This window comes from Actinospica durhamensis (assembly GCF_018139695.1).
Classification (GTDB): Bacteria; Actinomycetota; Actinomycetes; order Streptomycetales; family Catenulisporaceae; genus Actinospica; species Actinospica durhamensis.
Genome location: NZ_JAGSOG010000021.1, coordinates 1 through 57437, shown reverse-complemented (window position 1 = coordinate 57437; position 57437 = coordinate 1). Strand labels below are relative to the sequence as shown.

53 protein-coding genes (1 of these 53 running past the window's edge) are annotated in these 57437 nt (G+C 71.5%); 16 read left to right on the top strand and 37 right to left on the bottom strand.

Annotated features, from left to right (window positions below):
* Positions 1-1730, top strand: partial view of a serine/threonine-protein kinase gene (locus tag KDL01_RS07325; protein WP_212527586.1) — the 3' portion only. The gene continues 100 nt to the left of window position 1, outside the view; the window shows 1730 of its 1830 coding nt (coding positions 101-1830); the start codon falls outside the window, past its left edge; it ends in the stop codon at positions 1728-1730.
* A 23-nt stretch (positions 1731-1753) separates the two neighbouring features.
* Complete coding sequence (locus KDL01_RS07320) at positions 1754-2494, top strand: tyrosine-protein phosphatase (RefSeq protein ID WP_212527585.1); 741 nt, start codon at positions 1754-1756, stop codon at positions 2492-2494.
* An 84-nt stretch (positions 2495-2578) separates the two neighbouring features.
* Here KDL01_RS07320 and KDL01_RS07315 read toward each other — a convergent pair whose 3' ends face one another.
* The 3 genes from KDL01_RS07315 to KDL01_RS07305 form a co-directional block, all read right to left on the bottom strand.
* Positions 2579-3367, bottom strand: coding sequence for a maleylpyruvate isomerase family mycothiol-dependent enzyme (locus KDL01_RS07315; RefSeq protein WP_212527584.1), 789 nt, complete (start codon positions 3365-3367; stop codon positions 2579-2581).
* A gap of 78 nt (positions 3368-3445) precedes the next feature.
* On the bottom strand, positions 3446-7030 hold the full coding sequence (gene dnaE, locus KDL01_RS07310; protein ID WP_212527583.1) for a DNA polymerase III subunit alpha: 3585 nt from the start codon (positions 7028-7030) through the stop codon (positions 3446-3448).
* 102 nt (positions 7031-7132) lie between these two features.
* Positions 7133-7603, bottom strand: coding sequence for a GNAT family N-acetyltransferase (locus KDL01_RS07305; RefSeq protein WP_212527582.1), 471 nt, complete (start codon positions 7601-7603; stop codon positions 7133-7135).
* Positions 7604-7981: 378 nt separating this feature from the next.
* Here KDL01_RS07305 and KDL01_RS07300 point away from each other — a divergent pair, with 378 nt between their 5' ends.
* The 4 genes from KDL01_RS07300 to KDL01_RS45145 are packed head-to-tail and all read left to right on the top strand — an operon-like array spanning position 7982 to position 12232.
* On the top strand, positions 7982-8548 hold the full coding sequence (locus tag KDL01_RS07300; protein ID WP_212527581.1) for a vWA domain-containing protein: 567 nt from the start codon (positions 7982-7984) through the stop codon (positions 8546-8548).
* Positions 8545-9402 (top strand): hypothetical protein, encoded by an 858-nt coding sequence (locus tag KDL01_RS07295; RefSeq protein WP_212527580.1) that lies wholly within the window; start codon positions 8545-8547, stop codon positions 9400-9402. Before KDL01_RS07300 ends, KDL01_RS07295 begins: the two co-directional genes overlap by 4 nt.
* Positions 9399-11555: a hypothetical protein gene (locus KDL01_RS07290; RefSeq protein ID WP_212527579.1), complete on the top strand. Its 2157-nt coding sequence runs from the start codon at positions 9399-9401 to the stop codon at positions 11553-11555. Before KDL01_RS07295 ends, KDL01_RS07290 begins: the two co-directional genes overlap by 4 nt.
* A gap of 11 nt (positions 11556-11566) precedes the next feature.
* On the top strand, positions 11567-12232 hold the full coding sequence (locus tag KDL01_RS45145; RefSeq protein ID WP_212527578.1) for a restriction endonuclease: 666 nt from the start codon (positions 11567-11569) through the stop codon (positions 12230-12232).
* Positions 12233-12366: 134 nt separating this feature from the next.
* Here KDL01_RS45145 and ndk read toward each other — a convergent pair whose 3' ends face one another.
* The 10 genes from ndk to rsmD form a co-directional block, all read right to left on the bottom strand.
* Complete coding sequence (gene ndk / locus KDL01_RS07280; protein WP_307846161.1) at positions 12367-12798, bottom strand: nucleoside-diphosphate kinase; 432 nt, start codon at positions 12796-12798, stop codon at positions 12367-12369.
* 225 nt (positions 12799-13023) lie between these two features.
* Positions 13024-13383, bottom strand: coding sequence for a DUF4233 domain-containing protein (locus KDL01_RS07275; RefSeq protein WP_212527576.1), 360 nt, complete (start codon positions 13381-13383; stop codon positions 13024-13026).
* A gap of 102 nt (positions 13384-13485) precedes the next feature.
* Positions 13486-14853 carry a bifunctional tetrahydrofolate synthase/dihydrofolate synthase gene (gene folC / locus KDL01_RS07270; protein WP_212527575.1) on the bottom strand — a complete coding sequence of 456 codons (1368 nt, stop codon included), beginning with the start codon at positions 14851-14853 and terminating at the stop codon, positions 13486-13488.
* Between the two features lie 65 nt (positions 14854-14918).
* A complete protein-coding gene (gene mutM, locus KDL01_RS07265; protein ID WP_212527574.1) occupies positions 14919-15755 on the bottom strand; it encodes a bifunctional DNA-formamidopyrimidine glycosylase/DNA-(apurinic or apyrimidinic site) lyase in 837 nt (278 codons plus the stop codon).
* On the bottom strand, positions 15748-16587 hold the full coding sequence (rnc, locus tag KDL01_RS07260) for a ribonuclease III (RefSeq protein ID WP_212527573.1): 840 nt from the start codon (positions 16585-16587) through the stop codon (positions 15748-15750). Before rnc ends, mutM begins: the two co-directional genes overlap by 8 nt.
* A gap of 25 nt (positions 16588-16612) precedes the next feature.
* Complete coding sequence (gene rpmF, locus KDL01_RS07255) at positions 16613-16786, bottom strand: 50S ribosomal protein L32 (protein WP_212527572.1); 174 nt, start codon at positions 16784-16786, stop codon at positions 16613-16615.
* Between the two features lie 119 nt (positions 16787-16905).
* Positions 16906-17481, bottom strand: a complete 576-nt coding sequence (locus tag KDL01_RS07250; RefSeq protein ID WP_212527571.1) for a YceD family protein — start codon at positions 17479-17481, stop codon at positions 16906-16908.
* A gap of 123 nt (positions 17482-17604) precedes the next feature.
* Positions 17605-18705, bottom strand: a complete 1101-nt coding sequence (locus tag KDL01_RS07245; RefSeq protein WP_212527570.1) for an ATP synthase subunit B family protein — start codon at positions 18703-18705, stop codon at positions 17605-17607.
* A gap of 179 nt (positions 18706-18884) precedes the next feature.
* Entirely contained in the window at positions 18885-19361 is a 477-nt protein-coding gene (gene coaD / locus KDL01_RS07240) for a pantetheine-phosphate adenylyltransferase (protein WP_212527591.1), read from the bottom strand.
* A gap of 25 nt (positions 19362-19386) precedes the next feature.
* Entirely contained in the window at positions 19387-19956 is a 570-nt protein-coding gene (gene rsmD / locus KDL01_RS07235) for a 16S rRNA (guanine(966)-N(2))-methyltransferase RsmD (RefSeq protein WP_212527569.1), read from the bottom strand.
* A 147-nt stretch (positions 19957-20103) separates the two neighbouring features.
* On the opposite strand from rsmD, the gene KDL01_RS07230 reads away from it, so the two are divergent.
* Positions 20104-20595 carry a PNPOx family protein gene (locus KDL01_RS07230; protein ID WP_212527568.1) on the top strand — a complete coding sequence of 164 codons (492 nt, stop codon included), beginning with the start codon at positions 20104-20106 and terminating at the stop codon, positions 20593-20595.
* On the opposite strand, the gene KDL01_RS07225 is transcribed toward KDL01_RS07230, so the two are convergent.
* The 3 genes from KDL01_RS07225 to KDL01_RS07215 all read right to left on the bottom strand — a co-directional run bounded on the left by KDL01_RS07225 (position 20576) and on the right by KDL01_RS07215 (position 25208).
* Complete coding sequence (locus tag KDL01_RS07225) at positions 20576-21058, bottom strand: SCO2583/SCO2584 N-terminal domain-containing protein (protein ID WP_212527567.1); 483 nt, start codon at positions 21056-21058, stop codon at positions 20576-20578. The genes KDL01_RS07230 and KDL01_RS07225 overlap by 20 nt on opposite strands.
* 107 nt (positions 21059-21165) lie before the next feature.
* Complete coding sequence (gene recG, locus KDL01_RS07220; RefSeq protein WP_212527566.1) at positions 21166-23385, bottom strand: ATP-dependent DNA helicase RecG; 2220 nt, start codon at positions 23383-23385, stop codon at positions 21166-21168.
* 89 nt (positions 23386-23474) lie between these two features.
* Complete coding sequence (locus KDL01_RS07215; protein WP_212527565.1) at positions 23475-25208, bottom strand: DAK2 domain-containing protein; 1734 nt, start codon at positions 25206-25208, stop codon at positions 23475-23477.
* A 191-nt stretch (positions 25209-25399) separates the two neighbouring features.
* On the opposite strand from KDL01_RS07215, the gene rpmB reads away from it, so the two are divergent.
* From rpmB to KDL01_RS07200, 3 genes are all read left to right on the top strand, one after another.
* On the top strand, positions 25400-25588 hold the full coding sequence (gene rpmB / locus KDL01_RS07210; protein WP_212527564.1) for a 50S ribosomal protein L28: 189 nt from the start codon (positions 25400-25402) through the stop codon (positions 25586-25588).
* A 199-nt stretch (positions 25589-25787) separates the two neighbouring features.
* Positions 25788-26288, top strand: coding sequence for a SigE family RNA polymerase sigma factor (locus tag KDL01_RS07205; RefSeq protein ID WP_212527563.1), 501 nt, complete (start codon positions 25788-25790; stop codon positions 26286-26288).
* Entirely contained in the window at positions 26285-27529 is a 1245-nt protein-coding gene (locus KDL01_RS07200) for a hypothetical protein (protein WP_212527562.1), read from the top strand. Before KDL01_RS07205 ends, KDL01_RS07200 begins: the two co-directional genes overlap by 4 nt.
* A gap of 37 nt (positions 27530-27566) precedes the next feature.
* On the opposite strand, the gene thiD is transcribed toward KDL01_RS07200, so the two are convergent.
* Both thiD and KDL01_RS07190 read right to left on the bottom strand, forming a co-directional pair.
* On the bottom strand, positions 27567-28343 hold the full coding sequence (gene thiD, locus KDL01_RS07195) for a bifunctional hydroxymethylpyrimidine kinase/phosphomethylpyrimidine kinase (protein WP_307846158.1): 777 nt from the start codon (positions 28341-28343) through the stop codon (positions 27567-27569).
* A 56-nt stretch (positions 28344-28399) separates the two neighbouring features.
* On the bottom strand, positions 28400-29389 hold the full coding sequence (locus KDL01_RS07190) for a thiamine-phosphate kinase (RefSeq protein WP_307846157.1): 990 nt from the start codon (positions 29387-29389) through the stop codon (positions 28400-28402).
* A gap of 206 nt (positions 29390-29595) precedes the next feature.
* Between KDL01_RS07190 and KDL01_RS07185 the strand changes: the two genes are divergently transcribed.
* Together KDL01_RS07185 and KDL01_RS07180 are read left to right on the top strand one after the other, a co-directional pair.
* Positions 29596-29847 carry an Lrp/AsnC family transcriptional regulator gene (locus tag KDL01_RS07185; RefSeq protein ID WP_246576071.1) on the top strand — a complete coding sequence of 84 codons (252 nt, stop codon included), beginning with the start codon at positions 29596-29598 and terminating at the stop codon, positions 29845-29847.
* Entirely contained in the window at positions 29844-30389 is a 546-nt protein-coding gene (locus KDL01_RS07180; protein WP_212527561.1) for a DUF3515 family protein, read from the top strand. The genes KDL01_RS07185 and KDL01_RS07180 overlap by 4 nt, the downstream gene beginning before the upstream one ends.
* A 96-nt stretch (positions 30390-30485) precedes the next feature.
* Here the strand turns inward: KDL01_RS07180 and KDL01_RS07175 are convergent, their stop codons facing one another.
* From KDL01_RS07175 to KDL01_RS07165, 3 genes are read right to left on the bottom strand one after another with little or no spacing between them, the layout of a single operon-like run.
* On the bottom strand, positions 30486-31634 hold the full coding sequence (locus tag KDL01_RS07175) for a D-alanine--D-alanine ligase family protein (protein WP_212527560.1): 1149 nt from the start codon (positions 31632-31634) through the stop codon (positions 30486-30488).
* 12 nt (positions 31635-31646) lie between these two features.
* On the bottom strand, positions 31647-32651 hold the full coding sequence (locus KDL01_RS07170) for an NAD(P)H-dependent glycerol-3-phosphate dehydrogenase (protein WP_212527559.1): 1005 nt from the start codon (positions 32649-32651) through the stop codon (positions 31647-31649).
* Positions 32648-33496 (bottom strand): lysophospholipid acyltransferase family protein, encoded by an 849-nt coding sequence (locus KDL01_RS07165; RefSeq protein WP_212527558.1) that lies wholly within the window; start codon positions 33494-33496, stop codon positions 32648-32650. Before KDL01_RS07165 ends, KDL01_RS07170 begins: the two co-directional genes overlap by 4 nt.
* Positions 33497-33744: 248 nt before the next feature.
* Between KDL01_RS07165 and cofC the strand changes: the two genes are divergently transcribed.
* On the top strand, positions 33745-34590 hold the full coding sequence (gene cofC / locus KDL01_RS07160; protein WP_212527557.1) for a 2-phospho-L-lactate guanylyltransferase: 846 nt from the start codon (positions 33745-33747) through the stop codon (positions 34588-34590).
* A gap of 160 nt (positions 34591-34750) precedes the next feature.
* Here cofC and KDL01_RS45845 read toward each other — a convergent pair whose 3' ends face one another.
* The 4 genes from KDL01_RS45845 to leuC all read right to left on the bottom strand — a co-directional run bounded on the left by KDL01_RS45845 (position 34751) and on the right by leuC (position 37881).
* Complete coding sequence (locus KDL01_RS45845; protein ID WP_212527556.1) at positions 34751-35374, bottom strand: HU family DNA-binding protein; 624 nt, start codon at positions 35372-35374, stop codon at positions 34751-34753.
* Positions 35375-35481: 107 nt separating this feature from the next.
* Complete coding sequence (locus KDL01_RS07150) at positions 35482-35742, bottom strand: SCO5555 family protein (RefSeq protein ID WP_212527555.1); 261 nt, start codon at positions 35740-35742, stop codon at positions 35482-35484.
* Positions 35743-35847: 105 nt separating this feature from the next.
* Complete coding sequence (gene leuD / locus KDL01_RS07145) at positions 35848-36441, bottom strand: 3-isopropylmalate dehydratase small subunit (RefSeq protein WP_212527554.1); 594 nt, start codon at positions 36439-36441, stop codon at positions 35848-35850.
* A 6-nt stretch (positions 36442-36447) separates the two neighbouring features.
* A complete protein-coding gene (gene leuC, locus KDL01_RS07140) occupies positions 36448-37881 on the bottom strand; it encodes a 3-isopropylmalate dehydratase large subunit (protein WP_212527553.1) in 1434 nt (477 codons plus the stop codon).
* Positions 37882-38040: 159 nt separating this feature from the next.
* Between leuC and KDL01_RS07135 the strand changes: the two genes are divergently transcribed.
* A complete protein-coding gene (locus KDL01_RS07135) occupies positions 38041-38760 on the top strand; it encodes an IclR family transcriptional regulator (RefSeq protein ID WP_212527552.1) in 720 nt (239 codons plus the stop codon).
* 675 nt (positions 38761-39435) lie between these two features.
* Here KDL01_RS07135 and KDL01_RS07130 read toward each other — a convergent pair.
* Together KDL01_RS07130 and KDL01_RS07125 are read right to left on the bottom strand one after the other, a co-directional pair.
* Positions 39436-41508, bottom strand: coding sequence for a CocE/NonD family hydrolase (locus tag KDL01_RS07130; RefSeq protein ID WP_212527551.1), 2073 nt, complete (start codon positions 41506-41508; stop codon positions 39436-39438).
* 151 nt (positions 41509-41659) lie between these two features.
* On the bottom strand, positions 41660-43384 hold the full coding sequence (locus KDL01_RS07125) for an MFS transporter (protein ID WP_212527550.1): 1725 nt from the start codon (positions 43382-43384) through the stop codon (positions 41660-41662).
* Between the two features lie 83 nt (positions 43385-43467).
* Between KDL01_RS07125 and KDL01_RS07120 the strand changes: the two genes are divergently transcribed.
* Together KDL01_RS07120 and KDL01_RS07115 are read left to right on the top strand one after the other, a co-directional pair.
* Positions 43468-44040 (top strand): TetR/AcrR family transcriptional regulator, encoded by a 573-nt coding sequence (locus KDL01_RS07120; protein WP_212527549.1) that lies wholly within the window; start codon positions 43468-43470, stop codon positions 44038-44040.
* A 377-nt stretch (positions 44041-44417) separates the two neighbouring features.
* Positions 44418-46559 (top strand): putative bifunctional diguanylate cyclase/phosphodiesterase, encoded by a 2142-nt coding sequence (locus KDL01_RS07115; RefSeq protein WP_212527548.1) that lies wholly within the window; start codon positions 44418-44420, stop codon positions 46557-46559.
* Positions 46560-46566: 7 nt separating this feature from the next.
* Here KDL01_RS07115 and KDL01_RS07110 read toward each other — a convergent pair whose 3' ends face one another.
* The 10 genes from KDL01_RS07110 to KDL01_RS07065 all read right to left on the bottom strand — a co-directional run.
* Positions 46567-47832 (bottom strand): hypothetical protein, encoded by a 1266-nt coding sequence (locus tag KDL01_RS07110; RefSeq protein WP_212527547.1) that lies wholly within the window; start codon positions 47830-47832, stop codon positions 46567-46569.
* A gap of 135 nt (positions 47833-47967) precedes the next feature.
* Positions 47968-48747 (bottom strand): glycosyltransferase family protein, encoded by a 780-nt coding sequence (locus KDL01_RS07105; protein ID WP_212527546.1) that lies wholly within the window; start codon positions 48745-48747, stop codon positions 47968-47970.
* A gap of 23 nt (positions 48748-48770) precedes the next feature.
* Entirely contained in the window at positions 48771-49730 is a 960-nt protein-coding gene (locus tag KDL01_RS07100) for a gluconeogenesis factor YvcK family protein (RefSeq protein ID WP_212527545.1), read from the bottom strand.
* Between the two features lie 3 nt (positions 49731-49733).
* Complete coding sequence (locus KDL01_RS07095) at positions 49734-50930, bottom strand: galactosyltransferase-related protein (RefSeq protein ID WP_212527544.1); 1197 nt, start codon at positions 50928-50930, stop codon at positions 49734-49736.
* A 69-nt stretch (positions 50931-50999) separates the two neighbouring features.
* Complete coding sequence (locus KDL01_RS07090) at positions 51000-52229, bottom strand: MFS transporter (protein WP_212527543.1); 1230 nt, start codon at positions 52227-52229, stop codon at positions 51000-51002.
* Positions 52229-54058 (bottom strand): thiamine pyrophosphate-binding protein, encoded by a 1830-nt coding sequence (locus KDL01_RS07085; protein ID WP_281415283.1) that lies wholly within the window; start codon positions 54056-54058, stop codon positions 52229-52231. The genes KDL01_RS07090 and KDL01_RS07085 overlap by 1 nt, the downstream gene beginning before the upstream one ends.
* Positions 54059-54453: 395 nt before the next feature.
* A complete protein-coding gene (locus tag KDL01_RS07080) occupies positions 54454-55155 on the bottom strand; it encodes a response regulator transcription factor (RefSeq protein ID WP_246576070.1) in 702 nt (233 codons plus the stop codon).
* Complete coding sequence (locus tag KDL01_RS07075; protein WP_212527541.1) at positions 55152-56522, bottom strand: sensor histidine kinase; 1371 nt, start codon at positions 56520-56522, stop codon at positions 55152-55154. The genes KDL01_RS07080 and KDL01_RS07075 overlap by 4 nt, the downstream gene beginning before the upstream one ends.
* The gene (locus tag KDL01_RS07070) at positions 56519-57055 is read right to left on the bottom strand and encodes a hypothetical protein (protein ID WP_212527540.1); all 537 of its coding nucleotides are present in this window, start codon (positions 57053-57055) and stop codon (positions 56519-56521) included. Before KDL01_RS07070 ends, KDL01_RS07075 begins: the two co-directional genes overlap by 4 nt.
* A gap of 185 nt (positions 57056-57240) precedes the next feature.
* On the bottom strand, positions 57241-57437 hold a 197-nt coding region (locus KDL01_RS07065; protein WP_212527539.1), incomplete at its 5' end, for a DoxX family protein.

Below are 57437 nucleotides of genomic sequence, written 5' to 3'. Positions count from 1 at the left end.
GATCCGCGCCCGCCACCTGGGCCGCGGTGAAGGTCATCCGCCCGGACCTCGCCGACGATCCCGACTTCCGCCGCCGGTTCGCGCGCGAACTCGAGGCCGTCGGCCGGGTCAGCACTCCGTACGCCGCGGCGCTCGTGCACGGCGAACCGCGCGCGCAGCAGCCGTGGATGGCGACGGAATTCGTGCCCGGAGTCGCGCTCGGCGACGCGGTGCGCCAGGGCAGTGCGCTGCCGGATCCGGCGGTCTGGCGGCTGGCGGCGGACCTGGGTTCGGCCCTGGTCGCGGTGCACCAGGCCGACCTCGTGCACCGGGACGTCAAGCCGTCCAACGTCATCCTCGGCACCGAGGGCGCGAAGATCATCGACTTCGGCGTGGCCCACGCGTCCGACCTGAGCCAGCTGACGGCGACCGGCCTGAATGTCGGAACCCCGTCCTACATGGCCCCGGAACAGGCGAAGTCCGGCGAGGTGACGCCCGCGTCCGACATCTTCTCGCTCGGCGTGCTGCTGTACTTCGCGGCCACCGGGAAGCTGCCGTTCGGCGAGGGCGGGACGGCGGAGGTGCTCTTCCGCGTCGTCTACGAGGAGCCGGACTTCGACTCGCTGGCCCGGGTCTCCCCCGCCCTGCGCGAGCTGGTGCTGCGCTGTCTCGGCAAGGACCCGCTCAGCCGCCCGAACGCCGCCGGGGTCGTGGCGCAGACGCAGGCGGCGGCGACGGCAGGAGCGTGGGTCCCTGGTCGGTTCGCGCAGTGGCCGGCGGCGCTGGCCGAGCGCATCGCCGAGCGGACCAGGGCGGCGGGCCGGACGCTGCCGGAGCTCGCCGACCTGCCGGAACCCCCGAAGCCGGCGGAGCCGGCACCGGCACCGCACCGGCCGGACTTCGATCCGCAGGCGCTCGTCATCCCGGTGCCGCCCGCGCTCCCGCCGGACGAGCTCCAGACCGTTCTCGTGGACAACCGTCCCGGCGGCAATCGCGTCGGCGACGCCCTCACCAGGCCCGGACGCGCCCGGACGCGCGGGCGCATCGTCGTCGGCGCGGCCGCGGTGACGGTCGTGGTGCTCGGTGTGGCGGCCATGCTGGTGTGGGGACCCGGCGGCGGAAGCGGTGCGGGCGGCGACAAGGTGGACGCGCTCACCGGCACCAGCGCCGTGATTCCGGGCGGCGGCGCGTCACTCGGTGAGGCTTCCGGCACGGCCTCGGCGTTCCCCTCCGGCTCGATCTCGCCGTCGGCCACGGTACGGCCCTCCGGTTCGCCCAGCTCCAGCGGCTCCGCCGGGCCCGCTTCGTCGGCGGCGTCGGCGGCGTCCTCAGCGGCGGGCGGGGGCGTGGTGAACGGGTCGAGTTCCTCGGCAGCCGCTCCCGGCGGCGGTGCGGGCGGCTCGACCACCACCTCCGCTGCCGCCGCCCCGACGTCCGCGAAGGCCACCACGGCTTCGCCCACCGCGTCCCCCGTGAACACCGGGTGCAGCGGCTGGGACGCCGTCGAGCAGGGATCAGAGTACGGATACGGCTCGGGCAACGGCAGCTGGAACCTGTACATCGGGCCCTACTCGGCCTGCGCCACCACCGGTTTCACGGCGGCGCACGGGGACCGGCTGCGGCTGTGGTGCTACGTCACCAACGCCTACGGCAACGAGTGGACGTACGTGCAGGACACCGTGAACGACAAGTACGGCTGGATCTCGGACTCGAACTTCGTCGGCGCGGTCGGCGCGAGCAACCGCTGTTAGGCCGTCTGGGTTAACGTGGCGGCATGAGCGGCAACGATGAACGCGCGAAATCGGCGGCCGACGGGCCCGCGCAGGCCTACCTCGACGAGGTGGGCCTCGAGCGCGCGCTGAACATCGCCAGGGTGCACAACGCGCGCGACCTCGGCGGCCTGTCCGGCGCGCTCGGCACGGTGCGCCGCGGCCGGGTCCTGCGCTCGGCCGCACTCGACCGGCTCACGGCCGCCGGCGCCGGCACCCTCGCCGACCTGGGCCTGCGCACGGTGTTCGACCTGCGCACGCAGGAGGAGCGGGACGAGGCTCCGAGCGCGCTCGCGCCGGGGCTGACCGAGGTCGAGGTGGTCGTGGTCGACTATCTCGGCACGCTCGACGACCTGCCGGCCGGCCCGATGGAGCTGTATCTGCACCTGGTCGAACGCAGCGCTCCGGGCATCGTCGAAGTGTTCGAATATCTCAGCCGTCCCGACGCCGCGCCCGCGCTGGTGCACTGCACGGCGGGCAAGGACCGCACCGGCCTGACCATCGCGCTGCTGCTCGAACTCCTCGGCGTGCCGCGCCCGGTGATCGTGGCGGACTACGTCGCGAGCAACACCGGACTGCTCGGCCGCATCCGCACCAGCGTCAGCACCGAACTGATGGAGAACACGCTCGCCGCGCTGGACCAGGCGCACGGCTCGCCGCTCGGCTACCTCGAGGCGCACGGACTGAGCGGCGCGACCGTCGAGGCGCTGCGGGACGGCCTGCTGGAGCACGCCGCCGACGCGTGAGCATGCGTGCGGCCCGTGTCCTGCGGCGTCGGCGAGGCGACGGGCCGCGCGGCATATCAGAGCCCATGGACGTTCGGCGGGCCGCTACTGCGTCGCCTCCTTTCGCAGGGCCTTGAACTGAGCGAGCGCCTGCTCGTCGCCGGTGATCCGCACGGCGCCGTCGTCGACCCTGACCCACAGCCACAGCAGCACGTCCGCGGGCTGCCCCGAGACCGTCACGGCCGCCCGCTCGGCCGCGTCCCGCGCGGCGTGCTCGCCCGCTGCGACGTCGTCCTCGAACGCGGTGACCTCGACTCCGGCCTCGGTGGTCGCGAGCGTCCAGGTCCGGTTGCCCGCGGTCACGGCGAGCGGACGCGGATCCGGATCGCGCAGCGCGGAACCGTACTCCTCCGGGTACTTCCGGCTGAAGAACCCGATGAACAGGGTCAGGAACTCGTCGATCCCGTCCAGCGCCACCTCGTCGTCGATCGGGGCGAGCTCGAGCCCTGCGACCTGCTCGGCGTCCACCCGGTGCACGACCGTCTCGTGCGCCATCCGGCGTATCCAGAACCCCACCGTCTGGTCCGGATCGTGCCAGGTCGCCGCCGGGCCGGCCGGATCGTGCGCGTCGAAGGACGCGGTGAGCGCGCCGAACTGCTCGTCGAGCACCGCGACCGGGTCGGGGTCGAGCTGCGGGGGCCAGTCCTGCGGGAACTCCCCGAGCCGGATGCACTCGACCTTGTGCAGGTACGTCTGGGCGACGTGGTGCGCGAGCTGATCCGCCGTCCAGTCGGGGCAGCCGGGCACCTTGGCCTCCCGATCCGCACTCGCGATGGCGGCGCGCAGGAGGTGGAACTCGTGGTCCAGGCCGGCGCGAAGTCGTGAGGTCTCCATGTCTGAGAGTGAATCACCCGCTACCGACAATTTCACCCGGCCACACCCGGCTCGGCGCCCGCGCGGCGCCGGGCGCCCTCACGCCGTCATGACCCCCGGGCCGAACAGGGCCTTGACCTCCGAGTAGAACCCGTTGCCGGCGTCCACCCGGTAGGCCGGGAGCGCGTACTTCGACGTCTTGTCGCTGCCCACCACGGTCAGCTGCACCCGCTGGCCGCCCGGGTAGGTCTCCAGGATCCGCCTGAGCTCGGCCACCGACTGGGCGTTCACCCGCCGCTCGCGCAGGGTCAGCAGCACCGGCATGTCCGTCCCGGCGGTGGAGATGTCCAGCGGCGCGAGCTCCTGGCCCATCACCGACTTGACCCCGTCGCGCTCCTTGAGGTTTCCGCGCACCGAGACGGCGGCGTCCGGGCGCAGCTCGTCCACGTACAGCTGGTAGGCCTGCGGGAAGAAGAGCACGTCGATGCTCGCGTCGAGGTCCTCGACCACCACGGCGGCCCAGGTCTCGCCGCGCTGGTTGACCTTGCGGTCCACCTTGGTGATCAGGCCCGCGATGCGCACCTGGCCCTCGGTCCGCTCGTTCTCCAGCAGGTCCGGGATGGACAGGTCGCGGTGCCGGGCGAGCAGCGGCTCCGCGCCGCCGAGCGGGTGGTCCGAGACGTAGAGGCCGAGCATCTCCCGCTCGTAGGAGAGCAGCACCTTCTTGCTCCACTCCGGCGCGTCGTCCGCGATCGCCGTGCCGCCGAAGGAGGCCACGTCCGGCTCGTCCGCGCCGAGCTCGCCGAACAGCGAGTCCTGCCCGAACGCCTCGGCCTTCTTCAGGCTGATCACCGAGTCGACGGCGGATTCGTGCACTTCGATCAGGGCGCGGCGCGGGTGGCGCAGCGAGTCGTAGCCGCCGGACTTGATCAGCGACTCGACCGCGCGCTTGTTGCACACGACCAGCTCGACCTTGTCCAGGAAGTCGCCGAAGGAGGTGTACGCGCCCTTCGACTTGCGGGCGCGGATGATCGCGTCCACCACGTTCTCGCCGACGTTGCGCACCGCGCCGAGGCCGAAGCGGATGTCCCCGCCGACCGGGGTGAACTGGTGGGCCGACTCGTTCACGTCCGGCGGGAGCACCTGGATGCCCATCCGGCGGCACTCGGCCAGGTAGATGGCCGACTTGTCCTTGTCGCCGCCGGTCGAGGTGAGCAGCGCGGCCATGAACTCGACCGGGTAGTTGGCCTTGAGGTACGCGGTCCAGAACGAGACGATGCCGTATCCGGCGGTGTGCGACTTGTTGAATCCGTACCCGGAGAAGGGCACCAGCACGTCCCAGACGGACTGGATGGCCTCCTTCGAGTACCCGTTGTCCGCCATGCCCGCCGAGAAGCGCTCGAACTCGGCGTCCAGGATCTCCTTCTTCTTCTTGCCCATCGCCCGGCGCAGCAGGTCGGCGCCGCCGAGCGAGTACCCGGCCAGGTTCCGCGCGATCGCCATGACCTGCTCCTGGTAGACCACCAGGCCGTAGGTCTCACCCAGGATCGGCTCGAGCACCTCGGCCAGCTCCGGGTGGATCGGGGTGGACTCCTGCCGGCCGTTCTTGCGCTCGGCGTAGTTGATGTGCGAGTTCGCTTCCATCGGGCCCGGCCGGTAGAGCGCGAGCACGGCCGCGATGTCACCGAACTTCGTCACGCCCATGGACTTGAGCAGGTTGCGCATGCCCGAGTTGTCGAGCTGGAACACCCCGAGCGTGTCGCCGCGCGACATCAGCTCGAAGGTCTTCTCGTCTTGCAGCTCCAGCGTCTCGAGGTCGATCTCCACGTCGTGGCTGACCTTGATCAGCGCGATCGCGTCGGAGATGACCTTGAGGTTGCGCAGCCCCAGGAAGTCCATCTTCAGCAGGCCCATGGCCTCGCAGCTCGGGTACTCGAACCCGGTGATGACCGCGCCGTCCTTCTCCCGCATGTGCAGCGGGACGGCGTTGGTCAGCGGCTGCGAACCGATGATGACGGCGCACGCGTGCACGCCGAAGTTGCGCATCATGCCCTCGACGCCGCGCGCGGTGTCGATGACCTTCTTGACGTCCGGGTCCGCGTCGTACAGGGCGCGGATCTCGCCGGCTTCCTTGAACCGGTCGTGCTTCTCGTCGAAGATGCCGTAGATCGGGATGTCCTTGGCCATCACCGGCGGCGGCAGCGCCTTGGTGATCTTCTCGCCGAGCGCGAACGGGTAGCCCAGGATCCGGGACGCGTCCTTGATCGCCTGCTTGGTCTTGATCCGGCCGAAGGTGTTGACCTGCGCCACACACTCGGCGCCGTACTTCTCGGTGACGTAGCGCAGCATCTCGTCGCGCCGGTCGTCCGCGAAGTCGAGGTCGATGTCGGGGGGCGAGATGCGCTCGGGGTTGAGGAACCGCTCGAACAGCAGCGCATGCTCGATCGGGTCGAGCTCGGTGATCCGCAGGCAGTAGGCCACCATCGAGCCGGTGGCCGAGCCACGGCCCGGGCCGAGCGCGATGCCGGAGCGCTTGGCGTACTGGCAGATGTCACCGACGATGAGGAAGTACGCGCAGAAGTCCATCCGCTCCATCAGCGCGAGCTCGAGCTCGATCCGGTCGGAGTACTCCGGGCTCAGCTCAGCCCCGAAGCGGCGGTGCGCCCCGGCGTAGACCTCCTTGCGCAGCCAAGACGCCTGGGTCTCGCCCTCGGGCACCGGGAACTGCGGCATCCAGGACTTGTTCTCGGCGAAGACCTCGTCGTACGCGTCCGGCGCGACCATCTCGGCGATCAGCAGCGAACTGTCGCAGGCGCCGGGCACCGAGTCGAACAGCCGCCGCATGTCGTCGGCCGGCTTGATGTAGTAGCCGGTGCCGTTGAAGCGGAACCGGGTCGGGTCGTCCAGGTTGCGCCCGACGCCGATGGCCAGCATCGCGTCGTGCGCCGGGGCCTGGTCCTCGGTGATGTAGTGCGAGTCGTTGGTGGCCAGCGGCCGGATCCCGAGCTTGCGGCCGATCTCGAGCAGCCCGTCGCGCACCTGGCGCTCGATGCCGAGGTCGTGGTCCATCAGCTCGAGGAAGTAGTGGTCCTTGCCGAAGATGTCCTGGTAGGCCGACGCCGCCTTGACCGCCTCGTCGAACTGGCCGAGCCGCAGCCGGGTCTGCACCTCGCCGGAGGGGCAGCCGGTGGTGGCCACGATGCCCTCGGCGTTCTGCGAGATCAGCTCCCGGTCCATCCGGGGCGCCTTGTAGAAGCCCTCGAACGAGGCGATCGAGGAGATCTTGAACAGGTTGCGCAGCCCGGTCGCGTTGATCGACTGCATGGTGATGTGGGTGTAGGCGCCCCGCCCGGAGACGTCCTTGCCGCCCTCTTCCTCGTCGTCCCCGCCCGTCCCCGGCCGGCTCGGACCGCCCCAGAACACCGGCTTCTTGGTGAACCGCGACTCCGGCGCCACGTACGCCTCGATGCCGATGATCGGCTTGATCTCGGCCCCCGCCGCGCGCGCGTCCTTGGCCGACTTCCACAGGTCGTAGGCGCCGAACATGTTGCCGTGATCGGACATGCCGATCGCCGGCATCCCCAGCCGCGCCGCCTCCGCGACCAGCGGCTTCATCTTGGCCGCACCGTCGAGCTTGGAGTACTCGGTGTGGACGTGCAGGTGCACGAAGGAGTCGGAAGACACGGTCGGGGAGCTCCGTTCTTGCGTGGCTGACGCGACCCGCTCAACCTTAGTGCGTGCCGCCGACACTCGAGGGCGCCCCCCGCGGCGCGGCCCCGGCCGCGCTCAGTCCAGCCGCTTGAACAGATGCACGTCCGCCGCGTCGGCAGGCCTGCCGGGACCGCCATCGGACACCGGCCCCGGAATACCCAGCGTCCGCCCGGTCTCCACATACCCGTGCCGCTCGTAGAACGAAGGCGCCTGGAACGTGAAGGACGACACGCAGACCCGGTCACACCCCCGCCGCCGCGCCTCCTGCTCAGCCGCCTCCAGGATCTTCGTCCCCCACCCGTCCTTCCGGCTCTCCGCCCGCACCCACAGCATGCTGATGCCGCATAGCCCCGCCCAGTACCACGCGGTCAGCCCGCCGACGATCGCCCCCGCCTCGTCCACGACCTTCACCGAGAACTGCCCCTGATCGGCCTTGCCCGTCCCCGTCGCGGCGAAGTTGTACTCGTCGAGCCCCGCGTCCAACACCGCGGCAAGCTCCGCGTCCTGCCCGCCGGTGGTCAGCCGCGGCCCCTGATCACTAGTCATGGCCGGGAGTATGTCAGGAGCCCCGCGGCCCCGCCCCGGGATTGAGCCTCCGGAATTCGGCCAGCTCGGCACTGATCACCTCACGCATCCCGCCGAGCCCCGACGACCGCCGCCCTCCCCCACGCGTCTGCGCCGGCACCTGAGCCGGATCAGACGGCTGGGCCGACGGCTGGGCCGCGCCGGGCTCAGAAAGGGATGCGACGGCGGGCCTGGTATTCGAGGAACACTTTCTGAAGAACGATTTGACTGTTTTGAGGTCACTCGGAAAGGGCCTTCAGAGTTGAGGAGGGCGTCCGCGACTACTTCCACGTCGCAGTCGTCGGCTACGGCCACCGTTTCGGCTCGGCCTACAGCGGGGCGCTCGCGGGCCGGGATTTCGTGCCGCTGAGCGAGGTGGCCGACAATCCGGCCGAAGTGCAGGAACGTGCCAAGAAGGTGCCCGACGGCGCAGGCGGGCTCGTGGAGACGACGGCGAGCTTCCCGATCTGGATGTATCCGACCGCCAACGGCGGCACTCCGATGGTCGCGGCGCTGCGGCACGCGCACTGGCTGGTCTCGGGATGGCTCGAAACCCACCCGGGGGGCTTCCCTCCGATCGTCCTGAACCTCTCCGACGGCGAGTCCACCGACGGCGACCCTTCGGCAGCGGCTCGCGAGCTCACGACGCTCTTCAGTGCGGACGGCGGCGTGCTGCTGTTCAACCTGCACGTCTCGTCGGTCGGCGGCGCACCCGTGGAGTTCCCCGACTCCGATCTCGCGCTCGCCGATCCCCACGCGAAGCTGCTGTTCGCGATCTCGAGCCCGCTGCCCGAGCACATGCGCGCTTACGCGGGTTCGCAGGGAAAGCGGGTGAGCGAGGCGACGCGGGGCTTCGTGTACAACGCGGACATCAGTGCGGTGGTGCAGTTCCTCGACATCGGCACGCGCGCAACCGACCTGCGGTGAGGTCCCCGGCATTCATCGCGCGATATCTGGTTCCCAAGCAGGGTCATCGAGTCGAGCAGTGCGAAGACGCCGTCATCGTCCTTCCCGCGTCCGCGCCGGCGGACGAGATCGACCAGAGGATCGTCGCCGCGCTGTGTGACGGTGCGTCGGAGAGCCTGCTCGCGCGGGCCTGGGCCGACATGCTCGCCAAACATCTGGCCGAACCGCGCATCGGCCACAGCGTCAAGCGGACCGTCTCGGCCGTCACGGCTGCGGCGGATGAGTGGGACACCTGGCTTGAGGGATACGTCAAACACCGTGAAGCCGCAGGTCGGCCGCTTGCCTGGTACGAGCGGCCCGGCCTGGAGCGAGGAGCGTACGCGACACTGCTGAGGGTCGCCCTCGACCCTCCCGCGGCCGATGCGCAGACCGGCGACGAGCTGATGAGATTGGCGGACGCGGTCGGCACCACCGGCCGTTCCGCTTGGCATTGGCACGCCGCGGCGTTGGGTGACACCTGCTTGTTCCACGTGCGCGGCAACCGGGTACTGCGTGCCTTTCCGATCGAGGACTCCTCGGAGTTCGACACGAATCCGTCGCTGGCCTGCAGCCGGAACGCCGACAGGGCCCTGCTCGCCAAACACGTCGCGGACGCGGACGGATGGTGTGAGTCGGGCGACCAGCTGTATCTGGCGACGGATGCGTTGGCCGCCTGGTTCCTGCGGCACACAGAGGCCGGGGACAGACCGTGGGCGGTCTTGCGGGAGTTCGCCGGCCGCGACGTCCACGAGTTCGAGGCTTTCGTGGCCGCGGAGCGTGCGGCAGGCACCCTGCGCAACGACGACGTGGCCTTCGTCCACATCGACATCGGATGACCGCCGTGAGCCGAGCGAACTTCCCCAGCGGGGGCGATTACGCCGCGGCCCTGCAGAACCCGGTCGTGTCCTTCTCCGACGGCGACCTGCGCGGCGGAAAGCCGGAGCTGACCAAGCTCGGGATACCCAGGGCCATCTCAGGCAACTTCGCCTCGGTCTTCGCGGTCACCACCGCCGACGGGCGGCGGTTTGCCGTGAAGTGCTTCACCCGCGACGTACCCGATCAGCGCGAGCGCTACGAGGCGATCAGCCGCCACCTCGCCGCGGTGGCACTGAGCGGCTTGTCGCAGCCGTGGAAGATGGACTTCGAGTTCCTGCCCGAGCAGATCCTCCTCAACGGGCGACGCTGGCCCGTGATGAAAATGGCCTGGGTGGAGGGCGTCGCGTTGGATCGGTGGCTCGACGCCCACCAGAGCGACGGCCTCTCGATCCGCGCACTCGCCGACCGATTCGCGGCGCTCGTCGGGGACCTGGAACGACTCAAGATCGCGCATGGGGACCTCCAGCACGGCAATCTGTTGGTGGCCCCGGACAACACGTTCCGTCTGGTGGACTACGACGGCATGTTCGTCCCCGCGCTCGCCGCCCGCAACGCGGCCGAGCTGGGCCACCGTCACTATCAGGCACCGATACGCGGCACGCGGGACTTCGGCGAGAACGTCGACCGATTCTCGGCCTGGGTCATCTACCTCTCGCTCAGCGCGCTGGCCGTCGAGCCGATGCTGTGGAGCCTTCTGCGCAAATCCGAAGACGAGCACCTGCTCACTTCGGAGGAGGACTACCGGGCACCGGCGGGTTCCTGGCGGCTGGATCAGATCGCCTCGGTCAGCCCGGAGATCAAAGGCATAGCCGAGCAGGTCCGCCTGTACGCGCAAACCCCGCTCGACGCCATCCCCGCGCTCGCGCCCCTCACCCGGATGGCCCGGCCATCCATATCGGCCGTGTCATCCGCGGCCCACACCTCCGCGGTGACCGGCGCGGCTCCGGCATCTCCAGGACGGCCGGCCTGGCTCGAAGGCCACCTCACGGCCGGTGAAAGCGTCGAGCCGGCGCCTCGGTTCACCCGACGTCGTGCCGTGGACTGGGTCACCGCGGCCGTCATCGCCCTCTACGTCCTCATGTCGGTCGCGAGCGTGTTCGTCGGCTTCTTCACAGCCCCGCTCCTGCTCCGCGCCTTCGCACTCTGCGTCGCGCTGGTGGGCATGGGCCGACGCAGAAGACCGGAGTGGCGTACGGCCAAGGCTGCCCGCAATTCGCGCCGGGCGCAGCTCAGAGAACTCAGCGGTGCCGCAGCCGCCATGACGCGGATGACCGCCGATTTCGAAAAGGAGAACAAGCGTCTGGCGGATCAACTGACGCAGATCCACCAGGCACGGACGGGAGTGGACACCAAACGCGCCCAGGAGCACAACGCGATCGACCGGCGTTGCGCCGGCGAGGTCGCTCGAGTCAGCCGCCTGCTGTTCGGCGCCGAGGCGGCGAGACAGCGGTCGATCACCGAGGAACTGCAGGCGCTGGTGACCGCGCACATCGCCGCCGAACTGTGCCGTCACGACATTCTCGCCGAGGTCAAGAACATCAGCGGCCTCGGACCCGCCGCCGCGCGCGCCTTGGCCCGCTATGGCATCGTCACCGCGGCCGACGTTCACGTCACCTTCGCCCCTGGCAGCGGCGCTTACACCACGCAGGTCGCTCTCTTCCAGCTTCCGTACGGCCAGCGGACCCGCGTCGAGGGGATCGGTGAGAAGAGGGCCGCCGCGCTGGAGAGCTGGCGCGAAGGTCTCGTCCGCCGGGCGCAGCGGACGGCACCCACGGCGGTGCCGCAAGCACGGCAGATCCAGATCAATCAGCAGCACGCCGCGTTCATCGCCAAGCTCCAGGCCGAGCGTGACGCCGCGCAAACCAGTGGCATCGCCGCGAAGGAGAACGTCAACCGGCGACTGGCCGCTGAGATCGTCGCCCTCGAAGAGCGAAGGCGCCGTTCGGAGTCGGAGCGCGCGGTCAACCGCTCCGCTTATGAGCGCAACAGCTCGCAGGTCCGGGCCGGAGCCCTTGAATTCGAACGGCTCAGGCACAAGGCCGCGCTGGAGAGGCGCGCGAGGCGGCGCCTCAACCACCTCTACTATCTACGCTTCAGTCTGTTCGGCTTCTGATGGGGGGTCGCGTGTCGCGACGACGAAGATCCGACCTGGAGATCGTGTTCGGAGTACTGGCCGCGATCGTGACCGCGATCGTGCGGGAGCCGGCCCTGCTGTTGCTTCCCTGCCTGCTGGTGACTTGGGGCGGCCTGGCCGCGATCGGCCACGACCCTGTCGGCGGCACGCTCGTCGTCCTCGCCAGCCTGGGCGTGGCGGTGGCGCTCGGCAGTTGGCGGCTGCGCCACTATCAGCAGGTGCGCGCGGACCAGGCCGCGGCGGCACAGCTCTACGCCGTCCGTGCGACCGAGATCGCCTCCTACCAGGCGATGAACGCGACACAGTTCGAACAGGCGCTCGGATACCTGTGCGCCAGGGACGGCTGCACGACGGTCCAGGTCGTGGGCCGCTCCGGAGACCTCGGCGCCGACGTCGTCGCCGTGACACCCGACGGCCTGCGCCTGGTGATCCAAGCCAAGCGCTACCGCCCCGGCAACAGAGTGTCAGGGCCCGACCTGCAGCGCTTCGGCGGGACCTGCTTCACGATCCACGGAGCAGGAATCGCCGTCGTCGTCACGACCAGTGACTTCACCTCCCAGGCCCGAGCCTACGCACAGCGCGCCGGCATCCGGCTGTTCGACGAGCACGCATTGGCCGCATGGGCGTCGCGCACCGGGCCGGCCCCCTGGATGTAGGCGACGATGCCCGGCCGACAACGACGCGGGAGGCGCACATACGACGGCGAGCTCCTCACTGACGAGGTGTCAGTCAAGGAGCTCGCTGCGTCTATCGGTCAAGCCTCTTGCGGCGGCTGACCTGCAGGTGCCGTTTAGGCCAGATCCGGGAAGAAGAGCTTGATCTCGCGCTCGGCGGAGGCCGGGGAGTCGGAGCCGTGGACGAGGTTCTGGACGACGGTGGTGCCGACGTCGGTGGCGAGGTCGCCGCGGATGGTGCCGGGGGCGGCCTTGACCGGGTCGGTGGCACCGGACAGGGTGCGGAAGGCCTCGATGCAGCGGTGGCCCTCGATGACCATGGCGACGACGGGGCCGGAGAGCATGAAGGAGACGAGCGGTTCGAAGAAGGGCTTGCCCTGGTGCTCCGCGTAGTGCTCCTCCACGAGTTCGCGGGGCAGGGTACGCAGATCCATGGCGGCGATCCGGATGCCCTTCCGCTCGATCCGATCGGTGATCGTGCCGATCAGGGCACGCTTGACGCCGTCGGGCTTGACCAAGACGAGCGAGCGCTCCACGAGGGTCGCCACCTTTTCTTCCTTTCCGCGCGGACGCATGGCCCACGAGCTCGTCCCCACACTTCGGGGGGATGCGTTCAACTGATGTTATGACCTAAGTCACGCCAGGTCATACCCGGGGTCGGTGACCGTCGGGGTACCGAACCCCGGCTTTTCGGACCTTCCCGACCTTCTCGCCGGACCCTACGTCCCCACCGGCCGGCGCGGACGTACGGCACTGCGCGGCGGCAGTGCCGGTCACTCGCCGTGGGCGGCCTCCCAGGCCTGCATCCGCTCGGCCTTGATCTGCTCGCCCTTGGCGCCGAAGTGCACCCCGGCCCACCACAGGGCGGCGAAGACGAGGCCGAGCGCGAACATGTCGGTGACCCAGAATCCGGCGCCGACGAAGGCGGCCTGCAGCACCCAGCCGAGGGTGTAGGCCCAGCGGAACCTGAGCATGCCGCTCAGCAGGATGCTGACCACGCCGAGCACGACGGCCAGCTGCCAGCCGCCGGCCGGGTGCAGCTTCGCCGCGACCAGCCCGAAGAAGAGCGCGATGAACGCCTCGAAGACGAGGACCGACGCGGCCATCCGGCGCATGGGCTCTTGCCACCTCATTTGTGTGCTGACGATATCGGCGGACGCGGGGAGCGGGGACCCCCACCGGGCAGCTGCGCCCACTCCGCCTACGACCTACCTGCCCCACGCTACGGCATCGCCTCAGCCGCGCAGCAGCCGCCCCGCGTCTCCGGCGGTGACGACGGAACCGGTCACCAGCACACCCGCGCCGCCGAGGCTGGGGTCGGGGACGCCCACCTCGGCGAGTTCGAGCGCGCGGTCGATGGCGTCGTCGAGGCGCTCGACCGCGGTGACGCGGCCTTCGCCGAAGACCTCCTGCGCGAGCGCGGCGAGTTCGTCCACCGGCATGGAGCGCAGGGTCGAGTTGCGGGTGACCACGATCTCGTCGATGACCGGCTCGAAGGCCTCGAGCACGCCGCGCACGTCCTTGTCCTTCATCGCCGCGAACACGCAGACGAGGTGCTCGAAGGTGAACTCCTCGCTGATGGCGCGGGCGGTCGCCTCGGCGCCGCCGGGGTTGTGCGCGGCGTCGAGGATGACGGCCGGGTTGCGGCGCACCACCTCGAGCCGTCCGGGCGAGCTGACCTTGGCGAACGCGGCGCGCACGATCTCCGGGTCCAGGCTGCCGCCGCCCTGGCCGGCGCCGAGGAAGGCCTCGACCGCGGCGATGGCGCAGGCGGCGTTGCCGGCCTGGTGGGCGCCGTGCAGCGGGAGGAAGAGGTCCGGGTACTCCTGCGACAGACCCTTGATGTGCAGCTGCTGGCCGCCCACCGCCAGCTGGCGGTCGAGTACGCCGAACTCAAGGCCCTCGCGCGCGACGGTGGCGCCGACCTCGGCCGCGTGGCGCATGAGCACCTCGGCGGCCTCCAGCGGCTGCTGCGCGAGCACCGCGACGGCGCCGGGCTTGATGATGCCGGCCTTCTCCTCGGCGATGTCGCGGACGTTGTCGCCGAGCAGGTGGGTGTGGTCGAGCGAGATGGGGGTGACCACGGCCACCGGGGCCTCGATGACGTTGGTGGCGTCCCAGGTGCCGCCGAGTCCGACCTCGATGACGGCCGCGTCCACCGGGGCCTCGGCGAACGCGGCGTAGGCCATGGCCGTGGTGAACTCGAAGAAGGAGAGCTTGAACGGCTGGCGCGCGTCGATGAGCTCTGCGTAGGGCTTGAGCTCGTGGTAGATCTCGGTGAAGCGCTCGCGGCTGATCGGCTCGCCGTCGACGCAGATGCGCTCGCGGATCTCGGCCAGGTGCGGGCTGGTGGTGCGGCCGGTGCGCAGGTTCAGCTCGCGCAGCAGGGCGTCGGTGATCCGTGCGGTGGAGGTCTTGCCGTTGGTACCGGTGATGTGGATCGAGGGATAGGCCCGCTGCGGTTCGCCCAGCACGTCCATGATCGCCTTGATCCGGTCGAGGGACGGCTCGATCCGGGTCTCCGGCCACCGCTGAAGCAGTTCCGCCTCAGCGGCCCGGTACTGGGCCTCGATCTCCTGGCTGTGCTCGCTCCCGCTGCTCATGCCGCCATTGTTTCACCCTTCGCACCGGGCCCGGACGTGCGCCCGTCACCGGAGGTCACGGGGCATCACGGACGCTGGCAGCGGGGGCAGAAGTAGCTCGAGCGGTTCATGAAGGCGGCGCGGCGTATCGGAGTGCCGCAGCGCGGGCAGGGCAGGTCGGCCCGGCCGTAGGCGTTGAGCGCGCGGGAGAAGTACCCTGACTCGCCGTTGACGTTGACGTAGAGCGAGTCGAACGAGGTGCCGCCCTGCTCCAGCGATTCGCCGAGCACGGCGCGTACCTCGGCGAGCAGCGTGACGGCCTTGGGGCGGGTGAGCTCCCCGGCCGGGCGCTCGTAGTGCAGCTTCGCCCGCCAGAGCGACTCGTCGGCGTAGATGTTGCCGATGCCGCTGATCAGGCTCTGGTCCAGCAGGGCGCGCTTGATCCCGGTCTGCTTGGCGCGCAGGGCCCTGATGAAGGCGGCGTCGTCGAACGCGGGGTCGATCGGGTCGCGGGCGATGTGCGCGACCGGGACCGGGACGCCGTCGCTGACCGGTTCGAGGCTCAGTCCGCCGAAGGTGCGCTGGTCCACGAAGCGCAGCTGGGGGCCGCCGTCGGCGAACTCGACGCGCACGCGCAGGTGCGTCTCGTCCGGGACCTCGGCGGGCTGGACCAGCAGCTGGCCGCTCATGCCGAGGTGGCCGAGCAGCGCGTCGCCGCCGTCGAGCGGGAGCCACAGGTACTTGCCGCGGCGGCTCGCGCCCAGGACGCGCTGGCCGGCGAGCCGGGTGGCGAAGTCCTCGCCCCCGGCGGTGTGGCGGCGCACCGCTCTCGGATGGAGCACCTCGACCCGGCTGACGGTGCGTCCGGCCACCCAGCGGTCGAGACCGCGGCGTACGACCTCGACCTCGGGTAGCTCAGGCACCGTCGGATCCGGGGGTGGCGGACTCGGGAGCGGCGAGCGCGTCCGACGCGGGCACGGGTGCGGGCGCGGACGAAGGACCGGCACCGTTCGACCCGGCCGCGGACGGGGCCCGGCCGTCGGGTTCGGCCTTGGTGGAGCCGTGCTCCTTGCGGATCGAGCGGTAGGCGTGCTCCGCGGCGATCTGCTCGGCGTTCTTCTTCGACCGTCCCTGGCCGCTGGGGTAGTCGGCCTCGCCGACGCGCACCCGGGCGGTGAAGGACTTGTCGTGCTCGGGGCCTTCTTCCTCGACCACGTACGCGGGTACGCCGAGGGAGTGCTCCGCGGTCAGCTCCTGCAGCGAGGTCTTCCAGTCCAGGCCGGCGCCCAGGCCGGCCGAGGCCTCGATCAGCCGGTCGAAGAGCCGGTGGATCAGCTCTCCGACGGTGTCGAGCCCGTGGTCGAGGTAGACCGCGCCGAGCAGCGCCTCCATGGCGTCGGCCAGGATGGAGGACTTGTCCCGTCCTCCGGTGGCCTCCTCGCCCTTGCCCAGGCGCATGAAGTCGCCGAGCTCGAGCTCCCGGCCGACCTCGGCCAGGGCCTTGGCACTGACCACGTGGGAGCGGAACTTCGCCAGCTGACCCTCCGGCAGATCCGGATGGGTGTGGTAGAGCGTACTGGTCACCACGACGCCGAGCACCGAGTCGCCGAGGAACTCCAGCCGCTCGTTGGTCGGGCAGTGGCCGTTCTCGTAGGCGAACGATCGGTGCGTCAGCGCCTGCTCCAGGAGCTGCGGATCGATCGGCAGACCGAGCCGCTGCTCCAGGAGTCCGGGCGGTTTGAGGGAATCGGTCACGACCGTCTTCCGTCGGGCCGGGGCCTTAGACGGCCAGCACCTGACGCTTGTCGTAGGTGCCGCAGTTCTGGCAGACGGTGTGCGGACGCTTGGTCTCCTGGCAGCGGTCACAGGCGACCAGGGTCAGCGGGGCGGCCTTCCACTGGGCGCGGCGCGTACGGGTACGGCTGCGGGACTTCTTGCGCTTCGGAACGGCCACGGCTCAAACTCCTGGTCAGTTACTGCAAAGGTCATTCGGTCGTACCCGACGACTTTACCGGAAGTCGGCGGGTGTTTCGAACCGCGGCCCCCGGGCTCGGGTTCGCCCGAGGTGACGGCCTATTCGCCGTGCTCGGCGCCGAGTCCGCTCAGGGCGGCCCAGCGGGGGTCCACCGCGTCGTGGTGGTGGTCCGGATCCTCGGCCAACGGCACACCGCACTCGGGGCACAGCCCCGGGCAGTCCGGCTCGCACAGCGGCTGGAGCGGCAGTTCGAGCATGACCGCGTCACGCACGAGGGACTCGACGTCGAGGAGCTCCTCGACCACGGCCAGGGCCTCCTCGCGCTCCTCGGCGGTCAGCTCCTGCGGGTCGTAGTAGAACAGCTCCTGGAAGTCGGCGTCCACCTCGACCTCGACCGGGTCGAGGCAGCGCACGCACTCGCCGACCAGCGAGCCGGAGACCCGCCCGGTGGCCAGCACGCCCTCCACCACGGACTCGAGCCGCAGGTCGAGCAGCAGGTCGGCGCCCTCGGAGGTGTAGAGGCCGTCGAGGGTGGAACCGCCCCCGAGCATCGTCTCCGCGGGCAGGTCACGGTCGAACTGGCGCATCGCGCCGGGCCGCCGGCCGAACTCGCGCACGTCGAAGACGTAGGGCGAACGCACGTCGGGACGCTTCGGTTTGGCTACGGGAGGCATGCCTCCAGTCTACCCGCCGCACGGGGGCGCTCCGCCGGGAAACGAACACGCGGGCACCGACGGCGAGATGATCACCGTGGGCGCCCGCGCGGTCGCGCAGCGTGTATCAGTGGCGGTACCGGATCACCGGTACTGCTGCTGCTGTTGGAACTGCCGTACGTCGATCAGGCCGGTGTCGAAGTACGAGGTCTCCTCCGCCGGGTACTCCGGACCGGGGCCCTGCTGCTGGCCGGGGTGGCCGTAAGCGGCCGGGGCACCGTACGCGGCGGGCTGGCCGTAGGCGTCCTGGCCGTACGGGGCATCGGTGGGGAACTCCCCGGTGCCGTAGCCCTGGACCGCGCCCTGGTCGTATCCGGGCTGCTCATATGCGGGCTGCTCGTATCCGGGCTGTTCGTATCCAGGCTGCTCGTACGCACCGCTGTCGTAGCCCTGGGCCTCGGCGTAGTAGGGCTGCTGCGGCGCCTGGGCGTAGCCCTGCTCCTCGTACCCGGCGTGCGGGTGCGGCTCGTAGGGACGCTCGGCCTCCTCGAAGGCGATGCGGGTGAACTCCCCGGTGGTCTCGAAGCCGCCTTCCTCGAAGCGCTCGGTCTCGAACTGGGCGGCGCCCTCGAAGCCCGCGGCCTCGAACTCGTTGCCCTCGAAGTCGTTGCCCTCGAAGCGGTTGTCGTAGCCCTCGCGCACCTGGGGCATCTCGCCGGTGCCGGAGAAGTCCCTGGACCGCTTGCGCTCGGCCTGGACCAGGTCCTGCTCCTCGACGTGCCGGCCGAGTTCCTCCATCGGGTTGTTGCCGCGCATCTTGTCGCGGCCGCGCCCGACGGCCTGGAGCGTCTTGGTGAGCACCACCTCGAAGTTGGCCAGCTTCTGGTCGACGTACTCGTCCGCCTCGGCCCGAATGGAATCGGCGTCGCGGCGGGCATCGTCCAGGATGCGCGAGGCCGCTCCGCGGGCCTCCCGGGAGATGTCGGTGTTGTTGATGATGGAGTCGCGCTCCCCGCGGGTGCGCTCGATCAGGCGTTCGGCCTCGCGACGGCCTTCGGCCAGAACGGACTCGCGGTCGTCCAGGACCCGGCGGGCCCTGTCCATCTCCTCCGGCATTCCGCGCTTGAGCTCGTCGAGCAGGTCGAGCACCTGCGCGCGGTTGATGACGCACGACGCCGACATCGGCATCGCACGCGCACCCTCCACGATCTCGATGAGCTCGTCGATCTTCGCGTTGACGTCCAACGGACTCCAACTCCCTGCGTCACCTAGGCGCCGCCGGCTCGGCAGCGCCCGACCACGGTACCCCGAACCGGGCGGCGGACGGAGAGTGCTGAGGCAACTGCGAGCTTTGTCCGGAAAGTCCGCTCAGCCCGTTCGCGGCGGCGGCGCGCGCCGCCGCCGGGGAGTCGACGGGTTGTCGGCTACTTGCGCAGGCGTTCGACCAACTGCTCGAGCACCGGCTCGGGCAGCAGGCCGGAGACGTCGCCGCCGAGCGCGCAGACTTCCTTGATCAGCGAGGAGGACAGAAAGCTGTAGAGCGGGTTGGTGGCCACGAACAGGGTCTCGATGCCGGCCAGCCGGTGGTTCATCTGCGACATCTGAAGTTCGTAGTCGAAGTCGCCCACCGCCCGCAGCCCCTTGACGATGGCCTTGATCCCGCGCTCGGCGCAGAAGTCCACCAGCAGGCCGTCGACCACCTCGACGGTGACGTTCGGCAGATGCGCCGTCACGTCGCGGATCATGCGCACCCGCTCGTCGTAGGCGAACAGGCCCTTCTTGCCCGCGTTCTTGCCGATCGCCACCACGACTTCGTCGAAGAGGCCGGTCATACGGGTGATGATGTCAAGGTGGCCGTTGGTCACCGGGTCGAAGGATCCGGGACAGACCGCCCGGCGCACCGGTGTGGCCTCGAGGCTCGTAGCGTCACTGCTCACGGCGGTGACCGTACCAGAGCGTGCCCTCGCCGTAAGCCCTGACCCGGAGTGAATCGAAGCCCTCCGGCCAGATCCACTCCGGGTCGCGGCTCGCCCGCTCCACGCAGACCACCGCGTCCGGGCCGAGCCAGCCGTGCTCGGCGAAGTCCTCGATCTGCGCGGACAGCACCTCCGTCTCGAGCGCGTAGGGCGGGTCGAGGAAAAGCAGGCCGTACGGCGCGTCGGGGCAGGGCTGCGCGGCCACCCGCTCCACCCGCTCGGCCAGCACCCGGCCGCCGGGCAGCCCGAGCGTGCGCAGGTTGGCGCGCATCACGTCGGCGGCGCGGCGGTCGGACTCGATCAGCAGCGCGGCCGCGGCGCCGCGGGAGAGCGCCTCGATGCCCACCGCGCCGGAGCCGGCGTAGCCGTCGATCACGCGCAGCCCGCCGAGGCCGTGCAGCAGCGAGTCCAGGGCCGAGAACAGCCCCTCCCTGGCCCGGTCCGAGGTCGGCCGGGTGCCGTTGCCCGGCGGCACGGCGAGCCGCCGGCCCCGGGCCTGGCCTGCGATGATCCTGGTCATCGGCCCAGTCTACAAAGCGCGGCGGGGCGGGCGGCACGCGGCGGCGGCTGCGCGGAGCCTGTGCGCGAGCTGTGCGATTGCTGGGGATCTGCGGGCAAGTGCCCGTTTCCGTTGCGTGCCGCACGGGGCGGGTCTAGCGTCGAAACTATGAGTACTGAGACTTCTCCGGCTCCCGGGGCCTCGGCCCCGCAACCGCCGCAGACCATGGCCTACCAGCGCGCCGTCAACCGCGTGATGCGCGGGCTGCTGGCCACGCCGGGGGTCTCGGCCGGCATCGGCAAGTACCTGATCACGCTCTACGTGGTCGGGCGCAAGAGCGGCCGGCACTACGACGTGCCGGTGGCCTACACGCCGTACGAGGGGGTGCTGCTGGTCGGCACTCCGTTCGGCTGGTCCAAGAACCTGCGCACCGGCGAGCCGCTCGAGGTGCGCTACAAGGGCAGGCGCCGCACCGCCGACGTCGAGGTGGTGCGGGACGAGACGGGCGTGGTGGCGCTCTACGACGTGATCTGCCGGCACAACAAGAACTTCGCCAAGTTCAACAAGATCACCCTGGACGCGGACGGCGGGCCGGTTCCGGCGGACCTGCGTCAGGCCTGGCAGGCGGGCGGCCGCGTGCTCAAGCTGACCCTGCGCTGAACCGGGCGCCGATCCGCCCGCGCTCGGCCCCGGCCGCCGCGGCGCGGGTGTGGTCCTGCACGACGGTCTCGATCACGGCGAACACCACCGCGCCGACGATCACCGCGATCAGGGCCTTGCGCACCCAGGCGCGGGCGCCCTGGCGGCCCCGCCCGTAGTCGCCGCGGCGCGGCCGGGACCAGGCCCGCGGCCGGCCGAATCCGGGGCGGGTGCGCGGCGCGAGCGGGGTCGGTGCGGGTCCGCGGGCGCGCCCGCGGACCGTGGCATCGCCGACGGTGGGGTGCTCGCCGCGCCACGGGGTGGTCGGCGGCGGTTCCTCGCGCCACCGGTTCTGCAGCATCCGCGCCCGGGCCGAGGGTTCGTGCACGGCGGCGGGGCGTCCCTGCTGCACCTCGCGCACCAGCTGCGCGAACTGCGCCTCGAAATCGGGATCCGGCTCGGATCCGCCCAGGGTGTCGGTCACCCGCCGAACCTTAGGGTGGGTACGGCGCCGCGGCAAGGTATCCCGCGTCACAGCCCGACCGGCCCCCCGACCTGCCTCCAGACCTGCCTCCGGCCTGCCGCGACGGATCAGGTCATGGCCAGGAACCCGGCCCGATCAGAGTGCTGCAACGCGTCCACCGCGGCACGCAGCCCCGGGTGGCGCTCGAGCGGCGCGTCCTGGGCGACGAGCTCGGTCGCGGCCTGCCTGGCCAGGCCGATCAGCTCCTCGTCGCGCAGCACCGAGAGCAGCCGCAGCGAACTGCGGCGGCCGGACTGGGCCGCGCCGAGCACGTCGCCCTCGCGGCGCTGTTCCAGGTCGATCCGGGAGAGCTCGAAGCCGTCGAGCGTGCCCGCCACGGCGTCGAGCCGTTCGCGCGCGGGCGTGTCCGCGTAGGCCTCGGTGACCAGCAGACACAGGCCCGGCGCGCTGCCCCGGCCCACCCGGCCGCGCAGCTGGTGCAGCTGGGAGACGCCGAAGCGGTCGGCGTCCAGGATGACCATGACGCTCGCGTTCGGCACGTTCACGCCGACCTCGACGACGGTGGTGGCCACCAGCACGTCCAGCGACCCCTCGGTGAATGCGGACATGACCTCGTCCTTCTCCGCAGGGGTGAGCCGGCCGTGCAGCACGCCGATGCGCAGACCGGCCAGCGCGCCGGCCTCGAGCTCGGCCGCGACGTCGACGACCGCCAGCGGGGGGCGCCGCTCGGACTCGGCCTCGATGGGCTCGGTCTCCGGGGCGTCGCTCCCGTCCGAGTCCGCCTCGTCCCCCGCCTCGCCGCCGATCCGGGGACACACGACATAAGCCTGATGCCCCTTGGCGACCTCCTCCCTGATCCGCTCCCAGGCGCGGGTGAAGAAGTTCGGCTTCTCCAGGGCGGGCACCACGTGCGTCTGGATCGGCGCGCGGCCGCCGGGCAGCTCGGCCAGGACGGAGGTCTCCAGATCGCCGAAGACGGTCATGGCCACGGTGCGCGGGATCGGCGTCGCGGTCATCACCAGCAGGTGCGGCGGCACGGATCCCTTGGCCCGCAGGGCGTCGCGCTGCTCGACGCCGAAGCGGTGCTGCTCGTCCACGACCACCAGGCCGAGTTCCTGGAACTGCACGTGCTCCTGGATGACCGCGTGCGTGCCGACCACGATCCCGGCGTCGCCACAGGCCGCGTCGAGCAGGTTGGCCCGGCGCTCCTTCGCACCCTGAGAACCGGTGAGCAGCGCGACCTTGGTGCCCTCCGGGTCGCCGTCGAGCTGGCCGGGGCGCGCGAGCGGACCGAGCATCTGCGTGATCGAACGGTGGTGCTGCTGCGCGAGCACCTCGGTCGGCGCGAGCAGCACGGCCTGGCCGCCGCTGTCGACGACGGTGAGCATCGCCCGCAGCGCCACGACCGTCTTGCCGGATCCGACCTCGCCCTGCAGCAGCCGGTGCATCGGGTGCGGCCGGGCCAGGTCCCGCTCGATCTCGGTGCACACGGTGCGCTGTCCGGCGGTGAGGGTGAACGGCAGCCGCTCGTCGAAGCGTTCCAGCAGTCCCCCGGCCCGCGGTTCGCGCGCGGTGGCCGCCTCGGCCTGCGACGCGAGCCGCCGCTGGGCCAGGACCACCTGCAGCGGCAGGGCCTCGTCCCACTTCAGCCGCTCCTTGGCCACGAGCGTCTCGGCGAGGTCGTCGGGACGGTGCACCCGCAGCAGCGCGGTACGCAGGTCCAGCAGGTTGAAGCGCCGGCGCACCTCGGCGGGCAGCGGGTCCTCGAGCTCCGGCAGGGAGTCGAGCACGACGCGCACGCAGCGTTGGATGGTCCAGGTGCGCAGCTTCGCGGTGGCCGGATAGACGGGCCTCGGCTTGGCGAACTCCTCCGCCGCCTTGCTCCCGTCCTCGTCCTCGTCGTAGAGGTGGTACTCCGGGTGCACGATCTGCGGGCGGCCGCGGAAGCTGCCGACCTTGCCGGCGAAAAGGCCCGAGGTGCCGGGGCGCAGTTCCCTTTCGGCGAGCCAGCTGTGAAAGAACGTCAGCTGCAGCGTGCCCTTGCCGTCGGTGATCTCCACCTCGACCCGCGGCGGCCTGCGCCCGGGCCCGGGGTGCTTGGTCACCTTCGCCACCTCGGCCTGCACGGTGATCTCCTCGTCCGGCTGAAGCCGGGTCAGATCGGAGAAATCGCCGCGCTCGTAGTAGCGCCGGGGGTAGTACCGCAGCAGGTCGCCGAAGGTGCGCAGGCCCAGCTCCTTGGCCAGCACCTTCGCGGTGCGGTCGCCCAGCACCTCGACGAGGGGGTGGTCGAGGGGGTCCGCGGCCCCGGTTTCCGCGACGCTCATCCGCTTCCCTTCGCTCCGTGCCGCGACGTGTTCCCGCGCCGCGACGGCCCGCCACCGCGCTCCCGCGACGCCGCTCCCCGTACCGCCGGCTACTCGACCCCGATCAGCAGCAGCCAGCCGGCCTGGCCGCCCGCGTAAGCCACCACGTCCATCTCCGGCCGGCGGGCGAGCACTCGGGTGGTGACCGCGTCCACCAGCGCCGCCGTGGGCAGCCCGAGATCCGCGCCGGTCACCAACGTCACCATCTCACCACCCGCCGACACCATCCGGTCCACCACGCCAAGCGCGGCCTCCAGCACGCTCTCGGCGATGACCGCGACGTCGTCCTCGATGAAGCCGAGCACGTCCCCGGCGCAGGCCACCCCGGCCATGGTCCAGGCCTCGTCCTCGGCCAGCCGCAGCGCGCCGTAGCGGGTGGCGCCGGCCGCGGCGGTCATCGCGACCACGTCGGCGTCGAAGCGCCGGCCCGGCTCGTGCACCGCGAGGGCGGCCACCGCCTGCACCGCCGCCTTGCCCGGGATGACCGCGACCCGTACCCCGGGCAGGTCGCGTTCGGCCTGGTCGGCCGCGGCGAAGGCACCGGCCAGCCCGTCCCGGTCGGCGGTGACGATGACCACCTCGCGCACGTCCGCGTCCAGCACGGCCCGGCTCAGCTGCGCGCTGGTCGGCGGACGCCCGTCCGGACCGGCCAGCGGGACCGCGCCGACCTCGGTGAACAGCGCGGCAAGGCCCGGCCCGTCGGCCGCGGCCAGCACCACCCGGCCGGTGCGCGGGGTGGCGCGCACGGTGCCGCCGTGGTCCACGCACTCGGCCAGCGCGGTCACCCGCAGGTCGCGCGGGCGGCCGTGGTCGAGCGCGGCCTCGATCGCCGGTCCCGGCTGGTGCAGGTGGATGTGTACGCGGTAGCGCCCGGCGCCGCCCGCGATCACCAGGGAGTCGCCGCCGTCGGCCGCGCAGATGCGTTCGAGCTCGGCCCGCAGCGGCTCGATGGACTCGGTATCGATGAGGAAGACGAGTTCGAGGCCCGGATCCGCTCCGGCGGCGGACTCGGTGCGCACCACGGCGCCGCGCGACGCGGAGGGCGCCGGCACCCGGACCGGGCGCAGCAGCGAGCGGCGGGCGGCGGCCGCGCCCAGGGACTCGACCCGGCGCGGGTCGTACCCGCCGACCAGCGCCGCGAGTACGTCGAGGAACACGCACACGCCGCGGCCGCCGGCGTCGACCACGCCCGCGGCGGCCAGCACGGCGAGCTGGTGCTGGGTCTCGCGCAGCGCGGTGGCCGCGGCCTGGCGGGCGGCCTCGGCCACGGCCGCGAACGCGGGGGGCGCGGCGCCCGCGTCGGCGCTGCGGCGCACCGACTCCCCCGCCGCCACGGCCGCGGCCCGCACGACCGAGAGCATGGTGCCCTCCACCGGCCGCGAGACCGCGGCCCTGGCCGAGACGTCCGCCCTGGCCAGCGCGGCGGCCAGCACGCCCGGGTCGACGAAGCCGCCGGACCGGGCCGTGGCGGCCAGTTCCTCGGCCAGCCCGCGCAGCAGCTGGGCCAGGATCGCGCCGGAGTTGCCGTGCGCCGCCTCCAGCGCCCCGTCCGCCAGCGCGCCCAGGGCCGCGGCCGCACCGGCGGAACCCGCGTCGCCCGCGCGCTCGAGTTCGTCCAGGCGTTCGCAGGCGGCGTCGAAGGTCAGGTAGAGGTTGGTGCCGGTGTCGCCGTCGGGCACCGGGAAGACGTTGAGCGCGTCGATCTCCTCGCGCGCCCGGCCGAGCGCGGCCAGGCAGGCCCGAGCCCAGGTACGCACCGAGGATCCGTCGACGGCTTCGAGCACGGGGCGCCCTTCCTCAGGCGGGATTTCCTCTCCCGCCGACCGTGGCGGCAGAATCGATTGTCAGCCCAACACCTTAGGTGCTCCAGGGCGGATTGGCACCGGAGCGGATTTCTGAGTTACCCTGACCAGGTTGCCCGGAACACGCCTGGGCGCGAGTCCACCTGTAACAACGGTCTTTTGGAGTGTCTCCCGTGGCTGCCAACTGTGACGTCTGCGGCAAGGGTCCGGGTTTCGGCATGAACGTGTCGCACTCGCACCGCCGTACGAAGCGCCGCTTCAACCCGAACATCCAGAACATCCGCACGACGCTGCCGAACGGCACGCCGAAGCGGCAGAACGTCTGCACCAAGTGCCTGAAGGCCGGCAAGATCACCCGCTGAGGTTTCGGCTGACCGGAAGCGGCGCAGAGCGTTTCCGAAGGGCGGTCCCCGCATCACGCGTGAGACCGCCCTTCGACGCGTTCTCGTCTACTCTCGTTCGTCCCTGACGCCCCTTCAGTCCGGCCTGATCCGTATGCAACCCGGCGCTACCCACCCGGGTTAGTAGCGGTGACCACATCACCGCACGGACAGGATCCCGATGGCGCCACACATACCTGACGGGGACTTCGTCGAGTACATGGCCGCGCACGCGCTCTGGCTGCGCCGCGTGGCCTATCTGCTCTGCCAGGACTGGGACCAGGCCGACGACCTGGCGCAGACCGCGATGACGAAGCTCTACGCGCACTGGCCGCGGGCCAGGAAGGTCGAGAACCTTGACGGCTACCTGCGCACCATCCTCGTCAACACCTTCCTTTCCGAGACGCGCCGTCCCTGGTGGAAGCGCATCGTCTCGTCCGAGCAGGCCGCCGAGGACGTCGCGGCCGAAATGCCCGATCTGGACGCCTCGCTCGACGTGCGCGACGCACTGGCCGCCCTGCCTCCGCGCCAGCACGCCACCCTGGTACTGCGCTTCTACTGCGATCTGACCGTGGAGCAGACCGCGGTGGAACTCGGCTGCTCCCAGGGCACCGTGAAATCCAACACCTCCCGTGGCCTGGCCTCACTGCGCGTGCTGCTCGAGGGCGGGGTGTCGGCGTGAACGACTTCTTCCCCGACTGGGCCGGAGACGACGAGGAGCTCGCGCGCATGAACCACCAGGAGCACCGCGATCCGGCCGACGCCCTGCGCCGGCTCATCCTGGACACCGCGCCGCCGAGCCGGATGGACATCACCCGGGCCGCCCAGGACGGATTCCGGTTGCGCCGGCGCCGCCATATCGCCCGCAGCCTGACCGGCGTGGCCACGGTCGGGGTCGTGGCGGCGGCCGCGGTCCTGCTGCCCGGGCATCTGCACGACACCGCACTGCCCACCTCGGCGCCCGCCACCTCGAACTCCCGGAGCAGCAGCGGCGCGGGCACCTGTCCCACCCTGCGCGGCGCAGCCGGCACGCCGAGCGGCACCGACTACCGCGTCGAGGTGCCCGCCGAGTTCGGCTGGCTGCCCTCGGACGAGGTCTCCCAGGTCAGCGAGTCGGTGACGAACTTCGCCGACACCGATGGGCTCGACGTCACCACCAGCGACCCCTACATCGTCTCGGCCGTTTCCGCCTCGGACGCGGACGTGAACATCTACCTGTCCGTCTACGCCTACGCGGCCGAGGTGCCCGGCCAGCACGCGGCGCTGCCGCCGGGCTGCCCGAGCAACGAGATCGACGGGACCCGGGGCGGCTCGGCGCAAAGCGGCTATCAGATCCCCGCGCCGGAGGTGAACGGCGGCAAGGCCTACTGGTTCACGCTCCATCAGGGCGTCATCGACGACGGGGGCACCACCGAGCTGATCTGGCAGACGCCCTCGGGCACCTGGGCCTCGGTCTCCGGCACCGACCTCGACTCGGCGACGGTGCAGTCGACGCTGGAACACGTGGCGGACACGGCGGAAGTGGGCCAGGCCGGTCTGGCCTCACCGCTGCAGATCAGGGGCGTGCCCGCGGCTGCGCGGATGCAGGTCGGGCAGGTGGCGATCACGCAGTCGGCCGACGGCGATCGGAACGGCTACAGCTTGCAGTTCCCGCTGACGTTCGGCACCGGCGAGTACATGGGCCAAGTCGACGTCTCCGTCTATCCGGCGGGCCAGAACCCGGACAACGGCGGCTACGCAACAGTCTGCGACACAGTCTCCGGCTGGCAGGTATGCCTCCAGGACGTGAACATGAGCGGCGTCGCGCAGAGCGGGTTGGCCGCACATCTGCCCGGCGGTATGACCGCGCTGCAACACGACCTCGTCGTGCACGGAAAGGACCCCTCGACCTGGTCGGCGGAACTGGTCGAGGGCTCGAAGTGAGCCACTGCCCTTGCTCTTGCTCTTGCTCTTGCTCTTGCTAGAGCGCCACGGGGTGCCCGACCGGACCGATGCCGGAACCGAGCGGGTACCCCAGGGCGATGGCCTCGGTGACGTACGCCTTGGCCGCGGCCACGGACTCGGGGACCGGGAGCCCGGCGCCGAGCCTGGCCGCGACGGCGCTGGCGTAGGTACAGCCGGTGCCGTGGGTGTGCCGGTTCGGGATGCGTTCGGCGACGAACCAGTGCTCGGATTCGCCGTCGGTGAGCAGGTCGGCCGCGGCGTCGTCGGCGAGGTGGCCGCCCTTGAGCAGGACCCAGTCAGGGCCGTGGGCGAGCAACTCGCGGGCGGCTGCGCGCATGGCGGCGCGGTCGGGGACGCGGTGGCCGAGCAGCCAGGCCGCCTCGTCCAGGTTCGGGGTAAAGACGCTGGTGCGCGGCAGCAGTTCCGCCAGCAGCGCCGCGCGGGCCCGGCCGGAGAGCAGGGTGTCGCCGTGCTTGGAGAGCGCGACCGGGTCCACCACGACCGGGACGCGCTCGTCCAGGGTCCGCAGCAGTCGGGCGACGAGCCGCACGGTCGCCTCGTCGCCGAGCGCTCCGGTCTTGACCGCGTCCACGCCGATGTCCTCCACGCAGGCGCGGAACTGTGCCTCGACCGCCTCCGGCGGCAGCGGCCAGGAGCCCTGGACACCGTGCGAGTTCTGCGCCGTCACGAGCGTGATCGCGCTCATCCCGTGCGCGCCGAGGGACTGAAGGGTTTTCAGATCCGCCTGGATGCCCGCGCCGCCGCCGGAGTCCGAGCCCGCGATCGTCAGCACCCTGGGTCGGGGCGGTGCGGGCCGCGATGACGGTGACGAGGACGGCGACGGCACCGTCACGAGAAGTGGTCCCAGCCCTGGGCCCCGGCCCAGGCCCGTCCGGCCACGGTGACCAGCGGGGCGTCCTCGCCGGCGCGCTCGTGCACCCGGCCGACCGCGATCCAGTCGGGCGGCAGGGCGGCGCCGGGCGGGAAGGTCGCGGCCAGCGCGTGGTCCTCGCCGCCGGTCAGCACCCAGGCGAGCGGGTCGAGACCGAGTTGCACGGCGGTTTCGCGCAGCCGACGGTCGATCGGGAAGGCCTCGGGGTCCAGGTCGAGCGCGACGCGGCTCTCCTCGGCGATGTGGCCGAGGTCGGCGAGCAGGCCGTCGCTCACGTCCAGCATCGCCGTCGCGCCCGCCCGGGCGGCGGCCGGTCCCTGCGCGTAGGGCGGCTGCGGGCTGCGGTGGCGGGCCAGGGCGAGCTTGGGGCCGTCGAGGCCGCGCAGCAGCAGCTCGTACCCGCACACGCTCCAGCCCAGCTCCCCGGCCACAGCCACCACGTCTCCCGGGCGGGCGCCGGAGCGCAGCACCGGGGCGCGGCCCTCGAGGTCGCCGAGGGCGGTCACGGCGAGCAGCAGGATCTGCGCCTGGACGGTGTCGCCCCCGGCCACCGAGGCACCCACCAGCGCGGACTCGTCCGCGAGCCCCGCGGCGAGGTCGCGGGCCCAGCTGAGCGGAAGGTCGGCCGGGGCGGCCAGACCCACCAGCAGGGCGGTGCCGACGCCGCCCATGGCGGCTATGTCGGCCAGGTTCTGCGCCGCCGCCTTGCGTCCGACCTGGTACGCGCTGGACCAGTCGCGGCGGAAGTGGCGGCCCTCCACCAGCAGGTCGGTGCTGGCGACCACGCGGCGGTCGGCCGCGGCGATCAGCGCGGCGTCGTCGCCGGGTCCGAGCAGCACCGCCGGCCCCTGCTCGGCCCGCCGGGCCACCCGCGCGATCAGGCCGAACTCACCGATCTGGCCTAATGTGGAATCACCGGCGGCATCCGGATCCTGCGTGTCGCTCACGCCTCCACTGTAGAGGGCGCCCAGGACCCGCCGTATCGCCGGGAACCACACGCAACCTCCCCCGGGAGAGGGCACCATGACCAGCCGTAGCGCCAGGATCCACTCTCCGGTGTGGAACTCGCGGGAACCCCCTTGCGGCGCCCCTGGGTCGGGCCGGTAACGTTTCGCCATCGCCTAGTTCTCATTGACTATAAGTAGTAGTCCAAATGGAGGGCTCCATCGTGGTTCAGGCCTACATCCTCGTACAGACCGAAGTCGGTCGCGCCGCCGCGGTGGCCGGTCAGATCACCGAACTGCCGGGGGTACTGTCCGCCGAGGACGTGACCGGTCCCTATGATGTGATCGTGCGTACAGAAGCCGAGACCATGGACGAGCTGGGCAAGCTGATCGTGGCCCGGATCCAGGTCATCGAGGGCATCACCCGGACGCTCACCTGCCCGGTGGTCAACCTCGGATGAATAGACTCAGGGTCCTTCTTCCCACCGCGGGAGTGGTCGTCGCCTGCGTCGGCGGAGCAGTGGCGTGGCTGCTGCTCGGGGCGGACACCGCGGTCGCGGTGACCCCGCCGAAGGTGGACGCCCAGACTCAGGCCGCCTGCACCTCCCTGCAGCACCACCTGCCCGAGACCGTGGACGGGAAAAAGCGCGTCAGCACCTCCCCCAGTTCGCCGCTCACCGCCGCCTGGGGCTCCAGCCCGATCGTGCTCACCTGCGGGATCGGCGAGCCGACCGTCCTGGTCTCCGGCTCCAAGGACTACGACGCCGACGCCCAGGCCGTCTACGCCGACGGCGTCGCCTGGCTGCCGGTCCCCGAATCGGACGGCTACGCCTTCGTCGCGATTCAGCGTTCTGTCTACATCGAGCTGTTCGTGCCCAAGTCCTACTACCTGGCCTCGACCGGCGCGCCCACCATGGACGCCCCCACCGACCTGTCCGCCGCCGTCATCGCCGGCACCACCCGCAACGACGGCCGCACCGGCGCGGACGTCTCTCCGCTCTAGAGACGCCGCCCCGCCCCGCCCTCCGGCATACCGCGGGCCCGCTCCGACCTGGTCGGAACGGGCCCGTCGTGTTCGTACCCGTGTTCGTACCCGTGCTCAGCGCAGCCCGGCCGGACGCGCCAGCGCCTCGCTCAGCAGCCGGTCCACCAGCTCCGCGTAGCCCACCCCGGTCGCCGCCCACATCTGCGGGAACATCGAGGTGGGGGTGAATCCGGGCATCGTGTTGATCTCGTTCACCACGAATCGGCCGTCCTCGAGCAGGAAGAAGTCCACCCGGGCCAGGCCCTCGCACTCGAGCGCGAGGAAGGCCTCCACGGCCAGCCGGCGGATCTCAGCCGTCTGTGACTCCTCGAGCTGCGCGGGCAGGTCCACATCGGTGGACCCATCCAGGTACTTGGCCTCGAAGTCGTAGAACTCGTGCCCGCCGCGCACCTTGATCTCGGCCGGCACCGAGGCCTCGGGCGCCGCGCCGTCGATGCCGGCCAGCACGCCCACCTCGATCTCGCGGCCCCGCAGCATGCCCTCGATCACCAGCTTCGGGTCGTGCACCCGCGCCGCCTCGATCGCCGCGGCCAGCTGCTCCGGCGCGTGCACCTTCGAGATGCCGTTGGACGAGCCCGCCCGGGCCGGCTTGACGAACACCGGGTAGTCGAGCACTGCGACCGCCTCGTGCACGGCGGCCGGGTCGCGGTCCCACTGCGCCGCACGCACCGTCACATACGGCCCGACCGGCAGGCCGGAGGCCGCGAGCAGCCGCTTCATCACGTCCTTGTCCATGGACACGGCCGAGGAGAGCACGCCCGAGCCCACGTACGGGATCCCGGCCAGTTCCAGCAGCCCCTGCAGCGTGCCGTCCTCGCCGTACGGGCCGTGCAGCAGCGGCAGCACCACGTGTACGTCGCCGAGCACCTTGGGCACCGCGCCAGGCTCGTGCACGGTCAGCTCGCGCGCGGTGGGGTCCGGCGCCATCGTCACCAGCGCGCCGCTGGTCTCGTCCAGGCGCGGCGGCAGCGAGCCGTCCGTGATCGCGAGCTGCTCGCTGATCCCGTCGGCGAGCACCCAGCGGCCGTCGGTGGAGATGCCGACCGGCACCACCTCGTACCGCTGCGGATCAAGGACCTTCAGCACGCTGCCGGCGGTGACGCAGGAGATGGCGTGTTCACTGGAGCGGCCGCCGAACACGACGGCGACACGCACCTTGACATCGGATGCGGATTGGGCGGAGACGGCAATCGGGTCGCTCATAACCCCAAGACCCTAGTACAAGGCCTCGGACTTCGCGGACCTCGCCATCAGCGTTGCGAGCATCTCCTTGGGTGAATGACCGTCATGGACCACACCCACTACGGCGCGTGCGATCGGCATGTCCACTCCGTGACGCTCCGCCAGTTCGAGCACCGACTCGCAGGACTTCACGCCCTCGGCCGTCTCCCGCACCAACTCGCTGGCCTGGGTGACGCTCAGCCCGCGGCCGAGGTGCACGCCGAACATGTGGTTGCGCGAGAGCGAGGAGCCGCAGGTGGCCACCACGTCGCCGAGGCCGGCCAGGCCGGCGAAGGTGTACGGGTCGGCGCCCACGGCCACACCGAGGCGGGTGGTCTCGGCCAGGCCCCGGGTGATCAGGGTGCTCTTCGCGTTGTCGCCAAGGCCCATGCCGTCGGCCATGCCCGCGGCCAGGCCGATGACGTTCTTGACCGCCCCGCCGAGCTCACAGCCGATCACGTCGTTGCTGGTGTACGGCCGGACGTACGGGGTGTGACAGGCCTTCTGCAGCCGCTCCGCGGTGGCCTGCTCGGCGCTGGCCACCACCGTGCCGGCGGGCATCCGGCGCGCGATCTCGTGCGCCAGGTTGGGTCCGGAGATCACCGCGATCCGGTCCGGGCCCGCCCCGGTGCACTCGGCGATGACCTCGCTCATCCGCATGCAGGTGCCGAGCTCCACGCCCTTCATCAGCGAGACGAAGACGGTGTGCGAGTCGGCCTGGGCGGCCCAGCCGGAGAGGTTGGCCCGCAGCGTCTGCGAGGGCACCGCGAGCAGCGCGAAGTCGGCGCCCTCGAGCGCCGTGGCCGGGTCGGTGGTCGCGCTCAGCCCGTCCGGCAAGGTGATCCCGGGCAGATAGTCCGGATTCTCCCGATTCACGTTGATCGCTTCGGCCAGGTCCGCGCGGCGGCCCCACAGGGTCACCTCGGTGCCCGCGTCGGCGAGGACCATGCCGAAGGCCGTGCCCCAGTTGCCCGAACCGAAGACCGCGGCCCGCGTCATTCGGCAGCCTCCGCGGAGGTGCCGGGCGCGGTCTCTGCGGGCACGGTCTCCTCGGCGGGCACGGACTCGGCGGGCACGGCGGGCACGGCGGGCGCGGGGGTGGTCTCGGCGGGCGCGGCGGCCGCGGCGGAGTCGAGCGAGCGCGGCGGCTGGTAGCGCACGGCCGGGGCCTTCTCGCCGCGCAGTCCCTCGAGCAGCTTGGTGATCTCGTCCATGATGTAGTCGGTCACCTCCTGCTCCGCGATCCGGTCCCTGGTACGCCCGGCCCAGCGGCTCAGGTCGAGCGCGGGCCCAGCGACCACCTTGAGGGTCTTGCGCGGGAAGAACTGCGGCTTGGTCGAGTAGGGCGCGAACACCTCCTGGGCACCCCACTGGGCCACCGGGATCACCGGCACACCGGTGCGCAGCGCGATCCGGGCCGCGCCGGTGCGCCCCTCCATCGGCCACAGGTCAGGGTCCTTCGTCATGGTGCCCTCGGGGTAGAAGACCACCGTCTCCCCGTTCTTGACCGCGTCCTGCGCCGCGAGCAGTGCCTTGACCGCGTCGCGCGAGTCGCGCTGCACCGGGATCTGCCCCGCGGCCTTGAACAGCCGTCCGAGCACCGGGTTCTTGAACACCCCGGCCTTGGCGGTGAACCGCGGCGTACGCCCGTTGGCCACCACGAAGTGCCCGAGCGAGATCGGGTCGAAGAACGAGTAGTGGTTGGCCACGATCAGCGCCCCGCCCGTCTCGGGCAGGTTCTCCTTGCCGCGCCAGTCCCGCTTGCACAGGACCGCCATGATCGGCCGGACGATCGCGGCGATGGAGTTGAACGCGAAACCGGGACGCGGATTGCGGCGGGCCACCTGGGGTCCTTCCGGTCGGCCGAAGCGGCGCGACGTGGGTCGACGAACTATTGCGAACGCAACCCTAGTCTCCCGCGCCGGCTCTGTTCATGCCAAGGCGCCCCGAACTCCGGGCGACCCCGGCCGCCCGCGCGCACCCGGTTGGATCTTCGGATGCGCGTCGCGTTCCGGCCACGTCCCGGTCGCCCGGCCGACGCCGAGCACCCGCCCCGCCGCGCATCCGCGCCCGCTGATGGAATCATGGTCGGGTGTGGTCCCTGGTGATTCCGGTCAAGCGCCTGTCCGAGGCCAAGACCCGGCTCGCGCCCGTCCCGCCCGAGCGGCGCCGCGGCCTGGCCCTGGCCTTCGTGCGCGACTGCGTGACCGCCGCCCTGGCCACCCCGCAGGTCGGGCAGGTGCTGGTGGTCACCGCCGATCCGGAGGCGGCACGGCGGCTTTCCGCGCTCGGCGCCCGGATCGCCCCGGAGCCCGGTTCCGACGCGTCGTCGTCGGCGGCGCAACGGCTGAACGCGGCGATCTCCTTCGGTGCCGGGCGTTCCCTGAGCCAACGCCCCGACCTGCGGGTGGGAGCACTCACCGGTGATCTTCCGGCCCTGCGTCCGGCCGACCTGGCCGAGGTGCTCGCGCGCGCGGCCGCGATCCCGGGGCGCAGCTTCGTCCCCGACGCCGCGGGCACCGGCACCACGCTGCTGCTCGGCGCCCTCGACGGCGGACTCGACCCGCGCTTCGGCCCGGACTCGCGCACCGGCCACGCCCGCAGCGGCGCCCTCGAGTGGTCCGACGCCGGCCCTTCGCTGCGCCAGGACGTGGACACGCTCGCGGACCTCGAGGCGGCGTTAAGGTGGGGCGTGGGGGCCCATACCGCGCACGAGATTGGCCTAGGACTGATGCAGGGAACGGTCAGGAGCTTCGACCCGGAGACCAGGGGCGGCACCGTGCTGCTCGACGACGGCACCGAACTGCCCTACGACGCCGCCGCCTTCGACGCCGGCGGCCTGCGGCTGGCCCGGATCGGCCAGCGCGTCGCCCTGCGCGCCGACGAGGGCGGCCGGATCACGGCCCTGACGCTGGCCACCCTGCCGCTGCCGCAGTAGCCGCGGCACGCGGGCGCTCTCGGCGCTTCTCGGCGTCCTGACGGCGTTGTGCGGCGTTCTGCGGCGTCCTCGGCGCGGCCGGAAAAAGCCGACGTCCCCCCGACCGCCGGCGCCTGGCGGTCGAGGGGACGTGCGCGTTCTACTCCCCGAGTGGTGCGTCTCAGCGCTTGCGCGCGGTGGCCTTCTTGGCGGTGGCCTTCTTCGCGGTCGCCTTCTTGGCCACGGTCTTCTTCGCCGCGGTCTTGGTGGCCGGGGCCTTGGCCACGGTCTTCTTGGTCATCGGACGCGCGGTGGCCTTGACGGCGGTCTTCTTGGCGGCCGGCGCCTTCTTCGCCACCGTCTTCTTCGCCGCGGCCTTCGTCGCGGCGGCCTTGGTGGCGGTCGCGGTGGCCTTCTTCGCCGTGGTCTTCTTCGCCGCCATGGTCGCGGTGGCCTTCTTGGCGGTGGCCTTCTTGGTCGCGGTCTTCTTCGCGGCCGACTTCTTCGCGGCGCCGCGGCGACGGCCGGTGGTCGCGTTCACCTCGTCCTTGAGCGCCTGGCCGGGACGGAACTTCGGCACCGTGGCGGCCGGCACGTCCACCGACTCGCCGGTGCGCGGGTTGCGGGCGGTGCGGGCCGCGCGACGCGTGGTCTCGAACGTGCCGAAGCCGGTCAGCGACACCTTGTCGCCGGAGATGATCGCGCCGGTGATGCCTTCGAGCACGGCGTCGACGGTGTCACCTGCCGACCGACGGGAGATGTCCAGCTTCATGGCGACGGCGTCGATCAGCTGTGCCTTGTTCACGATGCGCCCCTCGGGGGTAGGTGCGGCGCACCGTTTGCGCCACACTTGCGGTGATTTCCTTTCCGCACCGTAGGCCCCTGAATCGCACGAATCAAACACCAAAGGCTCTAATCACCCTTGTGTCGCAATACCAGTGCGTCGAGAAACCGGTCAAGACGACGCAGCGCGTCGGTCCGATCATGCCGCGAGGCGGCCGTGATGACGAGCAGGCGCCGGACGAAATCGGCGCGTTCGGGCACTTCCATATCCATGGCGCGCAAGGCTTCGTGCGCCTCTTTCAAGCGTTGGGCCAGGCGTGCATAGCCGGAAAGCTCGGCCAGTTCGGCGTCGTCGAAGGACTCGGAGTCCTCATCCGCCGCCGTGCCCATGACTCCATTGTGGGCCACAGACGCGAACGCGCCGAATCGGCGTGTTGCGGGCCGATCCGGCGCGTTCGCGGGTGATGCGCGTGTCGCGCGGGTGAAGCGGTGTGGCTACGCGGGCAGCGTGACCGGCTTGAAGGACGGGCGGTGCGTCTCGAACTCGTCCACCGCGGAAACGTTGCGCAGGGTCAGGCCGATGTCATCCAGCCCTTCCATCAGCCGCCAGCGGGTGTAGTCGTCGATCTCGAAGGGAGCCACCAGATCCCCGCAGCGCACCTCGCGCGCATCGAGGTCCACCGTGACGGTCGTGGCCGGGTCGGCCTCCGTGGCCGCCCACAGCTGCTCGACCGTCTCCTGCGGCAGCACCACCGTCAGCAGCCCGCCCTTGAGCGAGTTGCCGCGGAAGATGTCGGCGAAGCGGGCCGAGATCACGGTCTTGAAGCCGTAGTTCTGCAGCGCCCACACCGCGTGCTCGCGGGAGGAGCCGGTACCGAAGTCGGGGCCTGCGATCAGCACGCTCGCCCCGGCCCGCTCCGGCCGGTTGAGGATGAAGTCGGCGTCGGCGCGCCAGGCCGCGAACAGCCCGTCCTCGAAGCCGCTGCGGGTGACCCGCTTGAGGTAGACCGCCGGGATGATCTGGTCGGTGTCCACGTTGGAGCGGCGCAGCGGAACGGCCGTGCCGGTGTGGCTGACGAACTTCTCCATGATGTCTCAGACCTCCAGCAGATCGGACGGGGCGGCCAGCTTGCCGGTCACGGCGGTGGCGGCGGCGACGAGCGGGGAGACCAGGTGGGTGCGTCCGCCCTTGCCCTGCCGTCCCTCGAAATTGCGGTTCGAGGTCGAGGCCGAGCGCTCGCCCGGAGCCAGCTGGTCCGGGTTCATGCCCAGACACATCGAGCAGCCGGCGAAGCGCCATTCCGCCCCGGCCTCCTTGAAGACCGTGTCCAGGCCCTCGGCCTCGGCCTCAAGGCGCACCCGCGCCGAACCCGGCACCACCAGCATCCGCACGCCCTCGGCGACCTTGCGGCCCTTGAGAACCTCGGCCGCGGCGCGCAGGTCCTCGAGCCGGCCGTTGGTGCACGAGCCCAGGAAGACCGTGTCCACGCTGATCTCGCGCAGCGGCAGACCCGGGGTCAGGCCCATGTAGTCCAGGGCGCGCTGCAGTTCGGCGCGCTGCCCGGCGTCCTCGACCGCGGCCGGGTCCGGTACCGAATCGCCCAGCGGGGAGCCCTGTCCGGGGTTGGTGCCCCAGGTCACGAACGGGGTCAGCGCGTCCGCGTCGATGGTGATCTCGGTGTCGAAGGACGCGCCCTCGTCGGTGCGCAGCGTGGACCAGTAGGCCAGCGCGTCGTCCCAGTCCGAACCCTGCGGCGCGTGGGCACGATCCTTGAGATAAGCGTACGTAGTGTCGTCCGGAGCGATCAGCCCGGCCCGGGCGCCGGCCTCGATGGACATGTTGCACACGGTCATCCGGCCCTCCATGGACAGCTCCCGGATGGCCTGGCCGCGGTATTCGATCACGTAGCCCTGACCGCCGCCGGTGCCGATCTGCGCGATCACCGCCAGGATGACGTCCTTGGCGCTCACGCCCGGGCGCAGCGAACCGGTGACGTTCACCGCCATGGTCTTGAAGGGCTTGAGCGGCAGCGTCTGGGTGGCCAGCACGTGCTCGACCTCGCTGGTGCCGATGCCGAAGGCCATCGCGCCGAACGCGCCGTGGGTGGAGGTGTGCGAGTCGCCGCAGACGATCGTCATGCCCGGCTGGGTCAGGCCCAACTGCGGGCCGATCACGTGCACCACGCCCTGGTTCGCGTCGCCGAGCGAGTGCAGCCGGACGCCGAACTCGGCGCAGTTGTTGCGCAGCGTCTCGATCTGAACACGCGAGACCGGGTCGGCGATCGGCTTGTCGATCTCGAGGGTCGGGGTGTTGTGGTCCTCGGTGGCGATGGTCAGGTCCGGCCGGCGCACCGGACGGCCGGCCAGGCGCAGTCCGTCGAAGGCCTGGGCGCTGGTCACCTCGTGGATGAAATGCATGTCGATGTAGAGCAGATCGGGCTCGCCCGCGGCGCGGCGCACCACGTGCGCCTCCCAGATCTTCTCGGCCAGCGTCAGCGGCTGCACCGGCGCTGCATGTGTGGCTGTCATCGCGGATTTCTCCAGTTCGTGGTTCGTTGCCACTGGGGATGTGATCCAGTACCAAGAGGCGGATCGGCGCCAGGTTGTGGATCCGGGTACCGCCAGCCTGGCACCGTCTCACTAGGCAATGCACTTGTGTCTCAGGCAATGAGATGACAGTATCGGCCCATGGACACCGCATCCAGTGGCGTCGGCGTGCTCGACAAGGCCGCCGCCGTCCTTTCCGCTCTTGAGGCGGGCCCCGCCACCTTGGCGAGCCTCGTCTCCGCTACCGGCCTGGCCCGGCCGACCGCGCACCGGTTGGCCGTGGCCCTGGAACACCACCGTCTCGTCTCGCGAGACATACAGGGCCGGTTCGTTCTCGGCCCCCGACTGTCCGAACTCGCGGTCGCCGCGGGCGAGGACCGCCTGCTGGCCGCGGCCGGCCCGGTACTCGCCAACCTCCGCGACGTCTCGGGCGAATCCGCGCAGCTCTACCGCCGCCAAGGCGAGATGCGCGTGTGCGTCGCCGCGGCCGAGCGCCTGACCGGCCTGCGCGACACCGTGCCCGTGGGCGTCGCGCTGCCGATGGCGGCCGGCTCCGGCGCGCAGGTGCTGCTGGCGTGGGAAGAACCCGACCGCCTGCACCGCGGCCTGCAGGGCGCGCGCTTCACCGCCACCACCCTGGCCGGTGTGCGCCGCAGGGGCTGGGCCCAGTCCGTCGCCGAACGCGAAATGGGCGTCGCCTCCGTCTCCGCCCCGGTCCGCGGCCCCAACAACCGCGTCATCGCCGCGGTCTCCATCTCCGGCCCCGTCGAGCGTCTGAGCCGTTACCCCGGCAAGCTCCACGCCGAAGCCGTCCTGGACGCCGCGGCCCGCCTGTCCGAAGCCGTCCAGCGCTCCGCCTGACAGCGACGAAGCGATAACCGGCAGTGAGCAGGGCGGGTCGGGGATCGGGCGGGCGAATCGGGGACGGTCGCGGCACACGGCGGGACATCGCGCGAACGGCGCGAGGAATCACACGAGAGCCGAGCCGAGTGCGGTAGGCCGGCACCGTGGGAACACGCCGGGCACACCGATCGAGTACCGGGCAGCACCGGCCCGTGCACCGAAAACGGGCACGTGACCAGCAGGACCGGCGCAGACGGACCACGAGATCCGAACGCGTCGAAGGCGCCGAGAGGGACCCGACAGGGACCGAGAGGCAGCACGACCCGGACGTACCGACAGGTACCGCGATCCGGATGAACCGAGCACCACGCACGGCAGCGGTCGACGGTGGCGACGAGGACGACGCCCACGTCAGGCAGAGGAAATGCACCGCGCGGTGTGTGCGCACCGGGAAAGCTACAGGCAATGGGCCACAAGGCCGCCGAGGACAATGGTGTCCAACCGTCCGGCGGCCTCGTGGCGGTCCGTTCTCACGGCTCGTTCTTACGGCTCGTTCTTACGGCTCGTTCTTACGGCCGTCTCTTACGCGCGTTCTCACAGCCCGTCTCTTACGGCGCGTTCTCACAACCCCAGTCAGCCCTCGTGTGACCGCGACGCGTGTGACCGCGACTCGCGTGACTACGACTCGTGTGACTACGACTCGTGTGACTGCGTTTCATGCGGCTTCGTCTCATGCGGCTGAGGACCGCGGGGGATCTCCTCGATCCAGGTCCGTTCGAAGACCAGTTCGTCCGCGTCATAACAGCGCACGATGTTCTCCACGATGAACGCGGACGCGGTGCAGCTGGTCTCGGAGCGGGTGACGACGCGCGCGTCCCAGGGCAGCTCTTCGCGCTGTAGGCGGATGCTCCAGTCGGAACGGGCGCGGGCGGAGAGCGGGTCGTCCTGGGTGATCCAGTAGCGGTCGCGCGCGATCTCGGTGTACTGCAGGCCGTCGGGGTAGCGGCGGGAGGCGGCGCCGTAGGCGGGGTCGACATCGAGCATCCAGGTTCCGGCCGCGACGTCTCTGAGCACGGTGCGTTCCGGGCGGCTGCGCCGGCCGTCGACGAGTTCGACCTCGAGCGGCTCTGCCTGTTCCGGTTCGGCGAACACGACCTTCTTGCGGGCCACGTCCGGGATCGGGTCGCGCACCGGCAGGATCAGCGCGCTGTCGGCGGCCTCGACCTCGAAGCCGGCGCCCTCGTCGTCCGGCCAGATCCAGGGCCAGTAGGCCGAGGACAGCGCGACGCGGATGCGGTGGCCGGCCGGGAACGCGTAGCCCGCGGCGTTGAGTTCGAACTCGACGTCCCGTGTCTCCCCGGGGATCCAGGGCACGGCTTTCTCCCGGCCCTCGCGGCTGGCCAGGTTGAGCACGCCGCGGGTGACGAGGGTGGAGGAGCCGTTCTCGGCGACGTCGCACAGCCGGGCGATGACGTGGGCGTTGGACGCCTCGCAGCGCAACCGCAGCCGGATCAGGCCGCGGCCGAGGATTTCCACCCGGCCGAGCAGCGGCGCGGTGTCGAAGCAGACCGAGCGTCCGTCCTCCTCGCGCTGGTCCGGCGGCAGGTCGGCGCGGTTGCCGATCGGGAAGAAGCGGCCAGCGTCGAGGCCGGTGTGCTGCGGCGAACTGACCGGCAGCAGCCACGGCTCGGCCGACTGCTGGGCCTGGGCGAACGCGATCTCGGCCGGGACGATCTGCTCGGAGGGCCAGGATTCGTCCCCGACCCAGCGGCCCGGCTGCTCGGTGTAGGTGGTGGCCGGCGGCACCGACTCGCAGATCCAGCTGCGCAGCAGCGGCTCCTCGAGCACCCCGGTCTCCTCGTCGCGCAGCCAGCGGTCCCACCAGCGCAGGGTCTCCTGCAGGAATCCGATCGCGGGCCCTGGCGGATACTCGCGATCCGGATACTGGTGTGACCACGGCCCGATCAGCCCGCGTACCGGCGTGCCGAGCTCGTCGAGCCGCTCGACGAGGCGCAGCACCGTGTCGCGGTACGGATCGTGCCAACCGCCGACCGCGAGCACCGCCGCCTTGATCGAGCCGTAGTCCTCGGCCACGCTGCCGTGGCGCCAGTACGCGTCGCGCAACGGATGGGAGAGCCAGGTGTGGATGAACGGCTCGGTCCCGGCCAGCCGCGCGAGCCACTGTTCCCGCCAGCTCGCCCCGGCGTAGCGCGGATCCGGCGGCCGGGCCGTGTACGCGAGCATCGTCGCGGCCCAGGCGTGCATGTCCACGCCGAGCACGGCGCCGCCGACGTAGTGCACGTCGTTGTCGTAGCGGTCATCGGTCGAGCAGACGGTCACGATCGCCTTCAGCGGCTCGGGCGCCCGCGCGGCCACCTGCAAGGCGTTGAAGCCGCCCCAGGAGATGCCGAACATCCCGACCCGCCCGTTGCACCACGGCTGCCCGGCCAGCCATTCGACGACGGCGACCCCGTCGGCGATCTCCTGCTCCGAGTATTCGTCCGTCATCGTCCCGTCGGAGTTGCCGGACCCGCGCAGATCCACCCGCACCGAGGCGTAGCCCTGCCCGGCGTACCAGGGATGGCGTTGCGCGTCGCGCTCCGCGGTCGAGTCGGTCAGCCGGTACGGCAGGTATTCGAGCAGGGCCGGCACCGGCTCTTCGGTGACGGGCCGCCAGATCCGGGCGTAGAGCCGGGTGCCGTCCCGGAGCGGGATCCGCACGTCGTCGTGGATGACGCCGTAGGGGAACTCGTCTCGGATCCTCATCGCAGACCTCTCACCGACGCGGCGCTCCTGGTGCAGCGCGGCACGACCCGGATCCGCCGCGAGGGCGGGATCCGGGTCTACCGTCTCCTCGCGGGGCCCGCCTTCCGGCGAATCCCTTGGCATCGACCTGCTCGCGACGATACCCGTGGGCTCAGATGAGCGCTTCTGCTGAGCTGTACGGCTGGGCCACCGGAGTGGCGGTCGAGGCAGTGGCGGTCGAGGCAGCGGCAGTCGAGGCAGCACCGGTCGAGGCGGTAGCGTCGGCTGCGCGGGCGGTGATGGCGTCGTCGGGCGAGGGGACAGTGGTGTCGGTGTCGGTGTCGGCGGTGGCAGAGACGGAGTCCTCGGCGGCCGGGGCGGCCGGATCGGCGGGGGTGACGCCGCGCAGGAACAGGGCCGTCAGCAAAGCAGCCACAGCCATGAGGGCGGCGCCGACCAGGGAGACGGTGTTGAGGCCGGCGGTGAAGGCGGTGCGGGCGAGCGAGAGCAGGTGCTCGGCCTCACTGACGGGCAGGTGGACGGCGGTGGCGACGGCGCCGCCGAGGGTGGAGCGGGCCCCGGTCGGCACGGCCGTGCCGAGGTGGTGGCGGTAGACGGCGGCGCCGATGCTGCCGAGCACCGCCATGCCGAGGGCGCCGCCGAGTTCGCCGACGGTCTCGTTGACGGCGGCCGCGGATCCGGCGCGCTCCGGCGGGATCGCGCTCATCAGCAGTTCGTTGCCGAGGGTCATCACGCCGACGGCTCCGCAGGCGAGCAGGGCGGCCCCGAGCATCGACACCCACAGGGGCGAGTCGGCCCGGAGCAGCGCCGCCTGCACGACGTATCCGGAGATCATCACGGTGAAGCAGCCTGCGACGATGTACGCGCGCTCGACCACCTTGACCAGCGCGCTGCACAGGCCGATCATCGCGCCCACCCCGAGCGAGGGCACCACCGACCACAGCGCGGCCTTGAGCGGGCTCATGCCGAGGACCGACTGCAGGTACTGCGTCAGGAAGATCGCGTTGCCGAGCAGCGCGAAGGTGCCCACCAGGTTCGTCAGCAGCGCGCCGCTGTAACCGCGGCTGCGGAACAGGCGCAGCTCGAGCATGGGGTGTTGCGCCGTGCGCTGCCTGATCAGGAACAGCGCGCCCACGATCAGGCCGCAGGCTATGGAGCCGAGGCGCAGCGGGTCGAGACCGTTCTCCGCGATCTCGGAGACACCGAAGATGATTGGCAGCACCGCGGCGAAGGAGAGCAGCGCGCCGAGCAGGTCGAAGCGCCCGGAGCGGTCGGTGCGGTATTCGGGCAGCAGGATCGGGCCCAGGACGAGCAGCAGCACCATGAACGGCAGGTTGATCAGGAAGACCGAGCCCCAGAAGTAGTGGTCGAGCAGGATGCCGCTGATGACCGGGCCGATCAGGATGCCGCCCATCATCCCGCCGGTCCACACGCCGATGGCCTTTCTGCGCTGGGCCTCGTCGTGGAAGAGGTTGCGGATCAGCGCGAGCGTGGACGGCATGAGCGTGGCGCCGGCGACGCCCTGCACGGCCCGGGCCGCGATCAGCTCCCCCGCGCTGCCCGCGTAGGCCGCGCCGAGCGAGGCGACGCTGAAGAAGAACGCCCCGACGAGCAGGAGCCTGCGACGGCCGATCCGGTCGCCGATCGCGCCCATGGTGATCAGCAGCCCGGCGAGCACGAAGCCGTACATGTCGTACATCCACAGCTGCTGGGTGCTGCTCGGATGCAGGGCCCTGGTGATGAAGGGCACTGCGTAGAGCAGCACCGAGGTGTCCATCGAGACCAGCAGCAAGGGGAGCAGCAGGACCGCCAGCGCGATCCACTCCCGGCGGCCCGCCCGCGGGGCCGCGCCTTCGACTACCTGATTCCTCGTCACGTCTCGACTGTACATACGTCTTGCACACTTGTCTAGAACAAGCGTCCAAGACGATCGTCCGAGGCTGCGGTATGCTCGCTGACATGGGAAATCGTGAGGCCCTGCTGGAGGGCGCCAAGCGCTGTCTGCTGGAGAAGGGCTACGCCAGGACCACCGCGCGCGACATCGCGGAGGCCGCCGGGGTGAGCCTGGCGGCCATCGGCTACCACTTCGGGTCGAAGGAGTCGCTGCTCGAGCAGGCGTTCATGGGCGCGATGGAGGACTGGTTCGACGACGGCGACGATACGCACGAGGAGTCGCCCACCGGTTCGATCGAACAGTTCCGGGCGTTCTTCGACGAGATCCTGACGAGCTTCCCGGAACGCAGGTCCCTGCTTCGGCTCAACATGGAGATGGGCCTCGAGGGCGCACACAACGAGGCCCTCGGCCATTTCATGGCCGGCGCCGTGCAGTACGGCCGGCTCGAGCTCGCGAAGGCCTTCCAGGGCCTGACTCCGGAGCGCGACGGCGCGCTGGCGCAGTCGGTGGGCAGCTTCTACAGCGTGTTGATGACGGGCTTGGTCGCGCAGTACCTCATGGATCGGGAGAACTTCCCCACCGCCTCCGACTTGGCGGAAGGTTTGCTTTACATCGCCGAAAGATTGCCTGGCGCATAGCCGCGAAATGTTAGCCTGCCCCCGCGGCGCGGAGATCGCCCGGCCAGGCTCCCACCACGGCCTGCCGGGACCGCCGCGAGCGGCCGTGTGTGGATACGGATCGGGTCGACATCAGCTTCATGGGTAGACGCACGTCACCCCCGTAGCCATATCATGACTAGACAAGCGAGCGTGCCCATCAAGCATGCGCGTCGGCCCAGGGTCAGGCATGACGCGCGAGGCCGAGGCGCGTGAGCACACGCTCGTGAGCGCCATCGAGCAGCGAAGGGGAGCAGCATGCGCCGACACTCCGCCATGCGCTGCCCATCCTTCACATCCGCCACCGTGGCACCAAGTGTGGCAAAGTCCTGCCGAACGGACGAAACGGGCGGGGCGTCGTGAGCGCCGCGGCTCAGCGCGTGGCCGCGGTCTGGTTCGAGGCGCTGGCCGAGATCGGCGGCGTGCCGGGGAACGCGGCGCGCTCGCGCGGGCTGCTGCAGGATCTGGCCGAGCGCTTCCTCGGCGCCTGCGGCCCGGACGCGCTGCGCGAACGCGGCGCGGCGGCGGGACGGGCCCTGGTGGAGGGCGACTACACGCAGCCGGAGGCGATGGCCACCAGCATCACCGTGCTCGACTACGCCCTGCCGCAGGAGATGGCCAGGGACGGACGGATGGCCCTGTTCTCCGGGCTGTCCATGGGCTACGCCAACGCGCTGCGCGAGCGCACCAGGGCCGAGCAGGAGCTGATCCGCCAGGCCGTGCTGAGCGCGCACCGCACCGGCGAGGGCCGTTTCCGCGCCGTGTTCCGCAACGCCGCGCTGGGCATCGGCGTGGTGGACGGCGACGGCCGGGTGCTCGAGATCAACGAGCGGCTGGCCCGGATCATCGGGCAGGACGCCTCCACCGTGCGCGGGCGCAGCATCGACGAGTTCCGCGACGGCGACGACCCGCCCGAGTTCTGTGCCGCCATCAGGGATCTGCTGGCGGGCCGGCGCGGGCACTACAGCGCGGAGAAGCGCTTCACCGCGGACGACGGCACCGTGGTGACCTGGACCCGGATGCAGGCGAGCACCGTGCGGGCGGGCGACGGCGCGGTGGAACTGCTGATCACCATGTTCGAGGACATCACCGAGCAGCGCCGGATGAACCAGCGCCTGCTCTACCAGGCCACCCACGACTCGCTCACCGACCTGCCCAACCGCACCATGCTGATGGAGCGGCTGAGCGAACTGCTCGAGCGCGCCCGGCCGGACGAGCGGATCGGCCTGTGCTTCCTGGACCTCGACGGGTTCAAGGGGATCAACGACACGCTCGGACACGAGGCCGGGGACCGGCTGTTGGCCGAGGTGGCGCGGCGGCTGAGCGAGGCCACCGATCCGCAGCACCTGGTGGCGCGGATGGGCGGGGACGAGTTCGTCATCCTGGTACCGCGCTCGATGAGCTCGGTGTGCGTGACGGACGTGGCCAAGTGCGTGCTCGCGACGCTGGCCGAGCCGATCGAGCTGGACGGGCGCAAGCTCTCGGTGACGGCGAGCATGGGCCTGGTCGAGCGCCCGGCCGCCGGGGCCAAGCCGATCGAGCTGCTGCGCGCCGCGGACATCACCCTGTACTGGGCGAAGAACGACGGCAAGGCGCGCTGGGCGCTGTTCGACCAGGAGCGCAACGAGCGGGAGGTTGCGCGCTACGCGCTGTCCCAGGCGCTGCCGACCGCGCTCGAGCACGGGGAACTGTTCCTGGAGTACCAGCCGATCGTGGACATGGCCGACGGGCGCACCTACGCGATGGAGGCGCTGGTGCGCTGGAACCATCCGGTGCGCGGGCTGCTCGGCCCGGGCGAGTTCGTCTCGCTGGCCGAGGAGACCGGCGTGATCGTGGCGCTGGGCCGCTGGGTGCTGCGCCGCGCGGTCGCGGACGCCGCCGCCTGGCCGTCCGGGCCGGACGGGCGCAGGCTCTCGGTCGCGGTGAACGTCGCGGTGCGCCAGGTGCACGAGCCGACCCTGTGCGACGAGGTGGCGGACGCGCTCAAGGCGGCCGGACTGCCGCCGGAACTGTTGCAGCTGGAGATCACCGAGACCGCGGCGATGAGCCCGGGCGAGAGCGGACGGCCGGCGCTCGAGACGCTGCGTTCGCTCACGGATCTGGGCGTGCGCATCGCGATCGACGACTTCGGCACCGGATACTCGAACCTGGCGTACCTGCACCGGCTGCCCGCGGGCACGCTGAAGATCGACTACTCCTTCGTGCAGGCGCTGACCCAGCCGAGCCCACAGGGGCACGGCTCGGCCGAGGCGATCGTGACGAGCCTGATCACGCTGGCCCACGCGTGCGGCATGACGGTCACGGCCGAGGGGGTCGAGACGCCGCAGCAGGCGCGGATCCTGCGCACGCTGGGGGCGGATCGCGCGCAGGGCTTCCTGTTCTCCAAGGCCGTGCCGCACGGCCGGGTGCCCGAGTTCTGCGCCGGGTTCCCGGTGCTCGAGTCGCTCGGGCCGATCGAGGTCCCGAAGCAGCCGAAGCCGACCCAGCCCGCGACGACCTGATCCGGACTCAGGGGATGTAGATCCCGATGAAGGACTGGAAGGCGAAGTAGGCGCACAGCGCGGCCGAGGACCCGATCGTCCAGAGCCAGGCCGAACGCCGGGTGGTGAGCATGGCCGCGACGAGCAGCAGCGGGAGTATGCCGGAGGAGTAGCGCGCGAACGAGGAGAAGTGCGGCGCGGTGATGACGGCGGCCAGGCTCACGAACGCCCACGCGGTGTAGGAGGCCGGCAGGCGTCTGACACAGCCCCACAGCAGGCCGATCGAGGCCACCACGAGGATCACCGTGAACGCGCCCGCGCCGTTGCCGCCCTGGTTGAGCGAGTCGACGGCCGAGGGCCACGGGCTCTGCGCCGTGGTGCCGCGCAGGTTCGCCGCCTGCTGGGTCGAGTAGGGCAGCATCCAGTCGTGGTACTCCGACTGCACCCAGCCCAGGAAGGTGAGCAGGCCCAGCACCGGCGAGGCGGCGAGGACCAGGCGCGCGGCGGTGCCGGACGGCCGGTCGCGCCGGGCCCGGACCACCTCGATCAGCCCGGCCAGGCACAGCAGCCAGCCGGTGGGGCGCACCAGGCCGGAGCCGAAGCCGGCCGCGAATCCGACCGCGTACCAGGTCCAGGTGGCCCGGGCGGTGGGCAGCGTGCCGGGGCGCACCAGCACGATCGCGGCCAGGAACGCGGCGGCCAGCATCCCGGCCAGCGCCTCGGTGTAACCCATCACGAGCACGAACGCGCCCGGGGCGAGCTGGCTCAGCCAGACCGCGCGGCGGGCCGTGCCCCGGTCCGCGCCGACCGCGAGCGCCACCCGGTACATGAACATGCCGAAGGCCAGCGAGGCCAGCCAGCACACCACCAGCTCGGCGGTGAGCGCGCCGATCCCGACCAGATCGAGGGAGCGGATCGTGAGCGGCAGCAGCGGCCAGAACCGGATGCCGTCACTGGCCACGCCGGAGTACCCGTGCGCGGCGATGCCGGCGTACCAGGCGGTGTCCCAGGTGAACAGCTGGTTGAACAGGTGGTGGATCACCGGCTGGTTCGGCATCTGGGCGGCGAACGGCGGATCGCGGCGCACCGCGTAGTCCTGCATGAGCAGCACCAGCGCGTGCGCGGCCAGCCAGGCCGGCAGCGTCACCAGCAGCGCGGTGAGCCACAGCGGCCGCTCGGCCCGGACCCGCGGCGCGGGCGAGGGGACGGACGCGGCCGATTCCTGCTCCGACGCGCCCCCGGTGGCGTCATCGACCTCTGACGTGCCTCGCACCTGCTCCCCAACCGTGCTCAACCGTGCTCCATGACCTGATCTTCCCGCAAACCGTAGCGTGTGGGCCGGGATTGCGCCACGGCCGGGTGAAACCTACAGTTCGCCCGGCCGTCCGCGCCGTCCCGGCCCACCGCTCGCGGGCGGCCGGGGCCTGGACTACTCCTTCTCGCGTCCCTCGGTGGCCACCAGCCGGTCGAAGCACTTGAGCTTGATCTCCTCGTCGCCCGTGCCGTGCATCGAGCCGGGATCCAGGCGCAGGTCGCAGTGGCGCACCCGCAGCGGCCAGTGCTCGGGGAAGGCGATGGCCCGCCCGCCGGTGGTGCCGGCGTGGCTAACCAGGTTCTCCCACTGGTACTCGAAGCCGTGCTGGCTGGTGAACACGTCCTGCTCGAAACCGCCGAAGCGGCGCAGGGTCGGCTCCACCCGCCAGGTGGAGTAGGCGATCAGCTGGTCCACCGCGCGGTTGACCGAACGCAGCCCGGGCTCCAGGTTCGGGCCGAGGTCGAGCAGCGGACGGTCCCACTCGTCGTGGTCGTCCACCCTCGTCGTCATCACCACCTGCGGGTGGTCCTCGAAGACCCGCACCAGCGCGTCGAGCACGTCGAAGTGCGGGTCGGACTTCCAGATGAAGGTGTCGTCCGTGAAGGAGATCAGGTACGGGTTCTTCATCTCGAAGTTGTGCGCGTGGAAGTTGTTCGAGGGCGCCCCGCCGTAGGCGTGCTTCTCGCTGCGCCGGTAGCGCAGCTCGTCCACGCCCAGCTCGTCGAGGCGCGGCAGCAGCCGGGCCGCCACGTCCTCGGGCGAGCGGTCGGCCACGAGTACGACCTCGAACTCGTGCCGGGTCGGGTAGGTCAGGGCCTTGATCGCCTGGGGCAGGATCAGCTCCAGCAGGCGGTCGGTCTTGTGGAAGGCGCAGGCCAAGGTGAATCGCGCCATGTTCCCCTCTCTCTCCTCGTCGGTCAGCGGTCCCGGGCGAGCTCGGCCAGGACCGCGCCGAGCAGGGCCGGGTCGTGCGCCGTCCCGTCGGGCGCGGCCAGGCTCGCCGCCACCACCCGGGTCCGGGCACGCGGATCAGGTTGTGGATCGTCGGGCCGGGGTGCGCGGACGGACGCGTCGAGGGCCCAGCCCGAACCGTCGACGTCACCGCCCGCGTTCACCACGACCACCTCGGGGCACACGCCGTGCGCCCACAGCGCCTCCACGTGCGCGGCGGTGTCGTAGCCCTCCGTCTCGGACTGCTCCGGCTCGAGGTTGCACACGTAGACGCACTGCGCCTTCGTCTCGGCCAGCGCCTGCCGGATCTCCTCGATCAGGACCGCCGCCAGAATGGAGGTGTACACGGACCCGGGTCCGAGCACCACCTGGTCGGCCGCGAGTACGGCCTCGACCACGCCCGGCGCCGCCCTGGCCCGCGGCGGATCGACCGCGATGGTCGCGATGCCGGGAGTCTGCGAGATCGCGTACTGGCCCAGGACCTCCGCACCCGCGCGGGTACGGGCCCTGAGGACCACCGGCTCCAGCGTCGCCGGCAGCGCCCGGCCGAGTTCCGGGTCCGCGCCGAGCAGCCGCGCGGTCAGATCCAGGGCCTTGACGAAGTCGCCGCTCTCCGCGGTGAGCGCGGCGATCACCAGGTTCCCCAGGGTGTGCCCGGCCAGGTCGGTGCCCTCGAACCGGTGCTCGAAGGCCCGGCCGAGCGGATCGCCCTGGGCACCGGCGAGGGCGACCAGGGCGCGGCGCAGGTCGCCCGGCGCCGGAATGCCGCGCGAGACGCGCAGCCGGCCCGAGGAGCCGCTGTCGTCCGCGGTGGTCACCACGGCGGTCACGTGTCCCGCGTACGCACGCACGGCGGCGACACTCGCCGCGAGCCCCCGCCCGCCGCCGATGGCGACGACGCGGGGGCCGGATCGCTCGTGCGGCACGCTTCAGCCCTTCGCGGCGAAGCGGTCGAGCCGGCCGATCTCCTGGCCGGGCTGCCAACTCAGCGGCGGGATGTGTGCGTTGACCAGTTCCCCGTCCGCGCGCAGCTCGGAGGCCGGCGGGTGCGGCAGGTGCATGATCCAGTCGTCGAACACGTCGATCGGGGCCACCGGGTCGAGCCGGTAGACGAAGTCGTTGTCCTCCCCGCCCCAGCCCTCGTACCGCTCGTCGAACCCGCTGACCTTGTGGAAGACGCCGGTGCGCACCCAGTTGCACAGCCCCGGCGGGCGGCGCAGCTGGAACGCGCGCAGGTGCGCCGGATCGGCCGCGCCGCCGTTCACCCGCTCCCGGATCGCCCACTCGGCCGAGGCGTAGTCCACGCAGGACATCGCCCGGTACGGCAGATGCCCGCCGACCCCGGCCCGGGTGAAGCGCGCGGCGTTGCGGGCGATGAAGTCCCGGTCCGGCAGCACGTCGGCGTCCAGGATGCACACCACCGCCGCGTCGCCGGGGCTGTTGACCACGCCCGCGTTCACCGTCCAGGACTTGTTGAAGCGGTCGGCCTTCTCCGCGAACAGATAGGTGTCCGCGTACGGTTCGATCACCTCGCGCCAGCGCGGCCGGTCGTCGCACTCGACGACGGCCACGCGGTAGGACTCGCGCGGGAAGGACTGGTCGCGCAGGCCGATCAGGCAGGCCAGCAGGTTGCGCAGCCGGGCCCCGCCGGTGTTGCGGTCCCGGAACGGGATGACCACGAGCACCTCGGCCGGGACGTCGGCGGCCAGCTTCTCGCCCGGGGCCACCACGCGCAGCTCGTCCGCGGTGACCGCGCGCGAACCGGCGGCCGCGTCGTAGCGCGGGCCGACGTGGTAGCCGATGCGCGAGTTGCACTGGGCCTGCCAGCCCGCCTCGAGCAGCGCGGCCAGGCCCGGCGCGTCGGCCTCGGCCTCCTCCAGCGCGGAGCGCAGCTCCCGGTAGTGCGAGGCGTTCTCCGGCTCACCGGCCAACGCCTCACCCACCTTGGTCACCCGCGGCTCGTCCACCGCGCGCAGGGCCGCGGCCACGGCCTCGTTCCACGGCTTGGCCAGCCCCCAGTAGTAGAGGCCGGAACGGGACGCACCCGGGTCGGACAGGACCACGAGGCTGTCGGCCACCGCGGCCGCGAGCACCCCCCGGTCCGATGGGGTCAACTGCGACACCATCACAACCACCCTCTCAATGTCGGATCTCTGTTTCTGTGCGGCCGGGCGGCGGGATCGGCCCGGCCCGGGTCAGGAAGCCGATTCGGCCGGCACCGGCGCCACGGCCGGGACGCGCACGCGCCGCCCGGCCACCGAGATCAGCAGCACGTTGAGGAAGGCCAGCACGCTGACCGTGCCGAGCGCCGCGGGCAGCCCCACCCCCTCGGCGATGAAGCCGATGACCGGCGGGCCGGCCAGCATGCCGCAGCCGCCGACGCCGGAGACGACCGCGAGCGCGGGACCCGCCTCGTCCCCGCCGACCGTGCCGGCCAGCGAGTAGGCGACCGGGTTGACCACGGAAAGGCCGAGCCCGAGCACGGCGAATCCGGCCACCGCGGCGAACGGCCGGCCGGCCGAGAGCCCGGCCGCGAGTCCGGCGCCGCCGAAGGCGGTGGCCACCGCGGCCACCCGCGGCCCGCCCCAGCGGGAGATGAACCGGTCCCCGCCGAGTCGTCCGGCCGCCATCGCCACCGAGTACGCGATGTACCCGGTGGCGGCGAACTCGGCCCCCGAGCCCAGATTGTTCTGCAGGTAGACGGCACCCCAGTCGCCCACGGCGCCCTCGCCGACCATCCCGCACAGCCCGATCGCGCCGAGCAGGTAGAGCAGCACCAGCCGGTCCCGCCCGAGTCCGGCGCGCCCGTCGGCGGCCACGGCGCCACCGCCCGGGGACTCGCCCCCGGGCGGCAGCAGCCACCGCGAGGCGGCCAGCGCCAGCGCGCCGAGCGCCGCCGCGGCGACCCCGAAATGGACCAGTGGACTGATGCCGAGCGCGGCGGCCCGGCCGCCGATCAGCGCCCCGGCCACCCCGCCCACGCTGTAGACGCCGTGGCAGGAGGAGAGGATCGAACGGCCCATCAGCCGCTGCACGAGCACGCCGTGGGCGTTCATCGCCACGTCGTTCACGCCCATCGCGCCGCCGAACCCCAGCAGGCACAACGCCAGCGTCGGCACGTTGACCGCGAGCGCGGGCAGCACCAGCGCGGCGCAGCTGAGGGTGATGCCCACCCGGGTCACCGGACCGCTGCCGTAGCGGGCCACCAGGCGGCCCGCACTCGGTTTGGTCAGCAGCGCACCCACCGCGATCCCGAGCAGGGCCAGGCCCAGCGGCCCGGTCCCGGCGTGGATCCGCTCCTTGATCATCGGGATCCGCGGCACCCAGTCGCCGAAGAGCATCCCGTTGACCAGGAACATCGTGGCCACGGCGATCCTGGCCCGATGCAGGCTGAGTGCGGTCGGAGACCCGGGTGGCTCGAGCATCAGACGGTGGTCCCGCTCCGCTCGAAGCCCGTGGTGATCCAGATCCCGCGCCACACGGCCGGATCCGAGGGCACCACGACCTCCACCAGGGCCGGCCCGTCGATCTGGGCCGCCTTGCCGAGCAGTACCGCGAGCTCGTCCGTGCCGGCCCTGACCCGGTCCTGGTCCGCCGCGCCGATCGGCACCGACACGCTCGCCGCGTGCACCCCGATCGCCTCGGCCAGGGCGCGGTATTCGAAGCCGGCGACGTTGTCCAGGTAGTCGCGCGGCGCCGCGCCGAACGAGGCCTTGGCCTGCTTGGTCAGCGAGACCGAGCGCCCGTTGTTGCAGACCACGAACAGCACCCGGGCGCGCTGCTCGACCGCGGCCACCAGTCCCTGGAAGGAGTTGGTGAACGCCTGGTCCCCGAGCGTGCACAGCACCCGTGCGTCCGGTTCGCCGAGGGCGAGCCCGGTCGCCAGGGACAGCCCGGAGCCGACGAACCCGCCGTGGCCGCCGAACGCGCGCAGCTTCACCGGGAACTCGTCGTAGTGGTCGCTCAGCAGCCCGCCGAACATCTGGCTGTCATCCACCAGCACGGGACGCTCCCAGCCCGAAAGCGCCTCTGCCAGTGTGCGGGTCAGCATCCTGCGCCCGGCCACCACCGACGGGTCCGCGGGCTCGGGGCCCGGTCCCTCGTCGAGGGCGTCCGCGAGCGGGCACCACAGCGGCCGACCGGTCACCCCGATCTCCGCCAACGCGGTCAGCAACCGGTCGAGCGAGGCCGCCGGGTCGCCCACGATCAGGCTGTCGGCGGCGCCCAGGTAGCCGTTCTTGTGCACCTTCGCCGGATCGGTGTTGAGCGCGATCTTGGGTCCGGCCGGAAGCTTCCCGACCACGCGCTCGTAGATGTTGCGGTCCTCGACCGTCACCAGCAGATCGCAGGATTCGAGCAGCCTCCGGTGTGCCTCGGATCTCGGCTCGAGCCACCCGGCGAAGTTGGCCACCCGCTCGTTGCGCAGCCGCTCGAACATCATCGGGCCGCGCCGGTAGCGCACCTGGAGCACCAGGGCGCCGGTGGCACGGCTGATCCGGTCGAGCGCGCCGTGGATTCCGGGGAACCGCAGCGCGTAGTCGTCGACGAGGAACAGCGGCCGCTGCGCCTTCGCCAGCACGCCGACCGCGTCGGTCAGCGTCTCGTCCTGCTCCGAGGCCCGCCGCGGCTGCGCCGGGACCTGCGGGGCGGCCGACTCGAGCAGCGCGGCCGGAATCCAGCGCTGCTCGGCCACGTCCTGGGGCAGGCCGAACAGAGCGGGACGCGAGGGTGGACCGGCCGCGGCCGCGAACGCCCGGCGCACCGAGGCGACGAACTCCGCGGCGGCCACCTGGCGCTCCGCCTCGTCCCCGGGCACGGCAGGGGCCTGCCACACCCAGTCGGCGAACGCGCTCATCCCGCCGAGCAGGTCCGGCTCGCCGTGCGGCGGCAGGAACGGCGCGGACGCGGTGGTGGCCAGGCCCACGAAGAAGACGGTGCCCGCCTCGTTGCGCCGGGCGTCGGCCACCGCCCCGGCCGCGTTGGTCAGTCCGCGGGCGCCGTGCAGGATCGCGGCGCCCCGGTTGGGTCGCAGCAGCGAGGCACCGGCCGCCATGAAGGCGCTTTCGGTGTCCCCCCTGCCGTTGACGAGTCTGAGCTGGTCCGCGTGCTCCGCGACCGCGTCGCACAGGGCAAGCTCGGAGGTACCCGGGTAGGCGAACACCTCGGCGACCCCTGCCGCGACCATCAGCCGCGCGATCGCCTCCGCCCCCGTCAGGCGGTGTCGGTCAGCACTTTCAGTCGAATCATCACCCATAGATACTCCCCAGTTGGGCCAGACGGCTGACACGTGGGGGTACCCGACGTCACCGTGGGACCACTGCCCTCGGGCAACGCCGCCCACGCTGAGATCACGTTCCCAGCGCGGACCAAGGTCGTCAATGCTCTGCGGCCGGTGAACTTGCTCGCGCTCGGCCGCCTCGGATTTCTCCGATGTAAGTTTCACGCGGAACGCAGGTGGGGCGGCAGGGGGCCGAGTGGGTAGAAATTATGCTGTTCAGCACTGGGTTTCGGACCCGACGGGCGTGTCGGCAACCGCGCCTCGGACCGGACGGCGATGGCCATCGGTCAGCCAAGTTGATTCGTACTCTGATTCTCGGGAAAGCGCACCGCGCTCCGTCCTCGATTCAGTGCACTGAACCACTGGGGGGCTCAGTGGCCGCGCGGCTGGGCGCGGAGGCGGTCCAGCCCGTGCCGGTGGGCGTAGCCGATGGCGGCGGCGCGGTCGCGCGAGCCGGTCTTCGAGAAGATCCGGCTGATGTGCGACTTCACCGTGTGGGTGCTCAGGAACAGCCGCCCGGCGATCTCCGGATTGGTCAGCCCCTGCGCGATCAGCGCCAGGATCTCGGCCTCGCGCTGGGTCAGCCCGTCCGCCGCGGCGTCCGGCTCACCCTCCCGCGCAGTGGCGTTCGCCTCGGCGCCTGACGCGGCGTTCATCAGCGCCGCGTGCACGCGCGGATCGAACACCGCGAGCCCGTCCGACGCGGCCCGCAGCGCGTGCGCGATCTCCTTGCGGTCGGCGTCCTTCGTCAGATAGCCGCGGGCGCCCGCGCGCAGCGCCTCGAGCACCGACGCGTCGTCGAGGTACGTGGTGAGCACCACGATCGCGACCTGCGGCGAGGCGGCCGTGAGCAGCCGGGTCGCCTCGATGCCGTCGAGCACGGGCATGTGCAGGTCGAGCAGGATCGCGTCCGGCCGGTGCTCGGCCACCAGATCCACCGCCTGCCGCCCGTCCGCGGCCGACGCCACCACCTCGATGTCGGGCAGAGCGCCGAGCAGCACGACGAGCCCCTCGCGCACGCTGGCCTGATCGTCGGCCACGACGATGCGCAAGGTCCTGCCGGGCACGGTCATCGGTCGGCATCCTCCGGTTTCGGCGACGGGTACAGGGGCGCAGACACGGGCGACGGGAGCGGGTGCGCCGGGGCGAACGGGAACTCGGCCGCCACCACCCAGGCACGGCCGCGCACACCCGCTTCGAGCGTGCCGCGCAGCAGCCGCAGCCGCTCGTGCATCCCGGTCAGACCGTAGCCGCCGTCGACGGTGCGCGGGCGCGGCGGGGTGTCGGCGCCGGTGTCCGGCTCGGCCTCGTCCGCCGTGTCCGAGTGGTCCGACATCGCCAGGTCGTTGACGATCGTCATGCGCACCCGGTCCGGGGTATAGGCCAGGTGGATGGCGACGGCGCGGCCGGTGGCGTGCTTCGCCGCGTTCACCAGCGCCTCGCGGGCCGTGCGCAGCAGCGCCACGGTCGCATCCGGCGGCACCGGGCGCGGATCCCCCTCGGTTTCGCAGTGCACCGATACGCGGTACACGGTGGCGTGCTCGGCCGCGGCACGGGCCAGTTCCTGGTGCAGCGGCAGGGTGTCGGTACGCAGTGCCAGCACCGCCCGCCGCGTCTCGACCAACCCGTCCGCCGCCATGCGCTGCGCGGTGGCGAGGCCCTCGAGCCCGCGCTTGGGATCGTCGAGATCCTCGAAGTAGGCGCGCACGGCCTGGATCTGGATGCTCAGCGCACCGAGCGAGTGCGCGAGCACGTCGTGGATCTCGCGCGCGATCCGCGCACGCTCGTCGAGCACGTCGGCCCGCCGCTGCTCGGTCCGCAGCCGGTCGTGCTGGGCGAGCAGCGCCGCCGCCTGCTCGGCCTGCACCCGGTACGCCGCGCGTTGGCCCCCGACCAGCGCGCCGCTCACCAGCAGCAGCGGGAAGCCGAGCAGCGTGCCAGGCCCCTGATGGAATGCCGACCCGCCGAGCACCAGCCCGGCCACCCCGAGCAGCCCGATGCCGAGCGTGGCCCGCCTCGGCAACTCGCTACCCGCGTGCATCAGCGCGCTGCCGGCCAGGATGATCAGCACGTCGCCCGCGCCGCCCGCCGCCGCCCCCACGCTGGCGGCGGCGGCGACCACGCCCAGGCTGCCGACCAACACCGGAAGGCCGAGCCGCTCCGGCAGCCTGAACCACGGCTCCACGGCCGCCGCCCACCCCAGCGTGCCCAGCACCGCGACGACGTAGGCGATCTCCTGGGTGAGCGGTCCGTCGGCCGAGGTCGGCGGATGCAGGAAGGTGAACCCGCCCAACAGGATCAGGCCCGCGGCCCGGGCGAACCAGGTGGCGGCGCGCAACACCTGCCCGGTACGGCGCGGCCGCTGCGCACGCCGGCCCGCCGAACGCCGCATGCCGCCGAACTCCGCGCTGCCGAGCCCGATCTCCCCGTACTCGCTCATCGCCGACGATCGCCCGACTCGCTGCTGAGCAGCCCGCCCAGGATGCTCGATCCGTTCTTCTCCGGCGCGAACTGCACCCCCATGGACTGCGCCCGCAGCACGATCACCGCTGCCGCGGCGAGCCGGTTGACGCCGAGGCTGAACAGCAGCGTGGACGTGGAGGCGGCGACGTGCGCGTGCAAAGCCAGAGCCAGACCCATCGCGGCCACGCGCCAGACGACCAGCGCCAGCCACAGCCACAGCCCGCGCACCGGAAGCCGCGCCCACAGATACCCGTCCCGCGCGGCCAGCCGCATCATCCCCCCGAAGCCGAACCCGATCAGCGCCGAGCCGGCGCACCCGATCGCGATGCAGACGATGTCGACGGTCTGCAAGTGCGGCCCGTGCGACGAGCGCAGGTCGCTGAACCCGATGATGGTCAGGATCAGCGGCAGCAGCACCGTGCGCTTCCCGCGCAGGAACTCCCCCTGCAACTGCCGGAAGATGATGTACCCCACGACCCCGACGACGATCAGGATCTCGATCCCAGACATAACCGTTCCCCTCCACGTTCCGCGCCGACGGTTCCCGCCGACAGCACTGAACGTACGGCTGAGCCCCAGGTCGTCGCGTCAACGCGTGGGTCTAGATCCGGTATGAGACCGCACCCCCGCGGTACTAGTCCCACGCCTCCACCCGGCTCATACCGTCCACCCGTGTCTACGCCCGAGCCTCGGCCTCAGACCCAGATCGTCGCAAGCCAGCTCACCACGCCGGCGAGCACGATGAGCCCCAGGTTGAGCCCGATCTTCCGGTCCCCCATGCGCAGGTGCACCCGCGTCGCCAGGATCTGCAGCACCACGAACCCGATCGCGGCCACGAAGGCCAGCGACGGCGCGATGCCCGTCCACGGCGGCAGGATCAACCCGACCGCCC

Coding starts and splice junctions, on each gene's coding strand:
- KDL01_RS07320 (WP_212527585.1), top strand. CDS start 1,754: ATGAGCGGCAACGATGAACGCGCGAAATCGGCGGCCGACGGGCCCGCG.
- KDL01_RS07315 (WP_212527584.1), bottom strand. CDS start 3,367: ATGGAGACCTCACGACTTCGCGCCGGCCTGGACCACGAGTTCCACCTC.
- KDL01_RS07305 (WP_212527582.1), bottom strand. CDS start 7,603: ATGACTAGTGATCAGGGGCCGCGGCTGACCACCGGCGGGCAGGACGCG.
- KDL01_RS07290 (WP_212527579.1), top strand. CDS start 9,399: ATGACCGCCGTGAGCCGAGCGAACTTCCCCAGCGGGGGCGATTACGCC.
- KDL01_RS07275 (WP_212527576.1), bottom strand. CDS start 13,383: ATGAGGTGGCAAGAGCCCATGCGCCGGATGGCCGCGTCGGTCCTCGTC.
- folC (WP_212527575.1), bottom strand. CDS start 14,853: ATGAGCAGCGGGAGCGAGCACAGCCAGGAGATCGAGGCCCAGTACCGG.
- KDL01_RS07250 (WP_212527571.1), bottom strand. CDS start 17,481: ATGCCTCCCGTAGCCAAACCGAAGCGTCCCGACGTGCGTTCGCCCTAC.
- rsmD (WP_212527569.1), bottom strand. CDS start 19,956: ATGACCAGGATCATCGCAGGCCAGGCCCGGGGCCGGCGGCTCGCCGTG.
- KDL01_RS07230 (WP_212527568.1), top strand. CDS start 20,104: ATGAGTACTGAGACTTCTCCGGCTCCCGGGGCCTCGGCCCCGCAACCG.
- recG (WP_212527566.1), bottom strand. CDS start 23,385: ATGAGCGTCGCGGAAACCGGGGCCGCGGACCCCCTCGACCACCCCCTC.
- KDL01_RS07205 (WP_212527563.1), top strand. CDS start 25,788: ATGGCGCCACACATACCTGACGGGGACTTCGTCGAGTACATGGCCGCG.
- KDL01_RS07185 (WP_246576071.1), top strand. CDS start 29,596: ATGGAGGGCTCCATCGTGGTTCAGGCCTACATCCTCGTACAGACCGAA.
- KDL01_RS07180 (WP_212527561.1), top strand. CDS start 29,844: ATGAATAGACTCAGGGTCCTTCTTCCCACCGCGGGAGTGGTCGTCGCC.
- KDL01_RS07175 (WP_212527560.1), bottom strand. CDS start 31,634: ATGAGCGACCCGATTGCCGTCTCCGCCCAATCCGCATCCGATGTCAAG.
- KDL01_RS07170 (WP_212527559.1), bottom strand. CDS start 32,651: ATGACGCGGGCCGCGGTCTTCGGTTCGGGCAACTGGGGCACGGCCTTC.
- KDL01_RS07150 (WP_212527555.1), bottom strand. CDS start 35,742: ATGGGCACGGCGGCGGATGAGGACTCCGAGTCCTTCGACGACGCCGAA.
- leuD (WP_212527554.1), bottom strand. CDS start 36,441: ATGGAGAAGTTCGTCAGCCACACCGGCACGGCCGTTCCGCTGCGCCGC.
- leuC (WP_212527553.1), bottom strand. CDS start 37,881: ATGACAGCCACACATGCAGCGCCGGTGCAGCCGCTGACGCTGGCCGAG.
- KDL01_RS07135 (WP_212527552.1), top strand. CDS start 38,041: ATGGACACCGCATCCAGTGGCGTCGGCGTGCTCGACAAGGCCGCCGCC.
- KDL01_RS07130 (WP_212527551.1), bottom strand. CDS start 41,508: ATGAGGATCCGAGACGAGTTCCCCTACGGCGTCATCCACGACGACGTG.
- KDL01_RS07120 (WP_212527549.1), top strand. CDS start 43,468: ATGGGAAATCGTGAGGCCCTGCTGGAGGGCGCCAAGCGCTGTCTGCTG.
- KDL01_RS07105 (WP_212527546.1), bottom strand. CDS start 48,747: ATGGCGCGATTCACCTTGGCCTGCGCCTTCCACAAGACCGACCGCCTG.
- KDL01_RS07095 (WP_212527544.1), bottom strand. CDS start 50,930: ATGGTGTCGCAGTTGACCCCATCGGACCGGGGGGTGCTCGCGGCCGCG.
- KDL01_RS07090 (WP_212527543.1), bottom strand. CDS start 52,229: ATGCTCGAGCCACCCGGGTCTCCGACCGCACTCAGCCTGCATCGGGCC.
- KDL01_RS07085 (WP_281415283.1), bottom strand. CDS start 54,058: ATGGGTGATGATTCGACTGAAAGTGCTGACCGACACCGCCTGACGGGG.
- KDL01_RS07080 (WP_246576070.1), bottom strand. CDS start 55,155: ATGACCGTGCCCGGCAGGACCTTGCGCATCGTCGTGGCCGACGATCAG.
- KDL01_RS07075 (WP_212527541.1), bottom strand. CDS start 56,522: ATGAGCGAGTACGGGGAGATCGGGCTCGGCAGCGCGGAGTTCGGCGGC.
- KDL01_RS07070 (WP_212527540.1), bottom strand. CDS start 57,055: ATGTCTGGGATCGAGATCCTGATCGTCGTCGGGGTCGTGGGGTACATC.